Raw genomic sequence first — 41,011 nt, 5'->3', positions numbered from 1 at the left:
CACACAGATTGTCTGTTTCTTCTTTTTAAAGAGCTAACAGCTTATATCCCTCGTCAACCTTTCGTTGATTTAGTTCGCTGTCTCAAGGGTTGCGTATACTACGCTAACCTTTTTTATTCGTCAAGATCTTTTTTAAAATTTTTGATCTCACTTAATCACCAACTCTTCGTCTGCTTGTCGCTGACTGCGTGTCAGTGGGTGCGCATTATAGGGGCTTAAAAATTTCCTGCAAGTGTTAATTGCAATTTTTTTTTCGTTTGCATTTTATTTGTTCAAATCTACATGTTTAATATATTTGGTATAAACAAAATAAACGTTATTTGCTATAGAAAAAACAATTCATTAAGTTAATTTACATGGTAAATATAAAAAACCTCATATTTTTAACGTGAATTTAGAATATTAATTTACATTCTAAGTTTTAAATTTAATAAAGATATTTCAAAGCACCAAGTCAAATAATAGATGATATTATCTAACGAATTGCACCAATAAGGTATTTTGCTTTATTTTTGAAAACTAGCGTTATTATTTTAGCGATGATGACACTTACGATTAAAGTTGACACTAAAAAGATTACAGCTCCCAATGATGCTAACCAACCGTTGTTGGTTTTGATTACATAACCTAGAGGAGAAATATACAATAGCTGTTCAAGTTCTAAAACAATAATTTCATGAATAAAATAGATAGGAAAACTAATATTTGCCATATAAGAAAAGAATTTATATAACTTCCCCTCATTCGTTTTATGATTCAGCCCATCTAAAAAATAAAGCGCTAATATAAATAAAACGATTTTTTGTAATGTATCATAATAAAGTTTTTCTACACCTAAATGACTCATATAGCGATAAGCAAATGGAACAAAAAAACATAAACTAAAAAGAAACACAACTAAGAATAAATTATCTTTAACTGTTTTGATAATAATTTGATAATTTTGTTTTATCATCATGCCAATTAAATAAACTGGTCCATAATGCAACAAATTTAAAATAGGTTGAGTAAAATCAGGTTTAGTAAACACCACAACCCAAAACATAGCAATCAGACCAGCTACAATTAAATTCTTTTTCGACCAAAAATATAATAAAGGAGCCATTAAATAAATAATGATAATCATCGGGATAAACCACAATGGTAGCAGTTGTGTTCCCGTCAGCATCATCCTAACTATTGAACTAACAACACTAGTTTCAGTCGATGAAAACCAAGGTAAATTAGATAAATACTGATAATGAAAAAAAACAAAGCAAAAAATAGATACTGAAATATAAGGACAAACAACAGTTTTAAACTTTGATAAATAATAAGTTTTGGTATCAAATTTATAAGTTAGATGTTGAAATAAAAAACCAGCAATTAATACAAAAAAAGTAGTGAAATTAAAGGCAAATAAATTTAAAAAAGAAAATAAATAACTATTAGCAATTAAATGAGTATTTTTAAACACACCCAAACAGTGACTAAAAACAATCATTATAATTGCAACACCACGTAATACATGTATAGAATGAATTTTTTGCGGTTTATCTGTTACCATTTTAGATACTGTGAATAATGAAATAAACTAGCGTACATTATCACATTTCTATGTAACTGAAACTACAATTTACAAAAATAAATGTCCAAACAAATAAAAAATAAAATATCATTTAAAATTAATTGATTATAAACATCTTTCTGAATTGACCCTGCAAATGAATTTGTGAATTTACCTATTTTGAACTACTCTAATGAGCAAAAACAAGTTAAATATAAAATGAATGAATAAAAAGTAAGACAAATGGCAGTCGAGCTAGCTAAAAGCATAAAAACGTAGAAAGATTTAGGCAAATTAACGTGTTTTATGAACAAACTAGTGATTGATACCACATTAAATGAAGAAATAACCACGCATCTAGGTCATGAAAAACACAAAAAAACTAAGAAGTAACACATGTAACGGTTATAGCACAAAAACCGTTATACAAGTGATGATGGCGAGTTAGAGCTCACCATTTCACGATTATGCTCTTATCTTCTTTTTTGTTCCACTTTCATTTAAAATCGATTAATCTGTTTATTTTTACATAATCACCAATACAACTCCAGCTTGTTTAATTGCTTCTTCCAACTCTTTATCCCACATATTTTTTACTCCCTCCGTGATTATAACAACTACATAACTAGAATTAAATGTATAACTATCGCTGTTAATTTTAGGATATCAATTCAATCATAATTTGAGGATTTAAAAATTTGTTAAAAACTTTCAGGTAACTATGTGTTTCAGTATAAAAATACAGCTTATAACAGATAAATTGGAAAATTTGCAGTATTATCATTTAGTAATTTGATTAAACTAAATGGATAAGATTGATGATTTTTATAAAAATTTAAAAATAATTTATATTAAAAATCATTGTGTTACTCTTTTTATCATTAAATATTAAGAAATATATGAAATTAAATTGAACTTTTCCCCATTTAGTTTGTCTATATTAACAGATTACGTTTTTCATTTTTTGCCTTCCATTCGAGTTTTCGAGTGGATTTTTTTTTGCCTGATATTTTTTCCATTTGCATATTTTGTAAAATCCTTTCTTCTTCCATTATCTATTAAGAACTACTTGCTTTAGTTTTTTTGCTTATTTTGTTTGATATAATTTGCACTAATACGTATAGAAAGCTAGTATTGCTAGAATTTTAATTATTTAAATAGCGCCTTTTCTTTCGTTATCAAATCTTCTTATAAATTGTTTTAAATTTTTTTGAATACTACTATTTTAAATAAAAGATTAAGCAATGAGCTGTACTTTGGTTGCGAAATAATTATGTGAGCAGAGAGATTATTATGTTATTTTCAAAAAGGACACAAGGGCACTTAATCGCATTAATGACAGTGTTTCTTTGGGGAACAACATTTATTGCAACTAAAGTTTTATTGACGGATTTTAAACCAATAGAGATCTTGTTTTTTCGATTTGGACTTGGCTATCTAACCCTTTGGATCTTATCACCGCGCTTTTTGGCTTGGCAGGGGGTTAAGCGAGAGTTTATGTTTTTATGTGCAGGGCTGTGTGGTGTAACTTGTTACTTTTTATGTGAGAATATTGCATTAACTTATACTACAGCTTCAAATGTTGGAGTAATTACCACTTTAGCACCAATATTTACTGCAATACTATCTATTTTCTTTTTAAAAACCGAAACACCACCTAAACGTTTTTATATTGGTTGTTTATTTGCAATTATTGGTGTTGGACTAATTAGCTTTAATGGTAAGTTTGTGCTTTCGTTAAATCCACTTGGTGATCTGCTTACTATGTTGGCTTGTTTATTTTGGGCTTGTTATTCGATTTTAACTAAAAAAAGTAGCAATTATGGTTACAATACTATTTTGTTAACAAGGCGATTCTTTTTTTATGGTTTGATGTTAATGTTTCCTGTGTTATCTCTCTTCGACTTTGATTGGAATTTATCACGTTTTACCGATCCCGTTAACATTTTTAATTTTTTATTCTTGGGTGTTGGTGCCTCGGCTATTTGTTTTTCATCTTGGAACTATGCTGTTAAATTAATTGGTGCAGTTAAAATTAGTATTTATTTATATTTAGTTCCAATTCTTACTATTATTGCGGCTGTTATTATTTTGAACGAACCTTTCACCTGGATTGCTGCTATCGGAACATTATTTACGCTTTGTGGTGTGTTATTGTCAGAAGGTAAAATTCGCATAAAAAGAAACTAATTAATTTTAATACTTATAAAAAGCCCAAAGGCACATGAGAGCTTTGGGTCTGAAAACGGTTTTTATATTTGAGATGGTTAATTAAGTTATTGCGTTCTTTTATCGATTGCATCCATGATAATTTGCCCTAAATGCTGATAATCTTCGTCAAAATGATGGCCTCCGGGTAATTTGAATGCTTCACCTTTCATTTCTGGCTGTAAGCATCCAGTATCGTCTTTCTCTTCTTCACCATAAATACAAAATAGTTTACTCGCTGGTATGTTATTGACTTCTGGACCTGTTTTCATTTCATTACCAGATTGACCAAGCCAACCACTGATTTCAATTTCAAAATTGGCATTTTTTGAAAATGCGATCATCACAATCGCTTGAACACTATTTTGATCTGTAGTTGATAACCGGTTATAAAGTGCAGGTAAAATATCTCCACCGAATGAATAGCCTGTAAGCACGAAACGAGTTGTACCCCATTTTTCGCGATATTGTTGCATCAAATAGGCGAGATCTTTTGCACTACGCTCAACAGAACGGTGTTGCCAAAACAGCTTTAAAGCATCGACACCAACAACAGGGTAACCATGCGCTGCCATATATTCAGCAGATACTTTGTCTAAGTCACGCCAGCCCCCATCGCCAGAATAATAAAGAGTAACGGTTTTAGGATGAACTTCTTTACTCGTTGCGGGTAATTCAATAACAGGTAGCTGTTGGTGATCACCAAATAAAATTGAAGATAAATGCAAACTTAAAAGCTCAACAGGTGAGGTTTGGTATTCGCCAATTCCTGTGGTGACAGCAATCTTTTTCTGTTCTCGTGGGAATACGGCAACATTTTCTTCGGGTGGGTTATTCCAAATTACTTGCCACGTTCCGTGGTTAGCTTGTTTTGGCAATGGATCATCACAATCTTTATGATCTAATATGAATTCTATTGATAATGCTTTAGCATCATCACTTTGCTGTTCTGCTAGCCATCGATAAGCAAAAGTGGCACCTTCTCTCATACCTGCGACAGCAAAATTAGACTCTCCTAATATGTTTACAGCTTGGTTAAAGCGATTTTTTTGCTCAGCACAAGTTGCTTGCGGTTTTAATTCAAACTGAACTAGTTTGGCGCCCATTTTTTCAGATAAGTTTAATAGTTGTTGTTCTGTAAAATGATTGTTGTTAGTTGCGACAATAATAGCCGCAGCTTCGGCTGTTTGTTTAGGTTTTGCCGATATAATAGAAAAGTCATTTTCGATTGTTATCGTTTTTACTAACGCACTATCTTGGTTTTTTATCAAATACCAACCAACAAATCCTACTAGTACTATGAGTATCATAACAATTAACAACAAAATGTAGCGTATTATTTTTTTCATATTATGATCTCTTATTCTTTTTTAATCCCGTTATTCCACCTGAAATTAGCATGGTGGTATCAATGATTGCAACTAAAGGATCAAGTCCTGCTGGTGCAGCCATATAACGTGGCTCCCAGTGTGTTGCAAACTTCTCTTTAAAGCGACGTAATCCTTGGAAGTTATAAAAACGTCCCCCCCGTCTAAAAACTAGTGCACCTAGTCTTTGTATCATGGGAGCGCCTCGACGTCTTTGCATACCTGCAAGTGGAACCATCCCTAAACTGAAGAATTTAAAATCTTTTTGTTGATAATGCAAAATCAACCCAACCATTAAAAACTCCATAGTTAATTTAGGAATATCTTGGACAACACGCATTAAATCAATGCTTGCACTATAATTTTGATTTGTTTCTAGCAGATTTACAAAAGCAATAATACGACCTTCATATTTTATTGCCGCAATAGTGAAATTGTTCAAGTATTGCTCGGAAAAAGATCCTAACGAAAATTGCTTTTCTTTAGCGTGCTTGCTTTTTAACCACGCATCTGAAACGGCTTTTAATTCATCAAGTGGTGCTGTGCCTGGAGAATAAAATACTAAAGATAGACCATCTCGTTGACCACGATTCCAAGTGTAGCGAAGATCTTTATAATCTTTTGAGCTTAAATCAAATTGTTTTAAATTAACTAAGGCTTCTTCACCTAGCTTAATAGTTCTAAGACCAATATCCATATAAAAAGGTAAATTTGCTGCTTTAACTTGATAAAAAACCGGACGAAGATTATGTTGATCACACAAATCTCGAAAAGTCCAAATTAAACTAGCACGATCAGTACTGTTTCCAATTGGATCATAAAGGGCAACCATGCTTCTGCCTCGTTTGGCATACATTATAAAAGCTGTTTGTGATTCATTAAAAAGTAATGACTTATCGCCACTCATGGCAAGCCCACCTTCAGGTTGTTTTGAATCTAAAATGATTTGATAGGCTTTATTTAGCTCGTTTTGTTTTGGTTGAGTTAGAATTGGTGGCGCAGGGCGAAATAACCAAAACAACATAATAAAGCTTAACAAAATAAAACTGCCTAAAGCGGCACGAAGAGCACGCGGTACTCGGCTGTCTAACTCAAATTGCCACCATAAATCGTGACTATAAGGAATATCTTGATATATAAATAAAATTAGCCATACAAAAAGCGCAATAATGCAAAAGCAGATGACAAAGGATTTAATTGAAAAAGGTAATATGCTTAATCGACTTTTACGATAGAAAGCATGTTTAAAATGGATTAATAATATTGCTATAATTAATAATACACTGGCTTCAATCCAATGTAATCCGCGTAAAAGCGAGCAGATACTACCTAAAAATAATAAAATAATCGAAATGCCCCATGCAAAATAGAGTCTTCGTCTTACTCCTACTGCAAGTAATATGCATAAAACGCCAATTAAACTAGCAATTAGATGAGCAATATTGACTATTTTACTGGGGATAAAGGTGCTGACTAAATGGTGATTAAACCCAGGAAGTACACTTGAAAACATCATCACCACACCGGCAAAAAATACAGCTGCCGCCATGATGGGCGCTGCAATTCCTGTTTCTGTCTCTTTAACTTGAGGTGCAGTTAAAAAATGTTTTCCCTCGTTTATTAAAAGCAAAATAGCCGCCAAAATAAGGGGGATTAAAATATAAATAATGCGATAAATGATTAATGCAACGGTTAATGAAGCTATATTAATTTCGGATGAAAATGCCGCTAACATAATGGCTTCAAATACACCAACACCACCAGGAACATGACTCAATACTCCAGCTACTAACGCCAGAATATAGATCATAATAAAGGTAGCAAAATCAGGGTGTTTTGGTAAAAGAAAATAAAGTACTGCGCCAGCTAAAATGGCATCAAATAGAGTAATAATAAATTGGTAAGATGCTAAACGAAGATTAGGAAGACGGATAGACCATCGAAATAATTGATATAATTGGGTGTTGTTATTTGGTTTTTCTGCTAATCGCTTATTTTGCAAAAAGATAAATAGCACACCATAAAAGCAAATTACACTACATGCAATTATCCACACACTATTTGCTGATAAATGCAAAGCTAACATCGTATTTTTGGGATGAATTAAAGCGGTAATCGCTGCTAATAGTGGTAACGTGAATCCTAATGATAAGGTAACAAAAATTGACATTCTGGCAACATCAATAGTTGTTAATCCTTGTTTAAAATAGAGACGACAACGCACCGCACCACCAGATAATGCCGACAATCCGATTGCATTACCAATAGCTGAGGCACAAATTCCGCCCAGTACAATAGTTGCGGGTTTCAATTTGACACCCGCATAACGTGCAGCTGACCATTCGTAGCAGATCAACATTAAATAACTACCAATGGCAGATAAACACGAAAATAAAATTGTAGACATTGAAAGGTGATCAATAGCTCTTTTTAACTCATTAACATTAATTGCCTTAAGTAAGTGCCAACACACAATCAGTGCTATAAAAAAGATAGATAGACCAAATAGTAGAGCTATAAATTGGCGATAACGAGTGAAGTATTCTATTAACTGCCAAGGCAAAACTTTACGCGTTGATATTTTCACTTAATCAACTCCAATATTTGCTTTGATAATATTTTGATTCGCGCATTCTACCTTTCCATTTTAGTGAAAACAATCGTAAAAAAATAAAGAAACAATAAAAAAACATTAATTACTGAAATTTTACTATTAATATTGTATGTGTATTTGTTTACCTAAGATTAGATTACTCTAGAAAGAACGTTTTACCTTCTAATATTGTATCTAGACGATGGAAAATGTCTTTTAACATGTGATAGACAATTATTTTATTGAAATTTTTATGTAAAAAAATAGCCTTTACGCTATAATCGTGTTGACTTAATTTTTAATTTGTGAAACTAGATTTTTTGTTGAAAATGTATTTGCAAAAATCGATCATTACCAAGTAATCACTATGCGATGTGATAAGTTGACAAGAAATTGTGCTAGCAACGTTATGGTATAGCATTTGTATGATGTGGATATTAATGTAAAGGAACATTATCATGAAGTCAAAGGTACAACATGTTAGAATAAAAAAGAAGAATAAGAGTGGGTTAATTAAGCAGTTAGCATTAAGTTATTTTCGTTTTGTTATATGTCGATTATGCTTCTGTAGCGATTTACTGTTGATGTTGCAAAAAAAACTCATCACTTTAAAATCAATTTTATTTCTGTTTTTTTGTATAGGAATTAGTCATCCTTTATTTGTATTTGGGGTATTACCTAAAGTTAAGTCTGCAAAAACCGTAAAAGAAATACAGGGTTCAGCACCTTATTTAACGTTTGATGGCGGCAAAACCCAATCATGGGATACGGATAGATTTTTAAATATTGAGCTACCTGATGGTAAGGTGCTAACACCAAAAAACAATCCCTCAACTAAAGCCAATCCGATACCATTGCCGCATGATGGTTTAAAACTTAGCGATATTAAAACGCTTATTCCATTGGGTCAAAGTGCTATTTCAATGACCGATTTGCTGAATAATAATGGTTTTTGGGCTGATAAAGATGGCGATGGTGATATTACCGCAACGGGGAATTTAACTATTATTGGTCGAGATGCCAATGGTACCGAAATGGGATTAGATGATACCTTTCAGGATTGCAATGCGCCCTATAGTGTAACAATGCAAAGTGATAATAGCATTTTATCAACGGCTTATGGCAAACCAAATTCAACTCAGATAGCAGCTAATCGCGCCACCTATTACCTAAATCCGCCTAAAGGCGCTTGTACTTATTCTGCCAAGCCTAACTTATATTTAAGTAATAGTCGAAAAAAAAATTGGGGTGGGTCAAATTATTCAGGTCCACCAAACCAATGGGATGATGCAAAAGGTTTTAAACGTCAAGATTTAAATAATCCGGCATCAAACTTTCCAACCATGGGGGCATATGGGCTATTTTTTACCATGGATATGGTTGATAGCTTAGGCAGTGATATGACGTTTGACAAGTCACCAGCAACATCGGGCATTGATTTAACTATAACGGGCAATGGCAGTATTGCCAAGATTCGATTAGTCGGACCCAAAGAGGGGGCTAGCGCTGCCGAGGCAGCAACCGCAGTGCCGACGACCTTTATCTTATATTCCGATAAAGCCAAAACCAATAAAGTATATAGTTTTACCATCAAAAAATGGTTTATCGCAAGAAAGGATTATAGTGGTAGCAATCGTAGTTATGCTCAGGCTGAACAATACTGTAATCAGTTGGGCTATCAAATACCTACAGTTAATCAATTAACTAATGCTAATTCTCAATATTGGAATCAAGGTTTAGCAGGTCAGGGTAGTAATTATCAACGTCGTATTGGTGGGGGATTATTGGCAGAATGGGGAGAAACTTATGACTATGCTAACATTAATGAGAGCTACCCTGGTAGTAATTTCAAAAGTAATGAGGTTTATTGGACTCAAAATACATATCAAGGCAATAAACTTTATAATCTTTTAATATACAGCAATATGGGGGCAGTTGACATTTGGCAGTATGGAAACACAGTTTGTGTTAATTAAATTATCAATACAAAATTATGAATAATAAAACAAATAAACATAAGCAGGGTGTGATTCAAGCCATACAATCTTTTGTTAAACAGAAATTATCCAATGATTTTTCAGGTCATGATATGGCACACATTGAACGTGTTGTAAAGTTAGCAAAAAAGATTTTACAGCATGAACCAAAAGCGAACGGTTTTATTGTGATTGTTAGCGCTTATTTACATGATGTGATTGATGAAAAAGTGGTTGCTGATGTAAGTCAAGCAATAATGGAATTGCGTGATTATTTAACGTCTCTAAAACTTACCGACACCGAAATTAAGATGATTTTTGCTATCATCGAGAATATGTCATATCGAAAAAATCTTAATCAGAAAAAAGAATTATCACTAGAAGGGCAGATCGTACAAGATGCCGATCGTTTAGATGCATTGGGTGCAATTGGTATTGCTCGCACCTTTTATTATGGCGGTAATAAGCATAATATTATGTACGATCCTAATATTTCACCACGAACTTCATTGGATGAAAATAATTATAAACATCCTAATACCGTTATTAATCATTTTTATGAAAAACTTTTTTTACTTAAAGATATGATGAATACCTCCATAGCAAAAAAGCTAGCCGAGCCAAGACATCATTTTTTAGTTCAGTTTGTTAAACAATTTGAAAAAGAATGGCAAGGAGAGGATTATTTTTACTGAAAATTTGTTTATCGATAATAGTTAGAGTATGAATAATTAATTTTTGAAAAATTTGTATAACACCTGCCTCTTTTAAGAAGGCAGGTTTTACTAAAATGGAATTGGTGTTCCAACTAATCCAAGTACAATAGGAAGAGTGATCAAGCTTAATAAAGTACTGAGCAAGGTCGCACTTGATACCAGTTCTGGATGACTATCAAATTGTACTGACATTAATGTGGTATTGGCGGCACTTGGCATTGCAGCTAGGACAATTAAAACTTGTTTATAAACAGGCTCAATTGGCATAAAGTAAACCATACAAAATGCCACAATTGGTGAAATCACCATACGTGCAAGCAAGGCAAATGAGATTTTAGGATAATCAAGCTGAGTAAGTTTTATTTTTGCCAGTTGCATGCCCAAAATAATCATGATCACTACAATTGATGCGTCACCGATCATTCCGATTGAAGTCATAATCGATTTAGATAAAGGGATGTGGCACAATTGGAAAATAATACCTAAAAAAGCGCCATACGCTACAGGCATGCGAATAACTTTATTAATAACGTCTTTTTGATTTACAATGTCACTATGAGCGCTACCTTTAGCCGCATAGTAAATGCCGACAGTGCTCATTACAAACTGTTGTAATACCATCATTATTACGCCAAGATCAAAGCCGACTGCTCCAAAAAAGATTAATAGTACAGGAGTACCATAGTTACCATTGTTCATAAAACAGGAACTCAAAATCATTGCACAGCGCTCTTTAACTGAATACTTCATGAGTATCGACCAAATTGAGACGATAATGACTAATGAAAAGCATAAACCAAAGACATAACCAATATAAAATAGATAATCTGTGGTTAAAGTATGAGTATAAAACGTTTTAAATGCCAAAAAGGGCGATAGCACATAAAGTGACATTTTCGATAGGTTGGCGACATCAAATTTTAAGGCTTTTTGTGCGATAAAACCTACAATAAAGATACAAAAAATAGGAAATAAAATAATAAAAAATTGCATAAGTTATATCTTTTGGTTAATTAAATTAATTCATTGAATCAAAAGCTATAATGATTGATTCTCGAAGTTTTTGACATGTTTCATCATCAAGCGCTTGATTGTTTTTATCAGTTAGAATAAACAGATCTTCAATATGTTCGCCGATAGTTGCTATTTTAGCGCTACGTAATGATAAATCTAAATTAGCAAATATTTCGCCCACACAAGCCAGCAATCCCGGTCTATCAAGTGCTATGAGCTTCATATAGGTTTGGCTGTCATTAAAGGCTGAAAGAAAGTTAACCTGAGTCGGCACTGAAAACGATCGCAATCGTTGTTTCGGTGGTTTTATGGTGACAGGTTTGTAAACAGGTTGTTGTAGTGCTTTATCAAGTGCATTTACTAGACCTTGGTTTCTATCTTCTTGTACAGTCTGTCCATTAGGCTCTAATACGATAAATGTATCGAGTGCAAATCCTTTTTTATTCGTAATGATAAGTGCATCATGAATAGTTAAATTATGCATACTTAGCGTATTACACACAGTTGCAAATAGATAAGGTCTATCTGGCGAATAAATAAAAAGCTCACTACCACCATGAGATGGATTTGGATTTATGGCTACTAATGTTTTGCCCAAGTCATGTTGCAATAAAATTTTTGCATGCCATACAATTTGTTCGGTTGTATAACGGACAAAGTAGTCAATGCGATAGTTTTGCCAAAGCTCTTTAATAATTTGTTCATCATAATTTTGTTTAACTAAAATGGTTAATGCCTCTTGCTTATTTTTACGTGCAACACTTCGCTGTTCGGGTATTTGGTGTATACCAGAGTCAAAGGAATTTGCTGCACTAAGATAGAGTTCGCGCATTAAACTTTGTTTCCAATTATTCCAAAGCGTTTCGTTTGTAGCACAAACATCAGCTACTGTTAGGCATAACAAATACTGTAAGCGACGCTTACTTTTGACCAATTGAACAAATTCTCCAATTACCGCAGGGTCTTGTAAATCTCTGCTTTGAGCAGTAACAGACATCAGTAAGTGATAACGTACTAGCCAGCAAATTAAATCAGTATCTTTGGTTTCGAGTTCGTGTAGTTGACAAAATTTTTCAACTAAATGAGCGCCAATTTCCGAGTGATCGCCATGCCTACCTTTGCCAATATCATGAAATAGACCAGCAATTACCAATAATTCGAGTTTAGGTAATTTAGCAAATACTTTTGCACTATTAGGATGTTTTTGTTTGCCACTTTCGGTTTTAAGACTATCAAGTTCAAGCAGTAAGCGGATAGTATGTTCATCAACAGTGTAAGCATGGAACAGATCAAATTGCATCATACCAGATATATGCTTCCAACCCGGTATATAGACAGAAAGTATACCGTATTTATGCATTGGTAAAATGGCTTTATTAATTGCATCTGGGTGCTTGATAATCGACATGAAAAGCACTCTTGCTTTGGCATCTTCACAAAGTAAAGTGGTTAGTGTGCGCCGAGCGGAACGTAATTGTCTAATTGTATTAGAATACAGTCCTATAACTTGAGGATTCAACAAAATAGTGTGAAAAAGCTGCATAATCATGACGGGATCTTTTTTGAAAATGTCATTATCTTTTACATCAATTAGGTTGTCTCGAACTTGAAAATATTTATCAATATCGTAAGGTTTGTTGTGTGGATTATGTTCAAGTATAGATTCATAAAACAGTTGTAATAACATTTGATTAAGTTCAGTAATATTGTGAGCAACACGATAATAATCATGCATCATTTTCTCAACAGGAGCATTACCTTCGCCTTGATAACCTAACATGTTAGCAATGCTTAACTGACGATCGAATAACAAACGATTATCATAACGAGTTATGACACAATGAAGCGCAAAACGTATTCTCCATAAAAATTTACGACAAGTTTTAAAGTCTTCAATATCTTCAGGGGTTAAATAGTTGAAATCAGCTATTTTTTGTAGAAATTCGCCACCAAAGTGACGAATCGCTATCCATTGAATAATTTGCATATCTCGCAATCCACCCGGACTATTTTTCAAATCAGGCTCTAGGTTATAAGAGGTGCTGTGATATTGCTTATGACGTTCATGTTGTTCTTGTATTTTTGCCTTATAAAAAGCACGAGACGGCCAGATTTTATCGCTAAAAATTTGCTTGTGTAGTTCATCTAATAGTAATTGATTGCCAGAAATAAGCCTTGATTCAATCAAATTAGTCATTATTGTGATATCATTTTTTGCTTCTTGTAGGCAGATTCTTAATGTTCTAACACTGTGCCCTATATCTAAATGTAAATCCCATAACAAGCGAACTAAATCACTGATCTGTTTTTCTATCTCTTTAGTCAACGGATAATCACTTAAAATTAAAATATCAATATCTGACAGTGGGTGTAATTCCGCTCGACCATAACCACCAACAGCAACCAAAGCGATACGATTACGTTTAAAGAAGGAAGAAACATGTTTAGGTATTTGATAAAAACGCCATAAGCGCTCAAGTAAACGGTCAATAAATTGACTGCGTAAATTCACTAAGGTATCAATGTCAGCTTGTTGTTCAAACTGAACCATGGACCATTGCTGAAACTCCTCAAGCTGTTGTTTTAGATATGTAATATTTATCTGTTCATCATTAAAATTAAGTGGAGAGACAGGGTAACACAAATGGGTTTTAGTCATAGCTATATTATCAAATTAAGACAATTCAATAACTATATCGTTACCCGATTTTAAATGGCTGTCAAGCTACGGTTATAAGAAAGCAAATTGTTAGTGATTGATATTAATTATACAAAAGGAACAATAATTTGTTCCCTTTGTAAAAAAGTTTCAGGTAAGTATGTGTTTGAGTATAAAATTATAAAGTAAAATCGCTTAAATCATCTTCATTAATTTCAGAATCAATTTGTCCAACTAGATATGAGCTCATTTCGGCTTCTTGTGGTGCTACTTGCACATTATCGGAAACAAGCCAGTTATTAATCCATGGAATTGGATTGGATTTAGCTTCAAAAGGTAATTTTAGTCCGACCGCTTGCATACGAATGTTCGTTATATACTCGACATATTGGCATAATATATCTTTATTTAAACCAATCATTGAGCCGCCCTCAAACAGGTATTCGGCCCATTGTTTTTCTTGATTAGCGGCTTGTAAAAATAAGTTATAACAATCTTGTTCACATTCTTTGGCAATTTCAGCCATTTCGGGATCGTCTTCACCACTGCGTAGTGTGTTGATCATAAACTGAGTGCCAGTTAAATGTAGCGCTTCGTCGCGGGCAATAAGTTTAATGATTTTAGCATTCCCTTCCATTAGTTCTCGTTCAGCAAAAGCAAATGAGCAGGCAAAACTAACATAGAAGCGAATAGCCTCAAGTGCATTGACACTCATTAAACATAAGTAAAGTTTCTTTTTAAGTTCACGTAAATTAATGCAAACAGTGCGATTATTGATGTTATGTTCACCCTCACCAAATAAATTATAGTAACTTGCATAGCTAATAAGATCATCATAATAACCTGCAATGTCACCAGCACGTTTTTGAATTTCTTTATTAGTGACAATATCATCAAAAACCACAGATGGATCGTTAACGATATTACGAATGATATGAGTATATGAACGAGAATGAATGGTTTCAGAAAACGACCAAGTTTCTACCCATGTTTCCAATTCAGGTATTGAAATAAGTGGCAGTAAAGCAACATTAGGGCTACGGCCTTGGATGGAATCAAGCAGAGTTTGATATTTTAAATTGCTGATAAAAATATGTTTTTCATGCTCTGGTAACGCAGCATAATCAATACGGTCTTGTGAAATATCGACTTCTTCTGGGCGCCAAAAAAAAGAAAGTTGTTTTTCAATTAGCTTTTCAAACATCTCATATTTTTGTTGATCATAACGCGCAACATTCACTGATTGTCCAAGGAACATTGGTTCTTTAAGCTGGTCGTTATGCACTTGCGAAAAGGTACTGTAATTCATACTCATAAAAGAACTCCTACTCATTTACTGTTGCTTTTACCGCTTCCTTTTGACAGTGTAAAAGGCAAGTTGAATGGGGAAATTACTAGTTTTCCCCCGATAAAAAATTGAATTTTAGCGTGTAGCTATTTAGTTTTAATCAAGGTTAAATTTTGCAAGCGCCACCTTCACAGCCATCATCCGAATGGGTTGTTGAAACAATATCACCTTGAATATCTTCAGCGCCATCGCGTGTATTATGATAATAGAGTGTTTTTACGCCAAATTTATAAGCAGTCAATAAGTCTGATAATAGCTGTTTCATGGGTACTTTATTATTTGGGAACTTAGCTGGGTCATAATTAGTATTAGCAGAAATTGATTGATCAATAAATTTCTGCATGATGCCAACTAATTGTAAATAACCAGTGTTATTTGGAATTTGCCAAAGTAATTCGTAAAAATTTTTCAGATGGTTATACTCAGGAACCACTTGTTTTAAAATACCATCTTTTGATGCTTTTACACTAATAAAACCACGTGGTGGTTCAATACCATTTGTTGCATTGGAAATTTGTGACGAAGTTTCTGATGGCATTAATGCCGATAATGTCGAATTACGAAGTCCATAGGTTTTAATTGATGCTCGTAGTGATTCCCAGTCATAGTGTAACGGCTCTTTAGTAATGGTATCTAAATCTTTTTTATAAGTATCAATAGGTAAAATACCTTGCGAATATGTGGTTTGACTAAATAATGGGCAGGCACCCTTTTCTTTAGCTAGATTATTCGATGCTTTTAGCAAATAGTATTGCATGGCTTCAAAGGTACGGTGAGTTAAATTGTTGGCACTGCCATCGGAATATTTAACCCCATGTTTTGCTAAATAATAGGCATAGTTAATAACACCAATACCTAATGTACGACGATTTAATGAAGAATGACGAGCTGCAGGTACAGGATAATTTTGGTAATCAAGTAGTGAATCAAGAGCGCGTACCGCTAAATCGGCTAACTCTTCAAAGTCATCTAGAGATTCTATTTTACCTAAATTAAAGGCTGATAATGTGCAAAGGGCAATTTCGCCATGTTCATCATTAACGTTATTAAGCGGTTTTGTTGGCAGTGCAATTTCCATACATAAATTAGATTGATGAACAGGTGCTAATTGAGCATTAAATGGGCTGTGAGTATTACAGTGATCGACATTTTGGATATAAATACGCCCAGTTGATGCGCGCTCTTGCATTAATAATGCAAAGAGTTCAACGGCTTTAACTTCGCGTTTGCGGATATTTGGATCTTGTTCGTATTGGTGATAAAGCGTTTCAAACTTATCTTGATCGGCAAAGAAGGCATCATAAAGTCCAGGAACGTCCGATGGGCTAAATAGAGTAATATTTTCGTTTTTGATTAAACGTTGATACATTAATTTATTGATTTGTACGCCATAGTCTAAATGACGGACACGATTTTCTTCAACGCCACGGTTGTTACGTAATACTAATAAACTTTCAACTTCTAAATGCCAAAGAGGATAGAAAACAGTTGCTGCTCCTCCTCGCACACCACCTTGCGAACAAGATTTAACCGCTGTTTGGAAATATTTATAAAATGGAATGCAGCCTGTATGAAAAGCTTCACCACCACGAATTGAACTTCCTAACGCACGAATTCGCCCTGCATTAACTCCAATTCCTGCCCGTTGTGATACATATTTAACAATAGCGCTTGCTGTGGCGTTAATAGAATCTAAACTATCATCACATTCAATTAATACGCAAGAACTGAACTGTCGAGTAGGAGTACGAACCCCCGCCATAATTGGCGTTGGTAGCGAAATTTTAAAGGTTGAAACGGCATCATAAAAGCGTTTGATATAACTAAGACGTGTATCTTTAGGATAATTAGCGAAAAGGCAAGCTGCAACTAGAATATATAAAAACTGCGCGCTTTCATAAATCTCGCCAGTGACACGATTTTGTACTAGATATTTTCCTTCAAGTTGTTTAACTGCGGCATACGAAAAAGACATATCTCGCCAGTGATCGATAATCTTATCCATTTGTTCAAATTCTTCTTGCGTATAATCTTCAAGCAAGTGTTTATCATAAAGCTCGTTATCGACCAATTTTTTAACGTGTTCATAAAGTGAAGGTGGGATAAATTGATTAAAGGCTTTTTTACGTAAATGAAAGATTGCTAAGCGTGCAGCTAAATATTGATAGTCTGGCGCTTCTTGTGAGATCAGATCGGCTGCAGCACGAATAATTGTCTCATGAATATCCGATGTACGAATGCCATCATAAAATTGAATATGTGAACGTAATTCAACCTGAGAAACAGAAACATTTTCTAATCCTTCAGCAGCCCATGTAATAACACGGTGGATTTTATCAAGGTTTATTGGTTCTTTCTTTCCATCTCGTTTGGTAACGAGTATTGATTTATTCATTCTTTCATTCCAATGTTAAAGTATATTTTTAATTATGATAATTGATATTTATCAAAATATACAATATGTAGTACCTATTAATTAAATTTATCACTATATGTAGTATTATTAATCAATAGTGCAGATTTATTAATTAAAATAAAACGTTATTGATTTTAATAGCTAGAATTTATTTTTTCATAAAAAATGAAAAAAAGAACTTATGCCAGTTACCGTCGTGCTGTCGATATCATTTAATTGATTATCGACAAAGTAAAAATTTGTGTAAAGCGATAACAAAAAATTTGAAAGCGATTTATCAGGCTACAACAGAACAGCAAGCACAAGCATTTACGCATTTTGGGTCAATTTGGGTTGAAAAGTAGGGCTATACTAGCCAGCCGTAGCGTATAGGAACTGGGAAAACCTCAGCACCTTGTACTTACCCGTTGACATTCGCAAAGCAAATTTACATTACCAATGCAATAGAGTCTTTAAACAGTCCTATTCGCCATATCATCAAGAAATGTAAAGTTTTACAAACAGATAAATCAGTTAAAAAAGTCATTTTTTGGACAATACCACACGCTTGTAATAAATTGGCTATATCAATCCAAAACTTAAAAAAATGCTATAAGTCGGTTCATTATAAAATTTGGTGACTGAATCAACCGTCACCTTGAATAGGTAAATACACAAAATTTAGGGTAGTGCCTTTCAATCTGATTTTCTAGTTAATTTCTTAATAGCAAACGAGCAAATAGGAATAATCTCACGCTTTTCTTGCTGTAATTTTTCTACTACAAGGTCTAATAAATTATCTGCAATACCTTGACCACGATACGCAGAATCAACATAAGTATGATTAATAGTAGCTTTATCTTTCCCTACCCTTGCAAAGGTCATTTCAGCTATTTCTTTATTATTAGCATCACAAGCATAAAAACGATCATTATCTTCTAAAAAATGTAGTGTCATAAAATTACCAATATAACATTGTAATTAGTTTACTATGATTCACATCCATACTTGATAAATAAAAACTCTTTTATTATTAAAAGCAGCCTAATTCCATATCGACTCATTTTAAAGGAGTTAGTAGATAAACAAATAGGTGACTGTCATAAAATATCATTTTTACCAGTTCACCTATTAATAAAACAATCAGATATTTATCTACTACTAATTATGCTTAAATGGCACAATTAACAATTTAAAATAATCGTTTGGCTGTATTGTATAGATCCATATCAAATGGACGCTTCATATTATTGATAGCATCTATAATATCGTGATGTACTAATTTACCATTTTGTACGCCAACGCTTCTACCTGCATAGCCTTGTAGCAGTAATTCAACAGCATAAGCCCCCATACGAGACCCCAAAATACGATCATAAGGGACAGGAGAACCACCACGTTGAACGTGCCCTAATACTGTGGCACGAGTTTCGTGATGAACAGCAGCTTCAATGTCTACTGCAAGTTGATTTACATCACACATATGTTCTGTAACAGTCACAATTGCATGTTTTTTACCTTTTGCAAAGCCTAGTTTAATTTCTTCGATTAGATCTTCCTTCGTATAAGAAACCTCTGGAATAATCATAAATTCACAACCACCAGCAACTGCTGCATTTAAGGTTAAATCACCACAATCTCTCCCCATTATTTCAATAACTGAAATTCGGTTATGTGAAGAACAAGTATCACGTAATCTATCGATTGCTTCAACTGCAGTACTAAGTGCCGTAAAATACCCTATAGTATAATCAGTACCACGAATATCATTATCAATAGTTCCTGGTAAACCAATACATGGAAAACCTTCTTCAGTTAATCGCATTGCGCCCATATATGAACCATCACCACCAATAACAACTAAAGCATCAATTTGATGTTTTTTTAGATTAGCAATGGCTTTTTGTCTTACAGCTTTATCTTTAAATTCTGGAAATCTAGCCGAACCAAGAAATGTACCACCACGAGTAATAATATCAGATACACTTGAACGCTTTAGTTGAACAATGCGATCTTCACAAAGTCCCATATAACCATCATAAACACCAAAAACATCCAACCCTTCTGATAATGCTGTTCTCACTACACCTCGAATAGCAGCATTCATTCCTGGAGCATCGCCACCACTGGTTAAAATACCTATTTTTCTTATCATATAAAATAACTCCAAATTATTAACTTTTAGTTATTATAGAGTCTTAACAGATATCTAACAATAGACAATAAAAGCTATTTTTGATTAAGTTTTCTACTTCATCATTTCGATGGGCACAACAGAAATTGGGTCTTGATGAATAATCACCGTTGCAGGAGAAAATTCTTTAGAAATATGTTTTTCAATAGCATCAGCAATGGCATGAGCAGTGATTAAAGGCATATCATCGTCTAATTCAAGATGCAATTGAATAAATTTGAGAGGGCCTGCTTGGCGGGTCTTTAGATCATGAAAACCTCTTACATCTGGATATGAAGCAACAATTTCAGCTATTCGCAAATTATCACTATCTGGTAAAGCATGATCTAATAGGTCTTTAATTGCATTATGTGCAATGTGATAAGCATTATAACAAATATACAAAGCAATAAAAATTGCAAAGGCCGCATCAGCATAAGTAATGCCATACCAACTTAAACAAAGTGCAATTATAACAGCAATATTCAACAACATGTCGGAAGAATAATGCAACATATCGGCTTGAATAGCATTACTTTTAGTGATTTTTACAACATATCTTTGATACAAAACAAGAATGCATGTCACTACAGCAGAAACAGTTGAGACAATAATCCCCAACAAAGGTTCCTGCAGTTCATTCGGATAAATAAAAGAGCGAATGCTAGAAAGTAATAAAATTATTGCAGAACCAATAATAAACGCACTTTGTAATAATCCTGCCAAAGATTCTGCCTTGCCATGACCAAAAGTATGATCAGCATCTGCGGGCTTTAGTGCATAACGAACTAAAAAAAAGTTAACACCAGAAGCAAGTAAATCGATACTTGAATCTAATAATGAAGCAAATAAACTTATTGAACCAGTAAACCAACAAGTAATAAATTTAATTAAAATTAAGGAAATAGAGATTGAAACGGCACCTAGCGTCGCTCTTTTAACTAATTTTTCATACAAATGTGAATTTGACATTTAGTACCTATTTATTGATAGGATTCAATTCCCAAAGGAAGAACTAATTGCCGAGCAATTTCAGCTGCTTTTATTCGGCCTAACAACGCATCTATAATTTTTAAAGCAAAATCAATAGACGTTGCGGGACCTTGGCTAGTAATAACTTTATACAACTCATCAAAATAAACTCTATCGGACTTCCAATTTTTAAACGCCTCTTTAGTGGTTGGATAACCAGTCATATATGCGTGTGGAAATAAGTTATGATGTTGTAAAACCATAGCTGGAGAAGCACAGATTGCAGCAACAATACCGCCACTTTGGTGCGTTTGTTTCAATTTTTCGATTAGCAATGGACAATCTCGAAAATTTTCAGCACCTTTAACACCTCCAGGTAAAACAACAACATCAAAATCAATGTATTGAACATCCGAAAGTATTTTTTTTGCCAAAATGGTAACTCCTCGAGAACATTCAATTTCACGAGAACTTGAAATACTTACAGTAGTAACTTTAATATCAGCTCGGGTTAATAAATCGATAGTGGTTACCGCTTCTGTTTCTTCACAACCATTCGATAAAAACACCAATGCTTGCTTTGTCATCATTACGCTCCTTTTGAAAAAACAACTTATTAATTTTTTATCGAAAATGAATTATTTCACCCTTTCAATATTGGCGCCTAATTTTCTTAATTTTGCTTCAATATTGTCATAGCCTCGATCTATATGGTAAATACGATCAACAGTGGTTAAACCTTCAGCAATACAACCAGCTAAAACTAGACTCGCTGACGCCCGCAAATCCGTCGCCATCACTTGTGCACCGCTCAATGTTTCAACACCATGGGTAATTAAGGTATTACCTTCAATTTCTGCTTTTGCACCCATGCGAATTAGCTCAGGAACATGCATAAATCGATTTTCGAAAATGGTTTCTTTAATGATTCCTGTACCTTCAGCAACCATATTTAGCAATGAGAATTGTGCTTGCATATCAGTAGGAAAACCTGGATGCGGAGCAGTATGAATGTTAACAGCTTTTGCCCTTTTTCCTTGCATATCTAAACAAATCCAATCTTCACCTACCTCAATCTTAGCACCAGCTTCCTTCAATTTAGAAAGCACCGCATCAAGTAGGGTTGGATCAGTTTTACGGCAAGTGATTTTACTTCTAGATATAACTGCCGCAACTAAAAAAGTCCCTGTTTCAATACGATCAGGAACTATTTCATGTATACCACCACCTAAACGTTCAACCCCTTCTATCTCAATACGCATTGTACCAGCACCAGTAATTTTAGCGCCTAACATATTTAAGAATTTAGCGGTATCAACAATTTCAGGTTCACATGCTGCATTTTCGATGATAGTTTTGCCTTCAGCTAAAGTTGCGGCTGACATAATCGTAACGGTCGCGCCAACACTCACTTTATCCATGACAATATGAGTACCTTTTAGTTTTCCATTGACTGACGCTTTAACATAGCCTTCATCAAGTGCGATTGTCGCACCAAGTTGTTCAAGACCACTAATATGAAGATCAACAGGTCTTGCACCAATAGCACAACCGCCAGGTAATGAAACTTGTCCTTGCCCAAAACGAGCGACAAGAGGACCTAAAGCCCAAATTGAAGCACGCATAGTTTTTACTAGCTCATAAGGTGCACAGTAGTTATTCAGATGACCTGCATCAAGGTAAATAGAATCATTTCGTTCATATTTTACACCTAGCTGGCCTAGCAATTCCAAAGTTGTATCGATATCTTTTAATTTAGGAACATTTCGAAGTTCTACTGGTTTTTCTGCCAAAATTGCAGAAAATAAAATGGGTAGCGCAGCATTTTTTGCGCCAGAAATAACCACTTCGCCATTTAGCGATGTTGGACCTGTTACGTGAAACTTTTCCATTGTTAACTCTTATGCGTGATAAATTGGCGATTATTATAGAAGCTATTTACTAATAGTTAAATGAATTTCATTAAAAATTGAAAATATCGCTTTTTTGAGATCAATAAAAACTACTAAAAATCAATAAGTTAAAAATTTTATCTTATTTTGAATCTAGTAAATAATTACGATTAATCAATGATTGACTCAAACAAATTAGCGCCTTATAGTGAATATACTATTTTCACATACAATTTGGGTTATATGACATATACCGCAAGATGTCCTTATATCAATACGATAATATTCAGTCGAGGGAAAAATATATTTGATTCACTTGCAAAAACAAGTCAGATTAATAACAAAAATAAATTCATTAAAAAAGAACGTTTATATCTAATTTTATACTGAAACACATAGTTACCTGAAACTTTTTTACAAGTTAACTGGCATAGAGAAGTGCTCATCTTTAATAGTCACACATAATTTAATTTGCTAACATAAACGGTTTTTTAAACATTATAAAACAAACTATACAATAACATGGATTACGATATCGCAATTATAGGACTAGGACCTGCTGGCAGTACGCTAGCCCGTTTACTGAGTCCTTCATTCAAAGTCATTGCATTAGATGCAAAACATAAAACGGGAAATGAAGGATTTCATAAACCTTGTGGGGGACTATTAGCAGATGATGCACAAAAAGCCTTTGCTAGGCAAAATATAAACTTACCCGCTGATATTTTAACTGATCCTCAAATTTTTAGTGTCAGAACTTATGACTTACAAACCAAACTTGTTCGCAATTATCAGCGGAGTTATGTAAGTTTTGATCGGCACAAATTTGATCTGTGGCTAAAATCACTAATACCATCAAATGTAACCGTCCTTCATAATACACTCTGTAAAGAAGTAAGACGCATTATTGATGGTTATCAGATCACTTATCTTGATGAAAATAAAAATGAACACAACGCCACTGCTCAATATGTGGTCGGTGCTGACGGTGCCAATTCTCTGGTTAGACGAATGCGATATCCTCAACATACGATAAGACAATATGTAGCGATACAACAATGGTTTAAAGAGCAACATCCAACGCCATTTAATTCTTGTATATTCGACAATGAATTAACAAATTGCTACTCGTGGAGTATTTCAAAAAATGGTTATTTTATCTTTGGCGGTGCTTTCCCTAAAAAGGTAGCGAATCAAAATTTTGAACAATTAAAAGAAAATTTAACTAAACAAGGGTTTATTTTTGGTAAACCTCTCAAAACAGAAAAATGTTTAGTGGTCTATCCAAATCGGCTACGTGATTTTTATACTGGTAATGAAAATATTTTTTTAATTGGTGAAGCTGCTGGTTTTATTAGTGCAAGTTCGTTAGAAGGTATTAGCTATGCTTTAGATAGCGCTGAAATTTTAAGTAAAATATTAAATAGTGGCCATCCAAAACCTAATAAATGTTATTATCAACGTACAATACCATTACGCTTCAAACTTTATAGTAAAATTGTTAAAGCCAAACTATTAACAACTCCTTTGTGGCGTAAATTAATAATGAAAAGTAAGATTCAGCATATTGAATAACTTAAAATAAAAAAATAATAATGAAATATATTGGGAAATATTAATTATGTTTGATGTAAACGATCTGATCCGTTTTAACCACGAATGGTCAGAAAAAATAGAGCAAGAAGATCCTGAATTTTTTAAACAACTTGCAGTTGAACAAAATCCTAAATTTTTATGGATCGGCTGTTCAGACAGTCGTGTGTCAGCAGAAAAACTCATTAAGTTAAAGCCAGGTGAGTTATTTGTGCATCGTAATGTCGGTAATCTTGTAATACACACTGATTTAAACTGTTTATCTGTCGTTCAATATGCAGTGGATGTACTTAAAATTGAAGATATCATTGTTTGTGGTCATTTAGGTTGTGGTGGAATTCGTGATGCGGTTGAAAATCCTGATTTAGGGCTAATTAATAACTGGTTACTGCATATTCGTGATCTTTGGTTTCGAAACAGCTCACTTCTAGGGGAATTTCCTCCCGATATCCGTTTGGATGTTTTATGTGAACTTAATGTAATCGAACAAGTCTACAATCTTGGACACTCTACAATTATTCAATCTGCATGGCAACGAGGTCAAAAGATTAATTTGCATGGTTGGGTTTATGGAATTCATAATGGCAAAATTACTGATTTGCATATCACTTCATCAAGTAGCGAAAATCTTGAAATTAACTACCGAGAAGCTATTTCTTATCTTCTAAATTTACATAAATCTCACTAATTAGCCCATGATTTTATTTAAAACGATGGATAACTTGATTGCTGCTTCCTCGCCATAATAGACGAGGATCAGCAAGTTCCTGCACAAATTTTCCATCAATTAACACATCAATATAAGGAATAACTGCTTGTTGTTCAGCAGTTAACTCATCAAGCTTATACCCAGTCCAAAGCCAGATATCTTTATTATCGCACTCAGATTTAACACGTTGGACCAGTTTTAATATAGTTGCAACGTTTTGAGGATGCAAAGGATCACCGCCAGAAAGCGATAATCCTTGACGTTTTATTTCAGTATCTTGTAAATCTTTAATGATTTGATCTTCAAGTGCTTGTGTAAATGGTAAACCAGAATTTACTCCCCATGTACTTTTGTTATAGCAACCTGGGCACTGATGTACACACCCGGCAACAAAAAGAACACAGCGAGTTCCTTCCCCATTAACAACATCGACAGGATAATAACGATGATAATTCATAAATATTTATTGATTATTAACCAATTTGACCATTATTTAAATGTTTAACTCGACGTTTTACTTCTTCTTGTTTACCTGCATTGAATGGGCGGGCATCAGGACTACCTAAATATCCACAAACACGACGAGTAACCGATACTTTTGAAGAATCATGATTACCACAACTTGGGCAAACAAAGCCTTTGCTGGTACAAGAAAATTCACCGGTATAACCACATTCATAACATTCATCTATTGGCGTATTAGTCCCATAATAAGGAACTCGTGAATAACTATAATCCCAAACATCTTCTAATGCTTTGATATTGTTAATCATATTTGGATATTCGCCATAACAGATGAAACCACCATTAGCAACTTGAGGATAAGGTTTTTCAAATTCGATTTTTTCGTACGGATTAACCTTTTTCTCAACATCAAGATGGAAACTGTTAGTGTAATAACCTTTATCAGTAACACCTGGAATTACACCAAATTCAGCCGTATCAAGTCGGCAAAATCGATCACATAAATTTTCGCTTGGTGTGCTATATAAACTAAACCCATAACCAGTTTCGTTCTTCCATTGATCCACCGCATTACGTAAACGCTCAACAATTGCCACACCTTTTTCGCGTAATTTATCACTATCAAATGGATGCGTTTGATTTCCGTAAAGTGCATTTAATGTTTCATGAAGACCAATATAACCTAAAGAAATTGAAGCTCGCCCATTTTTGAAAATTTCAGAAACATTGTCATCTTCGTTAAGTCTTACACCACAAGCACCTTCCATATATAAAATTGGTGCCACTCTTGCTTTTACGCCATCAAGTCTAGCAATACGCGTCATTAATGCTTTTTTACATAGTTCTAAACGTTTATCTAAAATTTCCCAAAATCGAGCTTCATCACCTTTAGCTTCAATAGCTATACGAGGCAAATTTAGACTAATTACACCTAAATTATTGCGCCCATCATGAATTAACTGGCCGTTTTCTTCATAAACGCCCAAGAAACTTCGACAACCCATTGGCGTTTTAAATGAACCCGTCACTTCAACAACTTTATCGTAATTTAAAATATCTGGGTACATCCGTTTACTTGCACACTCAAGTGCAAGTTTCTTAATATCATAATTAATATCGCCCTGTTTATGGTTAATACCATCTTTAATGGCAAAAACAAGTTTTGGAAAAACTGCTGTTTTATGATTTTTACCTAATCCTTTGATACGAACTTTTAAAATAGACTCTTGAATTAAGCGTGATTCCCAACTAGTTCCTAAACCAAAACCAAAAGTAACAAACGGAGTTTGTCCATTAGCTGTGTGTAAAGTGTTTACTTCATATTCAAGAGATTGAAATGCATCATAACACTCTTTTTGAGTGCGACTTTCAGCATAAGCTTCTGGATTTGGGATATTCCATTCTTCAGCCACTTGTTTGTGTTTGTTATAACTAATAGTAACAAACTTTGCTAAAACTTCATCGATACGATTAATGGTCGTGCCACCATAAATATGGCTAGCCACTTGCGCTATAATTTGTGCAGTTACCGCAGTTGCTGTAGCAATTGATTTTGGAGGCTCAATCTCAGCATTACCCATTTTAAAACCATTAGTTAACATACCATCTAAGTCAATTAACATACAGTTAAACATAGGGAAAAATGGCGCATAATCTAAATCATGATAATGAATTTCACCACAATCATGAGCACGAGAAATATCTTTAGGTAATAAATACTGCTTCGCATAATGCCTTGCTACAATACCCGCAAGTAAATCACGTTGAGTTGGAATCACCTTGCTATCTTTGTTAGCATTTTCATTTAAAATGGCGACATTACTTTGCTCAATTAGTCCTCGAATATCCTGATTTAGACGGCTACGTTCTTCTCGAGCACGATCACGATCATGACGATACTCAATATAAGTTCTCGCTAATTTTTTATAAGGGCCTGACATTAACTGATTTTCAACTGCATTTTGAATTTCGTTGATATCAACACTTTCACGTTCGCTCATTTGATTAGTAACAACACGAGCAACCGTTTCGCAATAATCAGGATCATGAACATTCGTCGCCACAGCTGCTTTGACAATTGCATCTTTAATTCGAGTCTCATTAAATGCAGTTTGACAACCATCTCGTTTTATTACTACAGGCATATATACTCCTCAATATCCATCAATAACTCGCGTTAGTCACAAGTGTTATACCAACATTAATATTCGTTGTTATTATTCATTTTTTATCAAATCATTAGTTTTTTGATATAATCCCGAGGTTTTCTACCGCTTAAAATAACACTATATATAGTAAATAATATTCAATTATACACAATATATAGTGTTTTTCTAGGCTTTTTAATAAATGAAATCACTTGACAAATTTAAAATCAATAATGACAAGGAGTTATGAAATATTGAGATACAAAAGGGGAAAAAGCTATACAAAAGTGCAAACTTACTTGCACTCTTGTATAGCAAAATAAGATTATAAATTGAAAATATTAAGATTCAATATTTAACCAATCGGTATGGAACACACCTTCTTTATCAATACGCTCATAGGTATGAGCACCAAAATAATCTCTCTGAGCTTGAATCAAATTAGCTGGTAATACCGCTGATCGATAACTATCATAATAAGCAATCGCTGCTGAAAGTGTTGGAACAGCAATACCTTGTTGTACCGCTAAAGATACCACATCACGTAATGATTGTTGGTAAGCCTCAACTGTTTGATTAAAATAAGGCGCTAACAATAAATTATCAATCTCATTATTATCGGCATAAGCATCAGTAATTTTTTGAAGAAACTGTGCACGAATAATACACCCTGCTCTAAAAATCTTAGCTATTTCACCATAATTTAAATTCCATTGATATTTATGAGAAGCAGCTTTTAGCTGTGCAAAACCTTGTGCATAAGAAATAATTTTACCCATATACAGTGCTTTACGGACTTTTTCTATGAGCTCCTGCTTATCACCACTATAAGGCGCTTTTTGAGGACCTTTTAACACTTTTGCCGCCGCAACTCGCTGATCTTTAATTGCTGATAGATAACGAGCAAATACAGACTCAGTGATTAAAGATAAAGGCTCACCCAAATCTAAAGCACTTTGGCTGGTCCATTTACCTGTACCTTTATTGCCTGCCGCATCTAAAATCACATCAATTAAATAATTACCGTTTTCGTCTTTATGCTTAAAGATATCAGCGGTAATTTCGATTAAATAACTGTCTAACTCGCCTTTATTCCAATCTGTAAACACCTCAGCAAGTTCATCATTAGTTAAACCAACAGCATGTTTTAATACCGAATAGCTTTCAGCTATCAGTTGCATATCGCCATACTCAATGCCATTATGAGCCATTTTTACATAATGACCAGCGCCATTTGGACCTATATAAGCAACACAAGGCTCACCATTAGCCTTAGCAGCAATCTTCTCTAATATTGGTGCAACTAATTCATAAGCCTCTTTTTGCCCACCAGGCATAATTGATGGACCTTTTAGCGCTCCCTCTTCGCCACCTGAAACACCAGTACCAATAAAGTTAAATCCTTCTGCTAACAATGTTTTGTTTCGACGAATTGTATCTTCAAAATAGGCATTCCCGCCATCGATAATAATATCACCTTTATCTAAAAGTGGACGCAACTCATCAATTACCGCATCGGTACCTTTACCTGCTTGCACCATAATCAGGATACGGCGTGGTTTTTCTAAAGAATTGACAAAATCTTCAATTGTATAATAAGGAACCAATTTCTTATCAGAATGTTCAGCCATGACTTGTTCTGTTTTATCTTTAGAGCGATTATAAATAGCAACAGAAAATCCTCGACTTTCAATATTGAGCGCAAGATTTCGCCCCATAACTGCCATTCCAATAACACCGATTTGTTGTTTTGACATGATTTGGCTCCTTTATTAAACCTCTATAACCTTAACCATAAGGTTTTAACAACACCTAAAACTTAATTAAGTTTTATAAATTACGCTATATTTTGCCATAAAAAAAGCCGTATCAGAATACAATACGGCTCTTTTTCATGACTTTAATGATATTTACTATCAACTGAATAAATCATGAACGTTTCATCATTTCGAAAAACTCATCATTAGTTTTAGTCATGGCAAGTTTATCGATCAAGAACTCCATTGCATCAGTCTCACCCATTGGGTTAAGAATTTTGCGTAAAATCCACATTTTTTGTAGTTCATCAGGCGAAGTCATTAGATCTTCTTTACGTGTACCAGAACGATTAAAGTCAATAGCAGGAAACACACGACGTTCAGCAATTTTACGCGATAAATGGACTTCCATATTACCGGTACCTTTAAACTCTTCATAGATAACTTCATCCATTTTAGAGCCAGTATCAATCAATGCTGTTGCAATAATTGTTAAACTACCACCTTCTTCCACATTACGTGCTGCACCAAAAAAACGTTTCGGACGATGTAATGCATTCGCATCCACACCACCAGTCAACACTTTACCTGATGAAGGAACAACTGTATTGTATGCACGAGCCAAACGGGTGATCGAATCTAATAAAATAATCACATCTTTTTTATGTTCAACCAAACGTTTTGCGCGTTCAATAACCATTTCAGCAACTTGAACATGTCTTGCTGCTGGTTCATCGAATGTCGATGCAACAACTTCACCTTTAACTAGACGCTGCATTTCGGTCACTTCTTCGGGACGCTCATCAATCATTAATACAACTAACTCGCATTCAGGATGATTAACCGCTAAGCTTTGTGCAATATTTTGTAAAAGCATTGTTTTACCTGCTTTTGGTGGTGCAACAATCAAGCCACGTTGACCTTTACCAATTGGTGATGCTAAATCAAGAACTCTTGCGGTGATATCTTCGGTAGAACCGTTACCTCGTTCCATTCGTAAACGAGAATTTGGATGAAGTGGAGTTAAGTTTTCGAAAAGAATTTTATTGCGGGCATCTTCTGGTTTATCGTGATTTACTTCATTTACTTTTAACAAAGCAAAATATCGTTCACCTTCTTTTGGCGGACGGATTTTACCTGCAATGGTATCACCAGTCCTTAAATTAAATCGTCGAATCTGACTTGGTGATACATAAATATCATCAGGACCAGCTAAATAAGAGCTATCAGCTGAACGCAAAAAGCCAAATCCATCTTGCAAAATTTCCAGTACGCCATCACCAAAAATATCTTCACCACTTTTGGCATGTTGTTTTAAGATTGCAAAAATAATGTCTTGTTTTCTAAGTCGGGCAAGATTTTCAAGCCCCATCTTTTTTTCTCCAAGCGCTACAAGCTCGGAAACAGAAGTGTTTTTTAATTCAGTTAAATTCATAATGTTAAAAATTCTTGAGGATAAAATTGATATGTTTGCAATTTAATATTATTTTTGTATATTTGTTTAATTCGCTTATAAAAAAGCTCTCTTACAACACTTAAATTCAATCGATTGCTAAGCTTTTGATGATAATTGAACATTTGAATATAGAATTTCACCACTTTACCAATAAAAACAATGAATTACAGAAAGGGATACATGTAAGAGAAGCACAGATTACACTAAAATCATTAATTTGTCTACAATTAATTGAATATAACTATTATAAATTAATAAATCTAGTAAAATTAAAGACACAAAAAAAGAGTAATGCAAAATTCATTACTCTATTAACCATATTATAAAAACATAAAGTAATTATTACAATTGAGGATTAATAAAATCTCTAAGTTGAGCTTTAGATAAAGCTCCTACTTGAGTGGCAGCTACTTGTCCGTTTTTGAAAATCAATAAAGTAGGAATACCTCGAATACCAAATTTAGGTGCTATATTGGGATTTTCTTCAATATTCAATTTGGCAATAACTATCTTATCGCTATATTCTTGAGCTATTTCTTCCAAAATCGGAGCAACCATTTTACAAGGCTTACACCATGAAGCCCAAAAATCAACGAGTACTGGTTTCGATGATTCATTAACTACTTTATCAAAAGTTGCTTCTGATAACTGAACGATATTATCACTCATTTTTGTCTCCTACATTTTTACTTTTTACAATAATAGATTACTTTGAATTTCTCTACTAGCAATTAGTATAATAGGATATAATTATTAGTGATGTCACTATATTTAGTGTGTTATAATCTGACAATTCTGATAATTATATTCACAACAATAATGATTCAATCATATCTTACCAAAACAACTTTTAGCCAATTTCCTCTTCATCCTTCAGTGTTAAAAGCACTTGAAAAAAAAGGATTTGTTTATTGCACACCAATTCAAGAAAAGACATTACCGCTAACCACTAACGGAATGGATATTGCTGGGCAAGGACAAACAGGAACAGGCAAAACCATGGCGTTTTTAGCATCAACATTTAATCACTTGTTGAATCATGAGCCTTTACCTGATCACAAAATAAATCAACCAAGGGCAATAATTATTGCCCCTACACGCGAATTAGTTGTACAAATATACCATGACGCTGAACGACTATCTGAAGAAACAGGTTTAAAATTAGGATTAGCTTTTGGTGGTGATGGCTATGATAAACAATTAAAAATGCTTTCCACAGGGGTCGATATTTTAATTGCCACAACAGGACGATTGATTGATTATGCAAAGCAAAATTATATTAATTTAGACGCAATTCAAGTTGTCGTATTAGACGAAGCCGATCGCATGTTTGATTTAGGATTTATCCGTGACATACGTTGGGTTTTCAAACATATGACACCACCACAAAAAAGATTAACCATGTTGTTTTCTGCAACATTAACACACAACGTGCGTGAATTAGCCTTTGAGCATATGAATAATCCTAAGTATATTGAAGTTGAACCAGAACAAAAAATTGGGCATCGCATTAAAGAAGAACTATTTTTCCCATCTAACGAAGATAAATTAGCACTTTTACAAACACTAATTGAGGAAGAATGGCCTGATCGTTGCATTGTGTTTGCTAATACCAAAGTAACTTGCGAAAAGATTTGGCGGCACCTTATCGCTGATGGTCATCGTGTTGGATTATTAACTGGTGATATTGCTCAGAAAAAACGTTTATCAATTTTAGAACAATTTACCCAAGGTCATCTTGATATTTTAGTTGCTACCGATGTCGCAGCCAGAGGATTACATATACCTAATGTTACTCACGTTTTTAATTATGATCTGCCTGATGATTGTGATGATTATCGTCATCGAATTGGAAGAACAGGGCGTGCAGGAGCTAGAGGTTACTCAATTTCATTAGCCTGTGAACGTTATTCACAAAATTTACCTGCTATTGAAAAAGCAATTGATCATGCTATTCCTGTTAGTCAATATGATCCTTCTGCGCTACTGGTTGATTTGCCTCATCCAAAACCATTTAGACGTCCACCACGTAGAAAACCATCAAATTGACTAAACTAAATAGTAGATAGAAAACATAAATAATATCAACCATAAAAAATTATCTAAAAATGTAATTATACTTCATCGTAAAGCATTTTTAGATAACTGTTATTATTATGGTGATATTATTATAAGTACTTTGATCAACATAGCCAGTCAAAATTATTCTTTATATGAGTCATTATCCATCTGGTTTAAAAAACATTGATATTCAAGTTCAATTTCTTTTTTAGTCTCCTTGGACAAAGTTGCAACATGAAAACGATGTAAAGAACTATATAAAACAAACAATATATTAATGGAAATGGTTTCTTTTTTTTGTTTTATTTTATAATATGCATTCAAATAACCTACCTTTTGAAAGGTATCAACATCTTTAATTCCAACACTACACAATAACCTTTCTAACGACAAAGTCATATTTGGCAACTCTTTTATCCGTTTTGCTTTGATTTCGTTTTTTTCATATTGCTCTTTTTTAGTATACTTTATCACCATCTGTACCATAGAAAACAGTTTTTCATGATCCTTAAAAAGTTCATTACCTACCTTATAATAATCAAGCAATTTAGTAGACATGCCTGTCGTTATACTTAATGGCTGCATACCCAAATCAATAAAAAGTGAACGATAATCTGGATGCCCTCTTAAATAAAAGCTTTTTTGGGTAACCCAACCAAACATTATATCTTTACTATTAACACTAAATCCTCCAAAAAACGTTTTAATTGAAATATCTTCAACGTCAGAAAGCTCTGTTAAAATTCGATTTGCAAATGTTGAGCACATAATTAATTTCCATCTAAACTTTATTGAGTAACTGAAGTAACTTACTAGTTAATCTAAATTATAGTTATTTTATATTCAAACTATTTCTAAATTAATACATAAATATGCGATCTGCATTCCATATATAAACATAAAATACATTATTACTTGATAAATTATATTTTTGTGAAATTAAATTAATTTTTGTAAAGAGTTTTAGCAAAGAAAGACAAAGCTAAATAGTTAGAAAAAAAGAAAATAGCTTTAACATTGTTATTCTGTCGTAATAATTATACAATCACGGGGTCATTAATTTTGGTACCTAAATTTTGCCTAATCGAATCAATATGATAAAAAACATCATTACTCTATTTTTTATATTTTATTCTTTTATCGCATCAGCCGATAAAGTGCCATTGATTGATTCGTTAATGCTTTGCAACTCTGATTTTTTTAAAGAAGTTTATAGCAATAAAAATGAACTAGAAAAATATACTAATATAAAAGTTTTTAATAAAAATCAAGCCAATATTGTTATTGAAAATCGCTCTGATATAACTAAAAACTACGTTTATTTCAAAACTCCTATGACTTATAAAAACCTAACAATCATTGGCTATTATGATAGTGCCATGGATCTTGGCAAAATGGGAAAATATTATTTCTGGGGATTTATAATCGATAATGATATTAATCAAATCAAAGATGCTTTGAATTTTGTAGATTGGAAAAATATGGAAGATAACCTACTGTATATCGCAAATCCAAAGATTCGTAATATTAATGACGATCTCCAAACTTGGCATAAAAATACCGGAACTGTTGTCGGTGTTAAAACCATTCCAGCTCCAGATACCACCGAAAAACTGCTATTACTCGAAAAAAGCCCAAATATGAACCTTCTTATTTGTTCGATCCAAGGTATTGTGACTTCTGAGCTACTCAAACAAGAACGACCTGACATTCAGTAATTTAAACTAAATCGCAGAATCATCCATTTCGCCAGTTCGAATACGAATGACTTGTTCAACGTTATAAACAAAAATTTTGCCATCACCAATTTTACCGGTTTGTGCTGTCTTCATAATAGTCTCAATACACATTTCTAAAATATCATCAGACACAATAAGTTCAATTTTCACCTTCGGCAGAAAATCAACCATATATTCCGCACCGCGATAAAGTTCAGTATGCCCCTTTTGACGACCAAAACCTTTAACTTCAGTAACTGTCATACCTGTAATACCTTGATCAGCAAGTGCCTCTCGAATATCATCTAATTTAAATGGTTTAATAATAGCTTCAATCTTTTTCATATTTAATTTACCTTTAATTCAAGATCACCAATTTTTAAATCCGAAAGCAGAAGTAATAGGATAACGGCGACCTTTGCCAAAGTTACGAGCTGTTATTTTCGGACCGACCGCTGATTGGCGACGTTTATACTCATTTATATCAACCAATTTAATAACACGCCTTACAGTTGCTTCATCATAACCTTGCGCAATAAGTTGTTCAACGGAAAGATCAAGTTCGACATAACCTTTCAAAATTCCATCTAAAATATCATAAGGCGGTAAACTGTCTTCATCTTTTTGATCTGGAGCCAACTCTGCTGATGGAGGGCGAGTGATCACTCTTTCAGGAATAACATAAGAACGAGTATTCCGATATTTTGACAATGCAAAAACCATGGTTTTAGGCACATCTTTCAGAACATCAAACCCACCAGCCATATCGCCATAAAGAGTTGCATAACCTACCGACATTTCACTTTTATTACCCGTTGTCAGCACCAGCCTGCGCCGTTTATTTGATAGTGCCATTAAAACAACACCACGACAACGTGCTTGAAGATTTTCTTCAGTAGTATCTTTTGGCGTACCAACAAACATTGGACTTAACGATGCCATAAACGCATCAAACATTGGCTCAATCGAAATAATATCAAATTCAACCCCTAATATTTCAGCTTCTTCTTTGGCATCAGCAATACTAATATCGGCTGTATAACGAAATGGCATCATCACTGCCTGCACTTTATCTTTTCCTAGCGCATCAACTGCAATAGCAAGGGTTAAAGCTGAATCAATCCCTCCAGAAAGCCCTAATACTGCACCTTGAAAGCCATTTTTAGTAACATAATCGCGAGTTGCAAGTACCAATGCATCATAAACTGAAGCTAATTGATCATTTCCATTATTATCAATTATCGCCTGATGATTTACACCATATTCAAAAGAAGAAACTTGCTCTTCAAATGATTTTAGCTGACAAACAATTTCACCAAGCTCATTACAAACAAATGATCCGCCATCAAACACCAGCTCGTCTTGACCACCCACTTGATTAACATAAATGAAAGGTAAACCTGTTCGTTTAACATGCTGTTTAACTAACTCTCGACGATTTTTCTGCTTGTCGCAGTCATAAGGCGAAGCGTTAATAGCCACAACAAAATCAGCCTGAGCCTTATGGATATTATCAACTGGCTCAAATTGCCAAAGATCTTCACAAATTAGTAAACCAATCCTTTTACCTTTAAAATCAACTACGCAAGTTTGATTGTCAGCCGTAAAGTAACGCTTTTCATCAAATACATCATAATTAGGTAATCGCTGTTTATGATAGCGAGCTAACAATTCGCCATCATAAAAAAATGAAAGGGCATTATAAATATTTTGATCTTGCCAATGCGGATGTCCAACAATAACTGCACAGTACCGACTCGCTTGTTGAATCAACGATAATGCTTTTTGGCAACGAGCTTTAAAATCAGAACGAAAAATTAAATCTTCGGGTGGATAACCACACAAAGCAAGTTCTGGAAAAATAATAAGATCATCGGATGAGTGGCTATTTATCAATTCAATAATCTGCTGAACGTTCCCTTCAATGTCGCCCACACACCAGTTTTTTTGTGCTAAAACAATAGATAAAGACATATAAAATTTAATATCACAAATCAAAATTATCAATAAGTTTAAATGATTCTAAGTTGCACTGCCACTTTTTTATCGCTAACATGCAACAATAAATCCACTTTGACCTGTCTGGAAATTAATATGCAAAAAACATTAAATGTAGCGCTAGCTAAACGCAGTTATCCAATCACAATTGGTGAAAATCTACTAAGTGAATTTCAACATTTTAAACTCCAAGCAGGGCAACGCGTACTCATTGCTACCAATGAAACCATAGCCCCACTTTATTTACAAACACTAATTGATATGCTTGAAAAGCATGGTGTAAAAACCGATTCAGTTGTTGTTCCTGATGGTGAAAAATATAAGACCATGGAAACATGGAATAGCATTTTGACAACGTTACTGGCAAACAATCATACTCGCAGTAGTATACTTATAGCACTAGGTGGAGGTGTGATTGGTGACATTGCAGGATTTGCCGCCTCAGCTTATCAACGTGGAATTAAGTTTATTCAAGTGCCTACAACGCTACTATCACAGGTTGATTCCTCGGTAGGAGGTAAAACAGCGATTAATCACCCACTGGGTAAAAATATGATTGGCGCATTTTATCAACCACAGTCGGTAGTGATTGATCTCAGTTGTTTAAAAACATTACCACAAAGAGAGCTTTCGGCTGGACTTGCCGAAGTTATAAAATACGGCATTATTTTAGATGCTAAATTTTTTGATTGGCTTGAAGAACACATCAACGATTTACTAAACCTAGATGTTAATGCATTAAGCTACTGTATTTACCATTGCTGTGAACTCAAAGCACAAGTGGTTGCTGCTGACGAAACAGAACAAAACATGCGAGCAATCTTAAATCTTGGTCACACTTATGGGCATGCCATAGAAGCAGAACTAGGCTATGGAAATTGGCTACATGGCGAAGCTGTCAGTGTTGGTATGCTAATGGCTGCACAAACAGCCAAATTACTTGGTAAATTGGATCAAACTGATATTGAACGAATTAAGAACTTATTAATTCGCGCTAAACTACCTGTTAACAGACCCCAAAAAATGTCAATTGAATCTTATCTGCCACATATGTTACGAGACAAAAAAGTATTATCTGGGCAATTAAGGCTTGTTATACCAACTAAAATTGGTCATGCTGAAGTGATAGATGGTATTGATAAAGATATGGTAATTCAGTCTATACAATTAACTTAATCTATAATTGATAACCAATAGTTGCATCATTTACATATAAAAATTAAACGTCTGGTTAAAGTCGGAAAGTCCATTGAAGTTAAATTAAGGCGACAAGCTAAACGCTATAACAAAACCTATCTGGGTAAATGCTATAGTTGATGCTAAACGTTTACCTTTATCTTTGCTTAAAAACGAAACCAAACAAAAAATGCGAGAGTATTTATTTGTCGGTCAGTATTGATGATTTTTCACATGAACTTTTATGCAGGCATTTACCCCAATAAATCCCGATTTAATTCAGCACTATTTATATAAACAATGTGTTAACCCAATATCCTTTATCATTGAATGTATTTATTCCAAAAATGGACATGAATATCAAGGCACTGGTGAAGAGCTATTTGTTAAAACGTGTAACAACCATCGTATCCATCAAGAATTCACGAAACTAGCCTGTCCACAAACGAATGGGAAAGCTCAAAAGCGTGATACGATCTTTAATGGAAATGTAGAATAATCAGAAAATATTTGGCTATTAAAAAGATAGAAAACAAAGTATTAAACGATTTATTAACTATTATAATACAATTAAACCCCATAAAGCGATTTCGAAAAAAACGCCTTATAAGTTTTTAGAGGATTATTTTAACCATAAAGTGTAAATAACCCTGTATTTTCCTACAAAAGCGTTGTTATTTTTATTTTACAGCGTAATTATAATAATATTTTTATAAATTTTTATTGGAAAACCAATCCTATTCTAGTTTAAGAATAGTTTTTTGCGATTAAACTATTGTCAAAAACTTTCAGGAAAACCTACGTTTAAATCAAAAATCATGATGAAAAATGACAAGAAAATAGATAAATCCACAAAATAATAGTCAATAATAACGACAAAAATACCGCCGCCGAGCCATAATCCTTTGCTCGGCCAGATAAATCATGCCTTTCAGAGCCAATACGATCAACTACACACTCAATTGCACTATTTATTAACTCAGTAATCATCACCACTCCAATTGAACCAAGTAGCAAAATACGTTCATAAATAGAGAAATCAATTAGCATTACAACAATATAAGCCACAACTAATAGAATTAACTCTTGGCGAAATGCAGCTTCATGTTTGATCGCCGATTTTAAGCCTTTTAAAGAATATTTTGTTGCTTTAAGGATACGTAGTAAGCCTGTCGATTTTTTCATTACAATATTCCAAATTTAAAATTACCTTACGTAACCATAGTTCATCAAACGTTGATATCTTCTTTCTAATAATACAGATAAATCCATACTTTCAAGTTCATTAAGATCACTAAGTAATTGTGTTTTGAGTGAAGCAGATACGACAGCATAATCACGATGTGCACCACCCAGAGGCTCAGGTATAATTGAATCAATAAGATTCAATTTTAGTAATTTATCTGCAGTCATATTCATAGCTTCAGCTGCAACTGGTGCTTTATCGGCACTTTTCCATAGAATCGAAGCACAACCTTCTGGCGATATGACAGAATAAGTACTATATTGAAGCATATTAACTTTATCTGCAACCCCAATAGCAAGAGCGCCCCCAGAGCCTCCCTCTCCAATTACTGTACAAATAGTTGGTACTTTAAGACGTGACATTTCTCTTAAATTACGAGCAATAGCTTCTGCTTGACCTCGCTCTTCGGCACCAATACCAGGATAAGCACCTGGAGTATCAATAAAAGTAATAATTGGTAATTTAAAACGCTCCGCTAATTGCATTAATCGTAAAGCTTTACGATACCCTTCTGGAGCGGGCATACCAAAGTTCCGATAAATTTTCTGTTTTGTTTCTCGACCTTTTTGATGCCCAATAACCACCACAGATCTTCCATCAATACGAGCTATTCCACCAATAATTGCTTTGTCATCGGCATAAGCCCTATCACCAGCTAATTCATCAAAATCAGTAAAAATTTCTTTCAGATAATCCAATGTATAAGGACGATTTGGATGTCTAGCTAGTTGCGCAATTTCCCAGGGAGTTAAATTAGCAAATATTTTTTTTGTTAATTCTCGACTTTTTTTATGTAATTGCTTAATCTCTTTATCTAAATTAATATCTAATTCAACTTGTTGCGAATCAATATTCTTTAAGGAATTAATTTTTGCTTCTAATTCCGCTATCGGCTTTTCAAATTCCAAAAAATTGTTCATAACGCTTGTAATTGCCTCTTAATTTATTTGGTATTTTAAAAAAATACACATCTAATACAGTATACTGGCTAATTCTTAAAATAAAATTAATCCAATTCTACTATGTAATACTCATTGAAGTCACCTAAATTTATATTATTAGACTTCAACTATTCAAAATGTTATACCACTTACATTTAATTAAAGTAACATTATTTAATAAATTTAATTAATCAACCAGACTACTATTAATAAGTTTATTTTCTTATTCAAACTCAAATTCAATACGATCAATACCAATAAGTGTCTTTAATTCAATAATCATAGCGTCCTCTGGAATAACCCTCCATGTCGTACCGAATTGAATCCTAACAACCGAATCACCCCGGTGATAATATAAGCTAACAGGCACACTACCATGGCGATAAGGTTCTAAAAGTTGTTGTAAACGTTGCAATATTGCTTGATTTGCTTCGCTTTCTGTTAATGTAATGGACAGTCCTTTTACATATTTAGTACGGGCATCTTTTAGATCAACAATATCTCGCACTGACATTTTAAAACCACCATTAAAATCATCATTACTAACTTGGCCTGTAACAATTAAGATCTTATCTTTTACGAGTAAATGTCCAAAATTTTCCAAAGATTCTGCAAAAAGCATACCATCAATACGACCTGAACGATCATCTAAAGTAAACAAACCAATTTTTTTACCTTTTTTAGTAATTCGAGTCCTAGCATCAGTGACAATACCTGCAAAAGTAACTGTTTTTCCCCAGCCTGTCGGAGATGCTTCACTAATTCGCAATCCACCAGTATAACGATTTAATTCTTTTAAATATTGCGTTACAGGATGCCCTGTTAAATAAAGCCCTAAAGCTTCACGTTCTCCATCAAGCAAAACTTGATCGGGTAATTCAGGTA

The 41,011-nt window shown here is 33.9% G+C and carries 32 protein-coding genes (1 of these 32 running past the window's edge); 9 read left to right on the top strand and 23 right to left on the bottom strand.

Annotated elements, in window-relative coordinates:
- Positions 1–475: 475 nt before the first annotated feature.
- Positions 476–1,546: an acyltransferase family protein gene (locus B9N71_RS01820; RefSeq protein ID WP_085163904.1), complete on the bottom strand. Its 1,071-nt coding sequence runs from the start codon at positions 1,544–1,546 to the stop codon at positions 476–478.
- Positions 1,547–2,839: 1,293 nt separating this feature from the next.
- Here B9N71_RS01820 and B9N71_RS01815 point away from each other — a divergent pair.
- Entirely contained in the window at positions 2,840–3,736 is an 897-nt protein-coding gene (locus B9N71_RS01815) for a DMT family transporter (RefSeq protein ID WP_085163903.1), read from the top strand.
- 86 nt (positions 3,737–3,822) lie between these two features.
- Here the strand turns inward: B9N71_RS01815 and B9N71_RS01810 are convergent, their stop codons facing one another.
- On the bottom strand, positions 3,823–5,103 hold the full coding sequence (locus B9N71_RS01810) for a virulence factor family protein (protein WP_085163902.1): 1,281 nt from the start codon (positions 5,101–5,103) through the stop codon (positions 3,823–3,825).
- A gap of 1 nt (position 5,104) precedes the next feature.
- The gene (gene mprF, locus B9N71_RS01805; RefSeq protein ID WP_208610407.1) at positions 5,105–7,708 is read right to left on the bottom strand and encodes a bifunctional lysylphosphatidylglycerol flippase/synthetase MprF; all 2,604 of its coding nucleotides are present in this window, start codon (positions 7,706–7,708) and stop codon (positions 5,105–5,107) included.
- A 464-nt stretch (positions 7,709–8,172) separates the two neighbouring features.
- On the opposite strand from mprF, the gene B9N71_RS01800 reads away from it, so the two are divergent.
- Together B9N71_RS01800 and B9N71_RS01795 are read left to right on the top strand one after the other, a co-directional pair.
- Positions 8,173–9,690: a hypothetical protein gene (locus B9N71_RS01800; protein WP_143421984.1), complete on the top strand. Its 1,518-nt coding sequence runs from the start codon at positions 8,173–8,175 to the stop codon at positions 9,688–9,690.
- 17 nt (positions 9,691–9,707) lie between these two features.
- Positions 9,708–10,385: an HD domain-containing protein gene (locus B9N71_RS01795; RefSeq protein ID WP_085163900.1), complete on the top strand. Its 678-nt coding sequence runs from the start codon at positions 9,708–9,710 to the stop codon at positions 10,383–10,385.
- A gap of 90 nt (positions 10,386–10,475) precedes the next feature.
- Here the strand turns inward: B9N71_RS01795 and B9N71_RS01790 are convergent, their stop codons facing one another.
- The 9 genes from B9N71_RS01790 to murA all read right to left on the bottom strand — a co-directional run bounded on the left by B9N71_RS01790 (position 10,476) and on the right by murA (position 22,859).
- Positions 10,476–11,399: an AEC family transporter gene (locus B9N71_RS01790; RefSeq protein ID WP_085163899.1), complete on the bottom strand. Its 924-nt coding sequence runs from the start codon at positions 11,397–11,399 to the stop codon at positions 10,476–10,478.
- A 25-nt stretch (positions 11,400–11,424) separates the two neighbouring features.
- Positions 11,425–14,079 (bottom strand): bifunctional uridylyltransferase/uridylyl-removing protein GlnD, encoded by a 2,655-nt coding sequence (gene glnD / locus B9N71_RS01785; protein ID WP_085163898.1) that lies wholly within the window; start codon positions 14,077–14,079, stop codon positions 11,425–11,427.
- A 178-nt stretch (positions 14,080–14,257) separates the two neighbouring features.
- Entirely contained in the window at positions 14,258–15,388 is a 1,131-nt protein-coding gene (gene nrdB / locus B9N71_RS01780; RefSeq protein ID WP_065608766.1) for a class Ia ribonucleoside-diphosphate reductase subunit beta, read from the bottom strand.
- 145 nt (positions 15,389–15,533) lie between these two features.
- Positions 15,534–17,822, bottom strand: coding sequence for a class 1a ribonucleoside-diphosphate reductase subunit alpha (gene nrdA / locus B9N71_RS01775; protein WP_085163897.1), 2,289 nt, complete (start codon positions 17,820–17,822; stop codon positions 15,534–15,536).
- 696 nt (positions 17,823–18,518) lie between these two features.
- Positions 18,519–18,779: a GNAT family N-acetyltransferase gene (locus tag B9N71_RS01770; RefSeq protein WP_085163896.1), complete on the bottom strand. Its 261-nt coding sequence runs from the start codon at positions 18,777–18,779 to the stop codon at positions 18,519–18,521.
- 235 nt (positions 18,780–19,014) lie between these two features.
- Positions 19,015–19,977: a 6-phosphofructokinase gene (gene pfkA / locus B9N71_RS01765; protein ID WP_065589614.1), complete on the bottom strand. Its 963-nt coding sequence runs from the start codon at positions 19,975–19,977 to the stop codon at positions 19,015–19,017.
- Between the two features lie 93 nt (positions 19,978–20,070).
- The gene (locus B9N71_RS01760; RefSeq protein ID WP_065589615.1) at positions 20,071–20,967 is read right to left on the bottom strand and encodes a cation diffusion facilitator family transporter; all 897 of its coding nucleotides are present in this window, start codon (positions 20,965–20,967) and stop codon (positions 20,071–20,073) included.
- Positions 20,968–20,978: 11 nt separating this feature from the next.
- Positions 20,979–21,554, bottom strand: a complete 576-nt coding sequence (locus B9N71_RS01755; RefSeq protein ID WP_085163895.1) for a DJ-1 family glyoxalase III — start codon at positions 21,552–21,554, stop codon at positions 20,979–20,981.
- A gap of 51 nt (positions 21,555–21,605) precedes the next feature.
- A complete protein-coding gene (gene murA / locus B9N71_RS01750; protein ID WP_085163894.1) occupies positions 21,606–22,859 on the bottom strand; it encodes a UDP-N-acetylglucosamine 1-carboxyvinyltransferase in 1,254 nt (417 codons plus the stop codon).
- A 522-nt stretch (positions 22,860–23,381) separates the two neighbouring features.
- On the opposite strand from murA, the gene B9N71_RS01745 reads away from it, so the two are divergent.
- The gene (locus B9N71_RS01745) at positions 23,382–24,434 is read left to right on the top strand and encodes an FAD-binding protein (protein ID WP_085163893.1); all 1,053 of its coding nucleotides are present in this window, start codon (positions 23,382–23,384) and stop codon (positions 24,432–24,434) included.
- A 46-nt stretch (positions 24,435–24,480) separates the two neighbouring features.
- Entirely contained in the window at positions 24,481–25,140 is a 660-nt protein-coding gene (gene can / locus B9N71_RS01740; protein WP_065575142.1) for a carbonate dehydratase, read from the top strand.
- 13 nt (positions 25,141–25,153) lie between these two features.
- On the opposite strand, the gene nrdG is transcribed toward can, so the two are convergent.
- From nrdG to trxA, 5 genes are all read right to left on the bottom strand, one after another.
- Positions 25,154–25,618, bottom strand: a complete 465-nt coding sequence (nrdG, locus tag B9N71_RS01735; protein WP_065609418.1) for an anaerobic ribonucleoside-triphosphate reductase-activating protein — start codon at positions 25,616–25,618, stop codon at positions 25,154–25,156.
- A 16-nt stretch (positions 25,619–25,634) separates the two neighbouring features.
- Entirely contained in the window at positions 25,635–27,770 is a 2,136-nt protein-coding gene (gene nrdD / locus B9N71_RS01730; RefSeq protein ID WP_085163892.1) for an anaerobic ribonucleoside-triphosphate reductase, read from the bottom strand.
- 344 nt (positions 27,771–28,114) lie between these two features.
- Positions 28,115–29,530 carry an NADP-dependent phosphogluconate dehydrogenase gene (gnd, locus tag B9N71_RS01725; protein ID WP_034910475.1) on the bottom strand — a complete coding sequence of 472 codons (1,416 nt, stop codon included), beginning with the start codon at positions 29,528–29,530 and terminating at the stop codon, positions 28,115–28,117.
- Positions 29,531–29,702: 172 nt separating this feature from the next.
- A complete protein-coding gene (gene rho, locus B9N71_RS01720) occupies positions 29,703–30,965 on the bottom strand; it encodes a transcription termination factor Rho (protein ID WP_034910472.1) in 1,263 nt (420 codons plus the stop codon).
- 363 nt (positions 30,966–31,328) lie between these two features.
- Positions 31,329–31,655: a thioredoxin TrxA gene (trxA, locus tag B9N71_RS01710; RefSeq protein ID WP_085163891.1), complete on the bottom strand. Its 327-nt coding sequence runs from the start codon at positions 31,653–31,655 to the stop codon at positions 31,329–31,331.
- 150 nt (positions 31,656–31,805) lie between these two features.
- Between trxA and rhlB the strand changes: the two genes are divergently transcribed.
- The gene (gene rhlB, locus B9N71_RS01705; RefSeq protein ID WP_085163890.1) at positions 31,806–33,035 is read left to right on the top strand and encodes an ATP-dependent RNA helicase RhlB; all 1,230 of its coding nucleotides are present in this window, start codon (positions 31,806–31,808) and stop codon (positions 33,033–33,035) included.
- A gap of 153 nt (positions 33,036–33,188) precedes the next feature.
- Here the strand turns inward: rhlB and B9N71_RS01700 are convergent, their stop codons facing one another.
- The gene (locus tag B9N71_RS01700) at positions 33,189–33,815 is read right to left on the bottom strand and encodes a TfoX/Sxy family DNA transformation protein (protein WP_085163889.1); all 627 of its coding nucleotides are present in this window, start codon (positions 33,813–33,815) and stop codon (positions 33,189–33,191) included.
- A 326-nt stretch (positions 33,816–34,141) separates the two neighbouring features.
- Between B9N71_RS01700 and B9N71_RS01695 the strand changes: the two genes are divergently transcribed.
- Positions 34,142–34,765 carry a hypothetical protein gene (locus B9N71_RS01695; RefSeq protein WP_051634156.1) on the top strand — a complete coding sequence of 208 codons (624 nt, stop codon included), beginning with the start codon at positions 34,142–34,144 and terminating at the stop codon, positions 34,763–34,765.
- A gap of 6 nt (positions 34,766–34,771) precedes the next feature.
- Here the strand turns inward: B9N71_RS01695 and glnB are convergent, their stop codons facing one another.
- Both glnB and B9N71_RS01685 read right to left on the bottom strand, forming a co-directional pair.
- A complete protein-coding gene (glnB, locus tag B9N71_RS01690; RefSeq protein WP_085163888.1) occupies positions 34,772–35,110 on the bottom strand; it encodes a nitrogen regulatory protein P-II in 339 nt (112 codons plus the stop codon).
- A gap of 24 nt (positions 35,111–35,134) precedes the next feature.
- Complete coding sequence (locus B9N71_RS01685; RefSeq protein ID WP_085163905.1) at positions 35,135–36,739, bottom strand: NAD+ synthase; 1,605 nt, start codon at positions 36,737–36,739, stop codon at positions 35,135–35,137.
- A gap of 120 nt (positions 36,740–36,859) precedes the next feature.
- On the opposite strand from B9N71_RS01685, the gene aroB reads away from it, so the two are divergent.
- Together aroB and B9N71_RS01675 are read left to right on the top strand one after the other, a co-directional pair.
- Complete coding sequence (aroB, locus tag B9N71_RS01680) at positions 36,860–37,939, top strand: 3-dehydroquinate synthase (RefSeq protein ID WP_085163887.1); 1,080 nt, start codon at positions 36,860–36,862, stop codon at positions 37,937–37,939.
- A 244-nt stretch (positions 37,940–38,183) separates the two neighbouring features.
- Positions 38,184–38,438, top strand: coding sequence for a hypothetical protein (locus B9N71_RS01675; RefSeq protein WP_085163886.1), 255 nt, complete (start codon positions 38,184–38,186; stop codon positions 38,436–38,438).
- 317 nt (positions 38,439–38,755) lie between these two features.
- Here the strand turns inward: B9N71_RS01675 and B9N71_RS01670 are convergent, their stop codons facing one another.
- From B9N71_RS01670 to dnaE, 3 genes are all read right to left on the bottom strand, one after another.
- On the bottom strand, positions 38,756–39,124 hold the full coding sequence (locus B9N71_RS01670) for a diacylglycerol kinase (protein WP_034910464.1): 369 nt from the start codon (positions 39,122–39,124) through the stop codon (positions 38,756–38,758).
- 21 nt (positions 39,125–39,145) lie between these two features.
- A complete protein-coding gene (gene accA, locus B9N71_RS01665) occupies positions 39,146–40,105 on the bottom strand; it encodes an acetyl-CoA carboxylase carboxyl transferase subunit alpha (protein ID WP_085163885.1) in 960 nt (319 codons plus the stop codon).
- A 244-nt stretch (positions 40,106–40,349) separates the two neighbouring features.
- Positions 40,350–41,011: the final stretch of a DNA polymerase III subunit alpha gene (dnaE, locus tag B9N71_RS01660; protein ID WP_085163884.1), read on the bottom strand. The gene runs 2,818 nt beyond the window's last position; the window shows 662 of its 3,480 coding nt (coding positions 2,819–3,480); its start codon lies beyond the right edge, outside the window; its stop codon occupies positions 40,350–40,352.

It is taken from the genome of Gilliamella bombi (genome assembly GCF_900103255.1).
GTDB lineage: Bacteria > Pseudomonadota > Gammaproteobacteria > Enterobacterales > Orbaceae > Gilliamella > Gilliamella bombi.
Note: the sequence above shows the minus strand (reverse complement) of the source record. Positions and strands in the feature narration are given on the sequence as shown.

Excerpts from the sequence above, each read along its gene's own strand:
- B9N71_RS01820 (WP_085163904.1), bottom strand. The coding sequence starts at position 1,546 with ATGGTAACAGATAAACCGCAAAAAATTCATTCTATACATGTATTACGT.
- B9N71_RS01815 (WP_085163903.1), top strand. The coding sequence starts at position 2,840 with ATGTTATTTTCAAAAAGGACACAAGGGCACTTAATCGCATTAATGACA.
- B9N71_RS01810 (WP_085163902.1), bottom strand. The coding sequence starts at position 5,103 with ATGAAAAAAATAATACGCTACATTTTGTTGTTAATTGTTATGATACTC.
- B9N71_RS01800 (WP_143421984.1), top strand. The coding sequence starts at position 8,173 with ATGAAGTCAAAGGTACAACATGTTAGAATAAAAAAGAAGAATAAGAGT.
- B9N71_RS01795 (WP_085163900.1), top strand. The coding sequence starts at position 9,708 with ATGAATAATAAAACAAATAAACATAAGCAGGGTGTGATTCAAGCCATA.
- B9N71_RS01790 (WP_085163899.1), bottom strand. The coding sequence starts at position 11,399 with ATGCAATTTTTTATTATTTTATTTCCTATTTTTTGTATCTTTATTGTA.
- glnD (WP_085163898.1), bottom strand. The coding sequence starts at position 14,079 with ATGACTAAAACCCATTTGTGTTACCCTGTCTCTCCACTTAATTTTAAT.
- nrdB (WP_065608766.1), bottom strand. The coding sequence starts at position 15,388 with ATGAATTACAGTACCTTTTCGCAAGTGCATAACGACCAGCTTAAAGAA.
- nrdA (WP_085163897.1), bottom strand. The coding sequence starts at position 17,822 with ATGAATAAATCAATACTCGTTACCAAACGAGATGGAAAGAAAGAACCA.
- B9N71_RS01770 (WP_085163896.1), bottom strand. The coding sequence starts at position 18,779 with ATGACACTACATTTTTTAGAAGATAATGATCGTTTTTATGCTTGTGAT.
- pfkA (WP_065589614.1), bottom strand. The coding sequence starts at position 19,977 with ATGATAAGAAAAATAGGTATTTTAACCAGTGGTGGCGATGCTCCAGGA.
- B9N71_RS01760 (WP_065589615.1), bottom strand. The coding sequence starts at position 20,967 with ATGTCAAATTCACATTTGTATGAAAAATTAGTTAAAAGAGCGACGCTA.
- B9N71_RS01755 (WP_085163895.1), bottom strand. The coding sequence starts at position 21,554 with ATGACAAAGCAAGCATTGGTGTTTTTATCGAATGGTTGTGAAGAAACA.
- murA (WP_085163894.1), bottom strand. The coding sequence starts at position 22,859 with ATGGAAAAGTTTCACGTAACAGGTCCAACATCGCTAAATGGCGAAGTG.
- B9N71_RS01745 (WP_085163893.1), top strand. The coding sequence starts at position 23,382 with ATGGATTACGATATCGCAATTATAGGACTAGGACCTGCTGGCAGTACG.
- can (WP_065575142.1), top strand. The coding sequence starts at position 24,481 with ATGTTTGATGTAAACGATCTGATCCGTTTTAACCACGAATGGTCAGAA.
- nrdG (WP_065609418.1), bottom strand. The coding sequence starts at position 25,618 with ATGAATTATCATCGTTATTATCCTGTCGATGTTGTTAATGGGGAAGGA.
- nrdD (WP_085163892.1), bottom strand. The coding sequence starts at position 27,770 with ATGCCTGTAGTAATAAAACGAGATGGTTGTCAAACTGCATTTAATGAG.
- gnd (WP_034910475.1), bottom strand. The coding sequence starts at position 29,530 with ATGTCAAAACAACAAATCGGTGTTATTGGAATGGCAGTTATGGGGCGA.
- rho (WP_034910472.1), bottom strand. The coding sequence starts at position 30,965 with ATGAATTTAACTGAATTAAAAAACACTTCTGTTTCCGAGCTTGTAGCG.
- trxA (WP_085163891.1), bottom strand. The coding sequence starts at position 31,655 with ATGAGTGATAATATCGTTCAGTTATCAGAAGCAACTTTTGATAAAGTA.
- rhlB (WP_085163890.1), top strand. The coding sequence starts at position 31,806 with ATGATTCAATCATATCTTACCAAAACAACTTTTAGCCAATTTCCTCTT.
- B9N71_RS01700 (WP_085163889.1), bottom strand. The coding sequence starts at position 33,815 with ATGTGCTCAACATTTGCAAATCGAATTTTAACAGAGCTTTCTGACGTT.
- B9N71_RS01695 (WP_051634156.1), top strand. The coding sequence starts at position 34,142 with ATGATAAAAAACATCATTACTCTATTTTTTATATTTTATTCTTTTATC.
- glnB (WP_085163888.1), bottom strand. The coding sequence starts at position 35,110 with ATGAAAAAGATTGAAGCTATTATTAAACCATTTAAATTAGATGATATT.
- B9N71_RS01685 (WP_085163905.1), bottom strand. The coding sequence starts at position 36,739 with ATGTCTTTATCTATTGTTTTAGCACAAAAAAACTGGTGTGTGGGCGAC.
- aroB (WP_085163887.1), top strand. The coding sequence starts at position 36,860 with ATGCAAAAAACATTAAATGTAGCGCTAGCTAAACGCAGTTATCCAATC.
- B9N71_RS01675 (WP_085163886.1), top strand. The coding sequence starts at position 38,184 with ATGCAGGCATTTACCCCAATAAATCCCGATTTAATTCAGCACTATTTA.
- B9N71_RS01670 (WP_034910464.1), bottom strand. The coding sequence starts at position 39,124 with ATGAAAAAATCGACAGGCTTACTACGTATCCTTAAAGCAACAAAATAT.
- accA (WP_085163885.1), bottom strand. The coding sequence starts at position 40,105 with ATGAACAATTTTTTGGAATTTGAAAAGCCGATAGCGGAATTAGAAGCA.